Below are 55,511 nucleotides of genomic sequence, written 5' to 3'. Positions count from 1 at the left end.
CCCCGATCATCATGAAGATGCCGTAGACCTGGTGGTGGATGTGCACCCCGCCGATCGTGGTGTCCCGGAACGGTCCCCGGCCGCTGGCGATCATCCGCGTGATCACCCGGGTCACGACGAACGTCACCACGAACGACGCGAGCAGCCACGCGACGAGCTCGCGGCCCTCACCGATCGGCTGCAGCTCGATATTGATCTGCACGGCCGAAAGCCTCCCACCCGGGCGGCCAGGGAGAAAGCAGATCGGTCAGGCGGGGACGCTCGTGCGTGCCAGCGCGACCGGCAGCGACGCCCAGCCGCGCAACGTCCGGGTCGGGCGCCGCCGTCCCGGACCGGCCGGCGCCAGGTCGGGGAAGCGCTCGAACAGCGCCCGCAGCGCCACCTCGCCCTCCATCCGGGCCAGCCCCGCGCCCAGGCAGTAGTGGATGCCGCTGGAGAACGCGATGTGGTCGCCCGCGTTGGCGCGGGTGACGTCGAAGCGGGTGGGGTCGTCGAACACCGCGGGATCGCGGTTCGCCCCGCCCAGCTGGACGACGACGACCGTGCCCGCGCGGATCGTCGTGCCGAGCACCTCGGTGGTGGCGTGCGCCATCCGGCCGGTGCGTTGGACGGGCGAGTCGATGCGCAGCATCTCGTCGACGGCGTTGGGCCACAGCGACGGGTCGTCGCGCAGCAGGGCGAGCTGGTCGGGGTGCTGCATGAGCAGTGCGGACCCGCTGCCGATGAGGTTGACCGTCGTCTCGAAGCCCGCGGCGAGCAGCAGCATCGCGATGCTGCTCAGCTCGTCCTCGGTGAGGCCGCCCTCCTCGTCGTGCACGCCGACCAGCGCCGAGAGGATGTCCTCACCGGGGTTCGCGCGGATCCGGTCGAAGTGGCCCAGCATCCAGGCGTGCAGGGCGTCGATGTCGCGCTCGGTGCGGCGGAACTCGGCGAGGGTCAGGCCCATGTCCAACGACAGCGCCCCGCCCTCGCCCCAGCGCAGGAACTGGTCGCGCATGTCCAGCGGGGCGCCGAGCATCTCGGCGATCACCGTCGCGGGCAGCAGCGCGGCGTAGTCGGCCACGAGGTCGGCGGTTCCGCCGGGACGGGCGGCCAGGTCGTCGAGCAGGCCGGCGGCGATCTCCTCGGTGCGCCGGCGCAGCGCGGCGACGGCGCGGGCACTGAACGCGCGGGTGACGAGCTTGCGGTAGCGGGTGTGGTCGGGCGGGTCGGCCGCGAGCATCGACGGCGGCTGCACCGGCCCCAGCGCCCAGCGCCCGCCGGCCCTGACGGCCAGCCGGACCGGGCCGGGCAGGTTCTCCGGCATCCGCATGCCGACGCCGAAGTCCTTGCTGCGCAGCACTTCCGTCGCGACGTCGTGGTGGGCGGAGGTGAGTGCGAGCCCCGTGTCGACGAACCGGCCGCGGGCACGCAGCTCCTCGTAGAAGGGGTAGGGCTCGGCGAGCACCTCGGGATCGAGCATCAGCCGCGCGCCGAGCTCCCCGGCCCGCGCCCGCTTCCCGACGGCCCGGCGCACGACGCCGTGCCGCAGCCCCCACCTGATCACGCGTCGCGGTCCACCCGAAGCCGCCATGTCCGCCTCCTCGATCGGGTCGGACCTCAACTTACCGGCGGTAACTTATGGCGTAAAGCGGCTTCAGCGGGCTCTCAGGACGGGTGGTGCGGCGCACGCCGCCCACAACGGACAGCGGCGCTCGGGTAGGAACGTGAGGTGTCCGCCCCCGCGCCGAGTCTGCTCGCCGTCAGCGACCTGCACGTCCGCCACCGCGAGAACCGCGAGATCGCCGCGCGGCTGGCGCCGGGGCATCCCGACGACTGGCTGATCGTCGCCGGCGACGTGGGGGAGCAGGTCGACGAGGTCGTCGCGACACTGGCCGACCTGCGCGAGCGCTTCGCCCGGGTGCTCTGGGTGCCGGGTAACCACGAGCTGTGGACGCGACCCAAGGAGGCCGACGCGCCGCGCGGGGAGGAGCGGTACCGACGGCTGGTGGAGCGGGCCCGTGCCGTCGGGGTCGACACCCCGGAGGACCCGTACCCGGTGTGGACCGGCGCGGACGGGCCGATCGTCGTCGCGCCGCTGTTCCTGCTCTACGACTACACGTTCCTGCCCCCCGGGACCACCACCCCCGAGGAGGGGCTCGCGGCGGCCCGGGAGGCGGGAGTCGTCTGCACCGACGAGTTCCTGCTGCACCCGGACCCCTACCCGACCCGCCAGGCCTGGTGCGACGCACGGATCCGCGCGACGGAGGAGCGGCTCGCGGCGCTCGATCCCGGGCTGCCGACAGTGCTGGTCAACCACTGGCCGCTCACCCGGCGGCCGACGGCGATCCTGCGCTACCCGGAGTTCTCGCTGTGGTGCGGCTCGACCCGGACCGCCGACTGGCACGTCCGGTTCCGGGCGCGGACCGTCGTCTACGGCCACCTGCACGTGCCCCGGGTGAGCTGGGAGGACGGTGTGCGCTTCGTCGAGACGTCGCTCGGCTACCCGCGCGAGCAGCGGTTCCGGGAGGAGCGGGGCATCCGCACGGAACCGCTGCCGCGCCGAATCCTGCCGCTGCCGCCCCGGGAACCCGATCCCCTGGAGCGCTACGACAAGCCGCTGTGAGTGGCGATGGTCGCCCTGGCGACCATCGCCACTCACGAGCGGTCAGCGCCGGCGGTCGCCGTAGCGGCGGCGGAACTTCTCGACGGCCCCCGCCTCGTCGAGCACGCGCGTCGTGCCCGTCCAGAACGGGTGCGAGTAGCTCGTGACGTCGACGTTGACCAGGGGATAGGTGTTCCCGTCGGACCATTCGATCGTCCGGTCGGACGTCGCGGTCGACCGCGTCAGGAAGGCGTCGCCGGTGGACCGGTCCTGGTAGACGACGGGGCGGTACTCGGGGTGGATGCCGGTGCGCATGTCGCGTCCTCTCGTTCGTTCCTGCACCCGGCAACGCATTCGACAACGGTTTTCATTCCGGGACGCGCGGCTCAGCCCAGTAGCCGCTGGAGGTCGTCGAGCACCTTCCCGGCGCCGACGGGACCCAGCCCGAGGAACCAGACCTCGTCGTCGACGGGCCGGACGTGGTCGGCCCGCACCGCGGACAGCCCCTTCCACAGCGCGCTGTCCAGGACCGCCGGCTGCGCTGTCTGCTCGGGCGGCCCGTAGCTGGAGTAGAAGATCCGGTCGCCGTCGGCCTGGTCGATGCGCTCGGCCGAGATCTCGGCGGCGAGCTCGTCGAAGTTCTGGGTCTGCGGCCGCGGCAGCCCGACGTCGGACAGGATGACGCCGATGAACGAGAGGTTGCCGTAGAGCCTGATCCGGCCCGGCATGAACCGCACCATCGAGATGGTCGGGGGCGCGGCCGCGACCTCGGAGCGCACCTCGTCGGCCCGGTGCTGGTAGTCGTTGAGGATGCGCACCGCGGCGTCCTCCTCGCCCGTGGCGGCCCCGACGAGCAGGAAGTTCTCCTTCCACGGGAAACCGGGGCGGATGCTGAACACCGTCGGCGCGATGGCCGAGAGCCGGTCGTAGAGCTGGTCGGCGCGCAGCTTGCTGCCGAGGATCAGGTCCGGCCTGGCGGCGGCGATCGCCTCGAGGTTGAGGTTGTTCGTGTCGCCCGCCGTCGCGGTGCCTGCCGTCTTCTCCGCGAGGTAGCTGGGCGGGGTGTTGTTCGGGTTCGCCATGACGACGGGCGTGAGGCCGAGGGCGATGACGTCGTCGAGCTCGCCGCTGTCGAGCACGGCGATGCGCTGCGGCTTCTTCTCCAGCCTCGTGGTGCCGGCCGCGTGGGTGATCGTCCGCGGGAAGACGCCCGGCGCGACGTCGGCGCCGAACGCGGCCGTCGCCTCGTCGGCCGTGGCGAAGAGCGTCCCGCCCGTCGCCACGTCGGTGTTGCCGGGGCGAGTGTCCTGGGAGGGGCCGGAGCAGGCGGCGACGGCGAGGGCGAGCAGGGCGGCCGCGGCTGCGCCGGCCCGGCGCAGCCGTCGACGCGGACGGGACGTCGTCGTTTCGGTCACCGGATGAGGTTAGCCATCCCTCACTTCGCCGGGAAGGCGGGCGTGGCCGAGGGCGTCCAGCTGTCGGTGGCCCGGATCGCCGCGGGAACGTCACCGGGTGTTGCGACGCCGGTCCACCCCGCCGGGCGGCGCCGTCGACCAGAATGAGCCGGCACGTGCCCGACGTGGCCCGAGGAGAGCGGTGAGCGAGCGACCGAGTGAACGGCGGCGCGAGCCGAAGCCGCTACTGCGCACCCGTATCGGCTCCGGTCGCGGCGCCATGGAGCAGCCCAACGCGACCGGGGACGAGGACGTCCGGCTGACCGCCCGGTTCTGGGTCGCGGTAGTGCTGACCGGGATCGGCGCCGGCCTCGCGGGCATCGTCCTGATGACGGTGCTGTACACCGTGCAGGGCCTCGCCTACGGCCCGGCCGCCGCCTCGCCGACCGTCGACATCGACGCCGTCGTCGCGGCCACCTCCTGGCAGCGCCGGGTGATCCCGCTGCTCGTCGGCGGCGTCATCGCGGGAGTGGGCTGGTACCTGCTGCGGAAGTGGACCGCGGGCCAGCGCTCGGAGGTCGACGACGCGATCTGGGCAGGCGACGGGAAGCTGTCCGTCCCGCGCAGTACCGGGACCTCGCTGCTGTCGGAGATCGTCGTCGGGCTCGGCGCGTCCCTCGGCCGGGAGGCGGCGCCGAAGCTGATGGGCGGGGTGTTCGGCAGCGTCGTCTCGGGATGGACCGGTCTCGACGTCGGCCAGCGCCGGCTGCTCGTGGCCTGCGGGGCCGGCGCCGGCGTCGCCGCGGTCTACAACGTCCCGCTCGCGGGCGCCCTTTTCACCGCGGAGGTGCTGTGCGGGACGGTGCGCCTCCCGGTCATCCTGCCGGCACTCGCGACGTCGGCGATCGCCACGCTCGTCGGCTGGATCCACCTGCCCACCGAGGCGACCTACCCCGGCATCCCCGACTACTCGTTCGCCCTCCCCGAGGTCGGCTTCGCGCTCCTCGCGGGCCCGCTCGTCGGGCTGACGGCCGTCGGGTTCGTCCGGTTGATCGCCTGGGTCTCGCACCGACGGCCACCCGGACGCTGGGCGCTCGTCGCGCCGCTCGGGGCGTTCGCGGTGCTGGCGGCGCTCGGCCTGGTGTGGCCGCAGCTCTACGGCAACGGGCAGGCCATCGTGCGCGACGCGTTCCTCGGCATCGGGACGATCGGGCTGTTCGCGGTGCTCGGCGTCCTCAAGCCGCTCGTCACGACGCTGTGCCTGGGCAGCGGCGCCGCGGGCGGGCTGCTGACGCCGACGCTGGCCACCGGTGCCGCGCTCGGCGCGTGCCTCGGCGGGCTGTGGGCGCTGCTGTGGCCGGGTGCGCCGGTGGGCGCGTACGCGATGCTGGGCGCGGCCGCGATGCTCGGCGCCGGGATGCAGGCGCCGCTCGCCGCGCTCGCACTCGTGCTGGAGCTGACCAACAGCGGGTTCGCGATCATGGTGCCGGCGGCGATCATCACCTTCCTGGCGACGGCCGTCGCCCGCTGGGTCGACGGCTACTCGATCTACTCGGCCCGGCTCTCGGAGGTGCCGGAGCCGCGCTGACCGCGGTCCCGGGGGAGGTGGGCCGCATCGGCGCCTGCTCGCGGGGAACGACGCGGGCCCTGGCGCCGTCGATGCCGCGCCTGCGCCGGGTCCGGGCGGCCGATCGTCCCGCACTCACGGACCGGCGTTCTCGGCGGGGCCCGCGCGGGTCAGTTCCCGGGAGCCGGCGGCAGGCCGGTGTAGGTGGGGGTGAGGGCCTGCTCCGGCGTCAGCCCGAAGCCGAGGTTCGGGCCGTAGAGCGCCATCGCGAGCGCCTGGAACATGAGCGTGGGCGTGATGCCGTTGGGCTGCTTGGTGGCGACGACCTCGATCGTCGTGTGCCGGGAAGGCGAGTACATGGTGATCGACTCGTAGCCGGGGAAGCTGCCCTCCTTGCCGATGAACCCACCGGACTCGACGAAGCCGAGCCCCTGGAACCACCGCCCGGAGCCGTTGTAGCCGTCGGGGAAGACGTAGGGGATCGGGTTCCTCGTGGCCTCCCGCCACACCTGCGGCTCCAGCAGGGCACCGGTCCCCAGGGCCCGGGACCAGACCCGCAGGTCCGAGAGGGTGGACACCATCCCGCCCGACGCGCCGACGCAGGACTGGTGCAGCGGGGTGACGTCGTCGGACGCCACTCCCGGCGCCACGGAGGACAGGACCCCGCCGGTCCCGTATCCGTGGGTGAGGGGCGTGCTCAGGCCGTTCCCGGAGGTGGGCAGGAAGGTGCGGTGCATCCCGAGGGGTTCGGTGATGCGTGTGCGGATGGCAGTGCTGATGTCCAGCCCCGTGGTCAGCTCCACGACGCGCCCGAGCAGGTCGTAGCCGTAGTTGCTGTAGGACCACGTCTGGCCCGGCGCCGCGACGGGCGGCTCCGCCGCGCCGGCCGCGAGCACGTCCGCCTCGGTGCACCCGGTGGCCAGCTTGGCGACGTTCTCCTCCTGGAGCAGGAACCCGGTGCTGAGACCGCTGGTCATGGTCAGGAGCTGGCGGATCGTGATCCGGTCACCGTTGGGCACCTCGGCCACCCACCGCGAGATGCGGTCGTCGAGCCCCACGCGCCCCTCTCCGACGAGCTGCAGGACGAGGTTGCCCGTGAAGGCCTTGGTCTGGCTGGCGATCTTGAACTGCATGTCCGGGGCGATCGGCGCCCCGGTCGTGAGATCGGAGACGCCCGTCGCGCTGACGAAGTTCCCCTCGGGGCTCCAGATGCCGACCAGGACGCCGGGGGTGTGGTTCGTGTCCTGGAACCGGGCGACGATGCGCTGGACCTCGGCCAGCGTCGGCGGGTCGAGGGATCGGTCGGCGCTGTGTCCTCCGCCTGTCGTCGGCGCGGCATCCGCCGCGGCCGGGCTCGCGACCGCCGCCGTCAGTGCGACCGTGAGGCCCACAGCGCCTATGTACCGAACCCACGATCGGCCCATGAACCCGCTCCTTCGGCGCCCGAGGCGACCCGACGCGGGACGCCACGTACCGTCTACCGCGCCGGAGATCGGTCCATAAGTGCCAGTTGGTCCATTGTGTCCGGAGCATCCGGCCAGGTCGTCCCTCAGGTCGCTGCCTGTCGTCGCGCGCGGACGCAGCGCGACGACCGCGCTCACGCCCCTGCGACATGGGCCGACGGCCGCTCGCGGCGATGACTTCCGGGACGCGCGACGGTCCGTACGTCCATGACCGAGACCGCAGGCAAGGTCCGCCTCTACATGTCGATCTCGGTCGACGGGTTCATCACCGGCCCGGACGACGGCCCAGGTCAGGGGCTCGGGGTGGACGGGGAACGACTGCACGCGTGGCTGAGCGACGGTGGGGTCGACCCGGCCTCGTACCGTCCGGCCGCAGATGTGGACGCCGAGGTGTTCGACGAGCTGATGGCCACCGGCGCGGTCGTCACCGGGCGCCGCACGTTCGAGCACGCCGGGGGATGGGCCGGCGACCACCACGACGGCGTTCCGGTGTTCGTCCTGACCCGCTCGGTCCCCGACGGGCCCGCGCCCGGGCACGCGCGGTACGTCACCGACGTCCGGTCCGGTGTGGCGCAGGCGAGGGCGGCCGCCGGCGACCGGGACGTCATGATGCACGGCGCCTCGGCTGCGCAGGCGTGTCTGGCGGCCGGTCAGCTGGACGAGATCGAGCTGCACGTCGTACCGGTGCTGCTCGGGGGCGGGCGGCGGCTGTTCGACGGCCTGCCGCCGGGCCGGGTGGAGCTCGAACTGGTGCGGTCCCTCGAGGGTGCGGGCGTCCTGCACCTGCGCTACCGGGTCGTGGGGAGTGACCGGTGACGGGTCGCATCCGCGTGGACATGACGTCGTCGTCGGACGGCTACGTCGCCGGTCCCGACGACGGGCCGGACGCGCCGCTGGGGACCGGCGGGTTCCGGCTCGTCAACTGGCTCGACAAGCGGGCCGACCCCGGGCCGAGCGGCGACGTGTACGCGCAGGCCCTGTCCACCCGGGCACTGATCTCCGGCCGTCGGACGTACGAGCTGGCGGGCCGCTGGGGCGGCGACCACCACGACGGCGTGCCGATCTTCGTGCTGACCCACGAGGTTCCCGACGAGACGCTGCCGGGCACGGTCCGCTACGTCACCGACCCGGCCGAGTGTGCGGCGCCGGCCCGGGCCGCGGTCGGCGACGGGGTCGCGATGGTGCACGGCGCCGGGGCGACGCAGGCCCTCCTGCGCGCGGGCGAGGTCGACGACCCCGGCCAGCACGTCCCGCACCTGCGTTACCGCGTCCTGCCCCGTGAGTGGTGCCCTGTGAGTGGTGCCCTGTGAGGGGCAATAGTCGCGATAGCGACTATTGCCACTCACGAGGCCGGGGGCATACGAAAAAGGCCCCCTGCCCGGACCGGACAAGGGGCCTTCCTCGGGTGGTGGGCGATACTGGGATTGAACCAGTGACCTCTTCCGTGTCAAGGCAATCTAGAGGTGCGCGGATCACAGGCGACCCGCCCGCGGCGGGCGTGTACCCGTCCTCGATGGTCTCTGGTGATCGTGGGTTGTCCCAGTCGGTTGTCACTCAGTTAGTCACCCGTCCTGAGCGGACGTCAGCCTGGTAGGTCGTCGTCGCAACCGCGCGCACGAGGGTAGTGGCGACGTGTAACACCGCCACGTGACACGGCGAACACCAAGCGTCACCGATCACGAAGGGCGCCCAACGTTGCTTGAACGAGTCGTCATCAAGAATTTTCGACAGTTTCGCGCTCTGGATGTTGAGCTAAACCCAGACGTCAACATATTCGTGGGCGATAATGAAGCTGGTAAGTCGACCATACTTCAGGCCATAGAGATGGCGCTGTCGGGACGTATCGGCGGGCGGAGAATCGATGACGAGCGGTCGTCTCATTGGTTTCCCAAAGAGGTCGTAGAGCAGTACCTGGTCGACTTGAAGGCGGGGGGCTCTCCAAAGCTTCCTCGTCTAACCATCGAGGCGTATTTCTGCGCTCTACCTCACCTCGCTGATTATCAAGGAAGCAACAACTCTCGTAGGGAAGATCGCCCCGGGGTGAGCCTGATCTGCGAGTTCGATCCATCGTTTGAGGCTCAGTATGCCCAGTTCATTGGGGATGGCCAGGAGATTCATTCGCTGCCGGTCGAGTTCTATAGGATTGTTAGGAGAACCTTCGCGGGAGATGGTGTCATTGGCAGTCGTGTTGGGGTGCAATGTGCGGTTATCGATTCAACCGCGCTAAGACTTCAAAGCGGAGCCGACTACTACTTGCGTAAGACCTTGGACGAGCATCTCAGCGATGAGGTTCGATCGGGGATGGCACTTGCGCTTCGTGCGTACCGTGAGAATCTCTCCAAAGATCCCGCATTCATCGAGGCGAATGAGTCGATTGCGGTCGAACGGAATACCCTCCACAAGAAATCCGTGCGGTTGGCAGCCGACGCAAGTCCGAAGTCGGCCTGGGAATCCGGCATCGTCCCGCATCTGGACGACGTTCCCTTTGGCTACGTGGGGAAGGGTGAACAGGCCGCCTTTAAGACGCTCCTCGCGCTGGACCGCGAAACGGCACGAGGTGTTGTCCTTATTGAAGAGCCAGAGAATCACCTATCTTTCGGAAGCTTGAATGCGCTCATCGAGAGGATCACGGAGCGAACCACAACAAAGCAGCTCGTCTTGACTACGCATAGCTCATTTGTGCTAAATAAGCTGGGAATTCGCCATCTCAAGTTGTTGAAGAGTAGGCAAGTTCAGAATTTCGCGACTCTGTCAGATGAGACTCAGGACTACTTCTTGAAGCTGGCCGGGTATGACACGCTCAGACTGGTCCTGGCACGCGCGACGATCCTGGTGGAAGGGCCGTCGGATGAGTTGATCGTTCAGAAGGCGTACCGGCAAAAGTATGGAAGGATGCCACTCGCGGACGGTATAGACGTGATGAGCGTCCAAGCGTTGGCCTTCCGTCGATTTCTAGAACTAGGGCGAGAACTTTCCGCTCACATTGCTGTAGTGACAGATCTGGACGACGATGCGTCGGACAGCAAGGCGCGGAAGCGCTTTGAGGAATTTGAGGTCGACGGAGTCGTGAAAGGATTCGTGGGCGAGGTAGCTCACGGTCGTACGCTCGAGCCTCAGCTCGTTCACGCGGCCGGAGGAAGGGCTTTGGCGGAGGTCCTTGGTGTGTCCTTCAGTACGAATGAGGCTTTGTCGGAATACATGACCGCGCAGAAAACAGATGCTGCACTGAAGATCTTCAACTCGGACTGCACGATCACGATGCCGAAATACATTGAGGACGCAATTGACTTTGTCAAATAGCGCCATTGTTGCGGCTGCAGGTTCAGGAAAGACCCATGAACTCGCGCTTCGCGCCCTGGCTGTCCCTCTTTCGGAGCGAGCGTTAGTTGCGACATACACGAACAACGGGGCAAGCGAACTTCGGAGCCGAATTGAGAACCTGAAGGGCTTTGTGCCGGCCAATATTGAAATTCAGCCCTGGCTGACCTTCTTGCTGCGTCATGGTGCGCGTCCCTATCAAGGGGCGCTTTTAAACATCAATGAGATCGACGGCTTGTATCTAGATTCTAGAGAGGTGGCGCTAAAAAGGAAGGGCTGGAGGCCGCGGCAGGATAACCCGCGTCCCTATTATCTGCAAGCAGGACGAATCTACCGAGATGTCCTTTCCGACTTCGTCTTGCATTGCAATCGAGAAACAGGAGGGGCAGTTTTTCGGCGACTCGCCAGGATCTTTCAGCATATGCTGCTGGACGAGGTGCAGGACATGGCAGGGCGAGACCTTGACGTAATTGAGGAGACCCTCAGGTCGCCGATCGAAGTGACTATGGTTGCCGACCCAAGGCAGCGAACCTATGCGACCTCGCAGTCGCGAACGAATAAGGCGAGCGCGGGGACTAATGTGCAAGCCTGGTTCGAGAGGCTGGAGCGCGCAGGGCTTCTTAGCATCGAAAGACATGCACACTCGCGGCGTTGCGTCCAAGAGGTCTGTGACTTTGCAGATCGGCTATATCCTGAGCTGCCCGCAACTGAATCGTTGGCGTGTCACGGTGAAGTGGAGCTGCAGGGAGTCCACCTCGTCAAGAGTACTCAGATTGCTGACTACCTGCATGCCAACGACCCTCAATTGTTGGTTTGGGACAAGCGGAGTGAGACATATGGTCGATCGGCGCGAAACTATGGCGCAGTTAAGGGGCTCACTTTCGACCGGGTGCTGATACAGCCGACCTCCTCGATCGCCGCTTATCTACAGAAGGGGAAACCTCTGGAGGGCGTGACTCGTGCGAAGTTCTATGTCGCAGTAACGCGAGCGCGATATAGCGTCGGTATCGTTCTCGATCGGCCAGGGGGTTGCGGGCTGTCGTACTGGAGCCCATGACAGCCAGCAGATTGCCGCTCACCTTGGGGTCTGTGCGCTGCCACCACATTGCCAGTACGTTGTCATCGTGAGCACCGCTGACTCAGGTATCCCGCCATCGCACTCGCAGGCGCGTGGAGACGTGGGGCTTCTTGCTGCAGCCCCGTCCCTAGCGAAGCGTTTTGTCATGCCGCTGGGGCGGCGATGGATGCACGTGCAAGCCGTTGCTGCTCGAACCTCCGAGCTGGCCGAGGCCGTGGGTGCAATGGAACTGCAATATCTGGTCGCTTCCGCCTGGCTTCACGACATCGGCTACTCGCCCGAGATCGGGTATACACGGTTTCATCCCCTTGACGGTGCTCGTTACCTCCGAAAGGCGGGCTGGCCGGCGGCGATAGTCAACCTGGTCGCGCACCATTCCGGTGCTCGATACGAGGCGGACCAGAGGGGACTGGGTGCGGAGCTTGCCGAATTCCCGTTTCCGGCCGGTCCGATGCTCGATGCGTTGGTGACCGCGGATCTGACGACCGGGCCGTCGGGAGAAAGACTGACTTACGACGAGCGAATCGCGGAGATCCTGGATCGATATCCGGTTGACGATCCTGTGCACCAAGCATGGCTGACGGCGGGGCCGATCTTGGCCGAATCGGTACGGCGCACGGAGGCTCGGCTAGCGGGCCGGTTAGCCTAAATGCGGCTCCGTCCGTAGTTCGTCGAGCGCGTGGCTGATGCGCAGTCGCATGGACGGATGAATCCAAAGGCCGGGGACGTCGGCTGGTTCGACCCACGATGCGGCCTTAGTCTCGGTCCCGTCCGGCTGCGGCATCTCCGACCTACCCAGCGGGACCGCACGAAAGCAGAGCGAGAACTGTTGGCGAACTTCGCCGTCGTCGTAGGCCATGACGTGTCGGGGGTCGGTGTATGTCCCGACGAGCCCGGTAATCCGGACGCCGATTCCGGTCTCTTCGCGGACCTCACGGACGGCGGTGTCGGTGATGCGTTCGCCGGGATCGTGTCCGCCGCCCGGGAGGGCCCAGTATCCGTTATCGATCTTGTGGATGAGAAGTAGCCTGCCGGCGTTGTCGCGGACCGCCACGGTAACTGAGGGGACGACGCTGTTGATTGCGGGTGCGTTCGGGTCGTCGTAGTAATCGATGCGCGCCACGGCTTTACCTCTCGGCGGTCTCGGGTCGTGCGAGGTCCCAGACGCGCTCGAATGACCGCATGTAGTGCTCCCATATGGTGCCGTCGGGGACCTTGCGGATGTGCAGGGTCGGGTTCTGGCCGGCCAAGGAACCGAAGGCGTGGCCGTTGATGAGCGCCTGGCCGTCGAAGCGGTAGATCGAGTTGTAGAGGATTGTGCCGTGCGCGCGGACCTCGACGCCCGGGAGGTGCGCGACGTCGTGCAGGTAGCGGCGCATGAGCTGAACTCGTCCTTCGAGTCCGCCCGCCGTGCCCTCCTCGGCGGCGCGTTGGACAACGGCCGGCGAGGAGTGGTCGCCGACTGCGAGTCGGAACCGGACGCCTTCCGCGGCCTTGGCTCGGATGACGGGCAGTAGATCGTGCTGCTCCACGAGGAACTGCCCGGAGAACACCAGGACGTCAACAGCTTCGACGGCTCCGCGGATGAGCTCGGACCACAACGTGAAGGGGACGGCTGAGCGGGTCGGATAGAGGTGGACCAGCTCGGCGACGGCCGGCGCTGCAGAGGGTCGTCGATCGGCCGGCCAGAGATGAGTCTCCTCGACCCGCAGGAGCTGCGCGACGCGGAGCCGGGTGGTCCGGTGGGGCCGCCGCGCGTCGCTGTAGACCCACCGCTCGACGGTCTTCGGATCGACCTCGACGCCCACGGACACCTGCTCGATGGTGAGGCCGGCGGCGTCGATCGCGGCGCGGAGTCGGTCGTTGGCCACCGGACCATCATCCACAACGCAGGACGTTTTCGGGACGTTTTCGACGAATCGAGATCATCCGGGACGTCTGGAAGCGGCCCGTGAAGTGCGGTGTAGGCGTCTGCGTTTCCGCGGTCCCATGTAGTCATGAACAGCAGCGACGCCCACCGCATCGGCTCAGGACCGGCGGTCACCGCTCTCGATGGCGGCCACGCGGTCACGCAGCTCGGCAACCTCACGACGCAGCTCGTCCACGGCGGCGGCGAGGTTCGTCGGCCCGGCGCCAGGGAGGGCGCGCACGAAGGTGCCGCGCCCGCTCGCGGACTCCAGGACGCCCTCGTACTGCAGTTCCTTCACTGCGGCGTGAACCGTCAGCTCGGCCACCTGGTGCTGCGCCGCGAGGCTGCGCAGCGACGGGATCTTCTCTCCAACGGCGTACTCGCCGGAGTTGATGCGCTGCACGATGTCCGCCTTGACCTGCGCGCTGAGCGAGACGGCGCTGTTCGGGTCGATCGCCACAGCGACAGGCTACCGGCCGCGTAGGCCACCCCACGGCACCACAAGTGCAGCCCTTGACAGACTGAACACCACATAGCACCTTGTGGTGCTATGTGGTTCTATCGAGCAGGAGACACCGTGAACGTCCACCGCCTCGACGCCATGCACCGCGTGCAGCTCGACTCACTCGACTACGACGACGCGTGGACCCCCGACGGCCTCACGTTCGAGGTCATCCGTCAGCTTCAGCACGACGCCTACGCCGAGCTGGCCCGCGAGGGGGGCGCGGAGCCGACCGCCTGGCACTTCATGAGCGACGACGAGCGAGCAGAGATCCGGCCGCCCCGCCTCCGCCCCGTTCCGACGCCGGCTGCGCCTTCGCGAACCGCGCTCGACGCCTCGGCCGCCGGCGGTGAGGCGGCGTGATCGTCGAACTGACGACGGCCGTCTGTGACGGCTGTGGCACCGAGCAGCTCGATGGCCCCTGCCGGGGCTGGTTCGCCTCCCGGGATGCCGCCCTGGGTGCAGCGTTGGCGTCGGGGTGGGTGCGCCGGCTGTCGGGCCGGCTGCTGTGCCCCCGCTGCTCGGACGCCGCGCAGTGCAAGTCGTTCGGCCACGACTACGGCCCCGACCCGGGACAGGCCTGGCGGGTGTGCGCCTGCGAGGGCTCGCTGCGCGAGCACTCCACGCACGAGCCGTGGCAGGACCCGACCACCTGGGACGGGTGCGGTGGTTGTGGCGGCTGTGCGGGCGCTGCGACCACATCGACGAGCGCCACGTCACCGCCCGCTCCGGCGGCCATCCGAGCGTGGCGGAGCGCGGCTATGACGCGGCATTGCGCCGCGCCCCCTACCGATACGACCCGCACTGCGGGGACCAGCCCGGCGGCCACATCCGCCAAGACACACCCGCCGGGCCGGCTCTCCCCAACCACCACAAGGCATCTGAGGAGACCGCGATGGTAGAGCCGAACCCCAACCCCCTCGACATCTCCGGTGGTGCGTGGTGAGCGGGTCCACGATCGTCGTCCTGCTGCTCGTCGCCGCCGGGATCGGGCTGATGTGGTCCTGGATCGCCGGCGCCCGCGCCGGCCGCGCGGTGGCCAACACGATGCACCAGGCCGGCCGCGCCGGCGGCATCGCCGGCCGTTCGCTCGCGATCGCCGTCGCGGTGGTCGCGGTGCAGTGGGTCGTGGTCCGGATGACCACCGACGTCGTCGCCATCGCCGCCGTGCTCGGCGTCCCGGCGGTCCTATCCGGGATCACCGTGGCCCGGCTGCTGGCCGGCCCGGCGGACGTCCTGCGGGTCTCCCGCGGGAGCATCCGATGACCGCCCCCACGACCACCCCGGCCCGGGTGGACCGGCTCGCCGACCAGGCGGCCGACGCCGCCGCGATCCGCGCGCTGACCACGCATCCCGACGTGATCGCGCTGCGCGTCGAGCGGGTCCGTGCCCAGGTCGACGCGCTGTTGTGGGCCGGGATCGTGCTCGGCCTGGCGTTCACGATGGTCAACGTCCAGACCTTCGCCGCCGCCGGCGCGGACCGGTTCACCGCCGGGTGGTGGGTGGCGTGGCTACTCGACCCGATGGTGTCGCTGGTGCTGCTGGCGGTGCTGCGCGCCGAGCAGGTCACCGCCCGCTACCAGGTCGCCCTGCCGGCGTGGGGCCGGCGGACCAAGTGGCTGACGTTCGCCGCCACGTACGCGATGAACACCTGGACCTCGTGGGGCCTGGCCGGGGCGCCGTTGTCCTGGTCGGGGGTGGTGCTGCACTCGGTGCCGCCGCTGGTCGTGTTCGCCACCGCCGAGACCGGCCCCGGACTGCGCGACCGGCTCACCGAGGCCGTCCGCTGCGCCCTCACCGAACACGCCGTAAACGGCGCAGGAGAGGGCTCGACAGGGCGAGCGGCGCCAGCCCCGGTGACGGCTGAGGGCCCGGTTCGCGAGCAGGCCGCCGAGCCGGTTCGTGAACCCGTCACCGAGCCCGTTCCCGCTGTGCCCGCTCGGCCGGTGGGCCGGCGCAAGGCTCGTCGGCCGGTGCCGCGCCGGCTGCTGGCCGACTACCTGACCGACGCCCGCGCCGCCCTCGACACCGCCCGCGCGGCGGGGGAGCGGGTGGAGGTGTCGCCGTCGTGGTGTCGGCAGGTGACCGGCTGCTCGGCCGGCACGTCGGTCAAGCTCGCCGCCACCCTGCGCGCCGACGCCGACCAGACCCCTCCCGTCCCTACTGCTGTCCCGTCTGATTTCCCGTCCCGCAACGGCCGGCGTGGTGCCGGTGAGGAGGTGGCTGCGTGATGAGCGAGCAGCCCATGAACCCGCACCCGAACGACGACGACACGAACGCCGACCACGTCGGGACCGTGGCCGGCGGGGGCGGTCGGGTGCTGGACTTCCCGGCCCGCCCTGTCGAGCCCACTCCACCGGTCGACGAGCCGGCCGACCAGCCGGCCGCGGTGGAGCGTGACCGGTTCCTCACCGGCGAGATCGTGAACCACCCCGACGACAGCGACGACAAGGGCGCCGGCCGTGACGAGGACGGCGGCCGGTTGCTGCTGGTCGATCCGCCGGCCCCGCGCCGCCCGGACGGGTTGCTGCCGTGGATCGGTCGCGAGATCGAACGCCGGCCGATCATCGCGCCGTGGCTGCGCCGGGCCGACGACATCCGTGACGCCGCGAAATGGGCCACCGGCTGGGCCTGGCACGCCGCCGGGTTCCACACCGTCCGTGCCCCGCTCTACGCCGCCCGCCTCGCCGCCCGCTCGCCTCGTGGCGCCGTGGTCGCCCTCGCGAACGCCGGCCGATGGGTCGGCGACGCCGAGTCCAAGCCCCTGCGCGACGGCGCGATCCGCGGCGGGGAGGCCGATCAGTACCTGCGCCTGGCCGCCGCCCGCGCCGACCGGGTCCGCGCTCGCCGCCGGCTCGCCGTCGTGGGCGTGCTGGCCGGCGCGGCCGGGCTGGTTGCGCTCGACACGTGGGCGCCGGGCTGGCTGCTCGGGCTGCTCGCCGTCGTCGCGGTGCTCGTGCTCGGGCGGGTCGGGACCACCCCGGACAAGCCGGTGACCGGCCGGTCGGTGGTGGCGCACAAGCCGACCCGGTTGACGTCCGATCTTGTGGTGCGGGCGTTGGGCGCCTTGGGATTGGGCGAGATCAACAAGGCGATGGCCCGGGGCGCCAACGGGATCACCTTCCCGGCCCCGATCACCCGCGACGGCCCCGGCTGGCGGGCCGACGTCGACCTCCCGTACGGGGTCACGGTCTCGGACATCGTGGAGCGCCGCGACCGGCTCGCCTCTGGGCTGCGCCGCCCGCTGGGGTGTGTGTGGCCCGAGCCGGCGCACGACGCGCACGCCGGCCGGCTGGTGCTGTGGGTGGGGGATCAGGACATGAGCCAGGCCAAGCCCCGGCCGTGGCCGCTGGCCGCGCACGGGCAGGCCGACCTGTTCCGGCCGGTGCCGTTCGGGGCCGACCAGCGGGGCCGGCTGGTGTCGATCCTGCTCATGTTCGCCAACGTGCTCATCGGCGCCATGCCCCGCTTCGGCAAGACCTTCGCCCTGCGCGTCCTGCTGCTCGCCGCCGCCCTGGACCCCAACGCACAACTCCGCATCTTCGAGCTGAAGGGCACCGGCGACCTGTCCCCGCTCGAGGGCTGCTGCCACCGCTACGCCAGCGGCGCCGACGACCAGACCGTGGAGCAGGCGATGGAGTCGCTGCGCGAGGTCTACGCCGAACTCAACACCCGCGCCAAGCGCATCGCCGGGCTGCCGCGGGAGCTGTGCCCGGAGAACAAGGTCACCCCCGAACTCGCCGCCCGCCGCGAACTCGGCCTGTTCCCGCTGGTCGTGGCCATCGACGAGTGCCAGGAACTGTTCTCGCACCCCGACCACAAGGACGAGGCCGACCGGCTCGCCACGGGGATCATCAAGCGCGGCCCGGCCATGGGCGTCATCTTGATCCTGGCGACGCAGCGGCCGGACGCGAAGTCGCTGCCCACCGGGGTCAGCTCCAACGTGGGCATCCGGTTCTGCCTGCGGGTGATGGGCCAGACCGAGAACGACATGGTGCTCGGCACGTCGGCGTACAAGAACGGGATTCGGGCGACGACGTTCGGGCCGCGGGACAAGGGCATCGGCTACCTGCTCGGCGCCGCCGACGAGCCGCAGATCGTGCGCTCGGCCTACATCGACGGCCCCACCGCCGAGGCCATCGCCGGCCGCGCCCGGGCGCTCCGCGAGCTGGCCGGCACCATCACCGGCCACGCCGCCGGCGAGACCCGCACCGACGGCCGGCCGGCCCGGTCGATCCTGGCCGACGTCGCCGCGGTGTTCGCCCCGGGCGAGGACCGGCTGTGGTCGGAGATCATCGCGGCCCGGCTGTCCGCGCAGTGGCCCACGACCTACCCGGGCACCACGCCGGCCACCCTGGCGGCGGCGTTCAAGCCCTACGGGCTCGCCCCGGCGCAGGTGTGGGGCACCGACCCGGAGACCGGTGAGGGCCGCAACCGGCGCGGCTACCACCGCGACGCGATCACCACGGCGTGGGAAGAACAGGAGCGCCGCCGGCGCCGCACCGACGGTGACACCGAGTAGTCAATCTGTGGGCCATGATCGCGGCGGGTGCTAGCGGCCGGCCCCGCTAGACCTAGCACCCGCCGCTAGCGCCCCACACCACACCTGATCAGCTCGCTAGCAACCTAGCGCCACCAGCACAAACGCCCTCGAAACCGCCTCCACACGGCATCCGCGCGGGTGCCGCGCCGCTAGACCCATGCCCGAAACAGGAGCCCCAATGTCAACGCACAGTCACCATCACACGACCGCCACGGACCTGCTCGCCGAGCTGCCGACCGCGCTGCGCGCCCGGGTCGCCGGCTGGCTCGACCTCGCCGCCCGCGGCTGGGCGATCTTCCCCGTGCTGCCCAGCCGCAAGCAGCCCGCCATCCGAGGATGGGAGCAGCGCGCCACCACCGACCCGGATCGCATCGCCCGGTTCTTCGTCGCCAACCCCGAGCACAACGCTGGCATCGCCTGCGGCCCCTCGCGGCTGCTGGTGGTCGATTGCGACACCCCGAAGCCTGACCAGCCCGCCGCCGACCCCGCAGGGCGGGACGGATGGGACGTGCTCGCCGGGCTGGCTGCCGGCCGCGGGGGGCTCCCGGACACCTGGACTGTCACCACGCCGTCGGGCGGTCGGCACCTGTACTTCCGCGCACCCGACCCTGGCCCGGGCCGGGCGGCGCTCGGCAACACCAGCCGCACCCTCGGGGCGATGCTCGACACCCGCGGGACGGGCGGCCAGGTGCTCGCCCCGGGAAGCCGGCTCCCGAACGGCGCCTACGAACTCACCGACGACACCGACCCCGCCCACTTTCCCGGGTGGATCACCTGGCGACTCACCGTGCGCCAGCCCACGACCGTCTCAGCGGCCCCCGAGCAGCCCTGTTCGACGGTGGGGGACCGGTCGGTCTACCTGGCCGCGATCGTGCGCGCGGAGCTGGCACGGGTCACCTCAGCCGGCCGGGGTGGGCACAACGCCGCGGTGTTCACCGCGGCCCGCGCGCTCGGGCAACTCGTCGGCGCCGGCGTGCTCAACCACGCGGCCGCGGAGGTGGACCTGACCCGCGCCGCCGGGCACATCGTCGCCGGCCCGTGTGACTGCACTGCCCGCGACGTCGCCGCGTCGATCGCGTCCGGGCTCGCGCATGGGATGCGCCGGCCCCGACAACTCCCGGCACCGACCGCGGGGAGGCGATCGGCATGAGCACCACACCCGCCGGGTTGCGGATCGTGCGCCCCGCCGCCACTGTCGAGCCCGCCGAGCTGCTGGACCAGGTCGCCGCGTTCGTCGCCCGATTCTCCGTGTTCCCCGACGAGCATTGCGCGCCGACGTTGGCGCTCTGGTACGCCCACACCCACGCCGCCCCGCACTTCTACACCACCCCGCGACTGATCCTCGATTCCGCCGAACCCGGCTCCGGGAAAACCCGCGTGCTCGAAGTCGCCCAATACTTGGTTCGGAAACCGGAGATGACCATTTCCATCACCACCGCTGCCATCTTCCGCATGCTCGCCGATGGCCCTGTGACTCTGCTGTTCGATGAGATCGATGCCGTGTTTTCAGCGAAGGGCGGTGGGAATAACGAGGACCTGCGTGGGCTGCTCAACTCCGGATACAAGCGGTCGGCCACCGTGCAACGTTGTGTCGGCGATGCCTCGCGGATGAAGGTCGAACGCTTCCCGGTATTCGCCCCGGTCGCGTTGGCTGGGATAGCCGGCGCCATGCCGGCCACCATCACCACTCGGGCGATCACCATTCACATGCGCCGGCGCGCGCCGCACGAGGTCGCCGAGCCGTTCCGGGAGCGCAAGGTGGAAGTCGAGTCGGCGCCGCTTCGGGAGCAACTCGCGGAATGGCTCGACAGGGTGGGGGGCGACGAGCTGGCCGGCGCCGAGCCCGCCATGCCCGACGGGGTCACCGACCGGGCCGCCGAGGTCTGGGAGCCGCTGGTGGCCATCGCCGACGTGGCCGGCGGACACTGGCCGGCAACCGCGCGGGCTGCGGCGCAACACTTCGTCGGCCAGGCCGTCGCCACGGGTGTCTCAGTAGGGACGCGGCTGCTCGCCGACCTGCGGGCGCTGTTCACCGGGCACGAGGTCGACCGGATGGCCACCGTCGACGTGATCGGCCGGCTGCTGGCCGACGAGGAATCCGGATGGAGCGACCTGGACCCGCGCCCGCTCGACGCCCGCCGGCTGGCCAAGGAGCTGGCGCGCTACGGCGTGCGGCCCGGCTCGATCCGGGTCGGCGGGCAGGTGACCAAGGGCTACCAAGCCGAGGGCGCGCTGTCAGACGCGTGGGCGCGGTACCTGCCACCCGCAACCGAGGACCCGCCGTCAGGAGCGGTTACGTCGGTTACAGCGGTTACATCGCAGGTCAGAGGCGTAACCGCAGCCGGACGTGTAACCGCTACATCGGTTACACCCCCTGTCGAGCCACCACCCGACCCCGACGACGACGCAACCGATGTAACCGACGTAGCGGTTACACCCCACCCAGCGGTTACGCCCCTGACCAGGCATGTAACCGACGTAACCGATGTAACCGCTACCGACGGGGGTGCCTGAGCCATGGCCAACTTCACCGCCGCGACATTGCCGGCCCGGCAGCTCTACCGCGTCGCTGAGGCCATGGTCGTTCTGTCCCTGAGCCGGTCGGTCATCTATGAGCTGATCCGCTCCGGCCGTCTCCGGTCGGTCACCGAGGGCCGCACCCGTCTTATCCCGGCCGCCGCCATCGCCGACTACATCGCGCTGCTGACCATCGAGTCCGAGGGAGCTGACTATGGCAAGCCGGCGTAGCCGCGGAGACGGCGGACTCCACTGGGACGAAGCTCGCCAACGCTGGATCGCGACGTTGACGATTGGTTTCACGCCGGCCGGAAAGAGAATCGTCCGGAAGCGCAGCGGGAAGACAAAGACTGAAGCAAAGAACCACCTCGGTGATCTGATTCGGGACCACGAGGACGGCCTTTCGGTCGCGGCCGCAGGATACACCGTTGAGCAGGCTGTCCGCGACTGGCTCAAGTTCGGTCTCAACGGGCGGGCGGCGTCGACCGTCGACAAGAACGCTTTTCTCGCCGAGAGTCACATCATTCCGGCGCTCGGGAATCGCCGGCTCCGTGACTTGTCGGCAGAGGACGTCGACAAGTGGCTATCCGAGAAGGCCAAGACGTTGAGCACGAGCACAATCCTCAACATCCGCTCGATCCTCCGGCGGGCCGTCTCGCGCGCGCAGGCCCGCGACAAGGTGAAGCGGAACGTCGTGCTGCTCTGCGAGGCGCCCACCGGCCAGGCCGGGCGACCGTCAAAGGCGCTCGACATTGGCGCTGCGGGTGCTCTGATCGCGGCGGCTGAGGCCGACGAGTCAACGATCGGGACCTACATCGTCGTCTCGCTGCTGCTCGGTGCCCGCACGGAGGAGCTGCGCGCGCTCGATTGGCGGCACGTCGACACGGCGGGGGACAGCGCAGCGAGTCCGCCGGTGCCGCCGCACATCATGGTCTGGCGATCGGTCCGAACCGGAGGGGACACGAAGACCCGGAAGTCGAGGCGCACGCTCGCGCTGCCTGGCCGATGTGTCGTCGCCCTGGATGCCCACCGAGGGCGACAGGAGCAGATGCGGGCAGCCGCCGGCGAGCGGTGGGCGGGCGGCGGCCTGCTGGTGTTCGCCAGCGAGGTTGGCAGCTCCCTCGACGCGGCAAACGTCCGCCGAGGGTTCCGCAGAGTTGCCCGAGCGGCCGGGCTTGATGCAACGCGATGGACACCGCGTGAGCTGCGTCACAGCTTCGTCTCGCTGCTGTCCGATGCTCGGGTGCCGATCGAAGAGATTGCCCGGCTCGTCGGTCACAGCGGCACCTCGGTCACGGAGCAGGTCTACCGACACCAGCTCCGCCCGGTGATGGAGGACGGGGCGACGGCGATGGACAGGATCTTCCCGGCCGCGGGGGCGTAGTCACTCAGATAGTCACCCGGAGAAGAGTCAGGCCCCGTCTGCGGCGTGCAGACGGGGCCTGACCTGGTGGGCGATACTGGGATTGAACCAGTGACCTCTTCCGTGTCAAGGAAGCGCTCTCCCACTGAGCTAATCGCCCGAGGCGGAGGCGGGAATCGAACCCGCGTACAGGGCTTTGCAGGCCCTTGCCTAAGCCACTCGGCCACTCCGCCCGATCCTCCGGATCGCTCCGGTGGTTCGAGACCTGGAGGTCCAGAAGTTGACTCGAGGTTCCTCCGAGCGGACGACGGGATTCGAACCCGCGACCCTCACCTTGGCAAGGTGATGCGCTACCAGCTGCGCTACGTCCGCATGTGCACCGTGTCGGTGCGATGGGGAAACATTAGCGCAGGCCCGGGGGGTCGTTTCAAGCACCCCCCGCACGGGCCTGCGCGCGGCCCCTGACCTGCGAGATCAGTCGCGGGCCTTCTCGTCGAGAAGCTCTGTGAGGGCCGCGTCGAAGTCGAGCCACGAATACTCGGCGCCCTCCGGGACGGCCGCATAGGTGTGCTCGAGGAACGACGAGAGCTCCGCGGCGTCGGCGTGGAAGCGGGCGTGGCCCGACGGCGAGGTGAGCACGAGCTCGACCTGACCGTGGCCGATCGGGGCGACCGTGACGTCGCCGTCGCCGGTGGCCTCGGTGAGCCCGTCGGCCAGCAGGTCGCGCGCGAACACCCAGACGACCGGCTGCGAGTTGCCCGTCCGGAACGACGCCTCGACCGCGAACGGGTCCCGGAAGGAGTAGGTCAGCTCGACGTTCACCGTGACCGTCGAGTCGGGAGCGATCAGCTCGAACACCGTCTGCTTGCAGATGATGTTGGTTACGTCGCGCATCGTGCTCCTCTTTCTCGGGTCCCGCCTGGTCCGTCATGCACAAAAACGAGCGTGTCGCGAAGATGTGACGGGTCGACTACGGCGAGTCCGCCCGAAAGATCGGCGAATCTCACCCGGGAGGGTGCGCGCGCCCGCCCGCCGGGCCCACGACCTGGGTGATCGCCGCGCGGGTCGGCCGCCGCCGCCCTACGCTCGAACCGCGCGCCCGGTCGGTGCGAACGTCGAGTGTGAGGACATCCCCGGTGACGGACCAGGCGGACGGAGCGGGCCCGTCCGGTCCGCGTGGCCGGGCGACGGCCGGGGCCGCGGATCCGGCCGACGAGCTGCTCGTGAGCCGCCTGGCCCAGGGCGACACGACGGCGCTGGCCGCCCTCTACGACCGCTACGGCCGCCCGGCGTACTCGCTGGCGCGGAGGCTCTGCGTCGACGAGGGCATCGCCGAGGACGTCGTGCAGGAGGTGTTCCTCGCGGTGTGGCGCGACCCCGGCCGGTTCGACGCCGGACGCGGCGCCTTCGGGTCGTGGCTGCTCACCCTCGTGCACCACAAGTCGGTCGACGCCGTCCGCCGCGAGAGCGCCCTGCGTCGTCGCACGGTACCGGCGGCCGACGACGCCGACGAGCGGTCGGCGCCTGCCGGCCCCGGGGCCGACCAGGCCGCGCTCGGCGCCGTCCTCGCCGGGCAGGTCCGCGACGCGCTCGGCACCCTGCCCGCCGAGCAGCGGCAGGCGTTGACGCTCGCCTACTTCGGCGGCTACACCCAGCGCGAGGTCGCCGCGCTGGTCGGCGTCCCGCTGGGGACGGTCAAGTCGCGCATGTTCACCGGCGTGCAGAAGCTGCGCGGGGTGCTGGCGCCGCTCTTCGGTGACGTGGCCGACGACCTGGCCGGGGGTGCGCGATGAGGGCGCGCCGGCCCGGGTGTCCGCGGGTGGAGCAGGCGGTCGGCCTGGTGCTGCACGTGCTGGAGCCCGACGAGGAGATGGAGATCCTCGGTCACCTGCCGACGTGCCCCGACTGCCGGGCCGCCGCCCGTGAGGCGGGGGCGACCCTCGGCGTGCTCGGCGCGTCGGTGGACCAGGTCGATCCACCCGCTCGGCTGCGGGCGGCGATCCTCGACGCCGCCGTGCGCACGCCGCAGCAGCCGTCCGCCTCCCCGGTGCGGCCCACCGGGTCGGTCGCCCCCGCCGAGCCCACCGTGCCCGCCCGACCCGCCGAGCCCGCCCGACCCGCCGGGTTCACCCGGCCCACGGTGCCCGGTGCGACCGGGGCTGGCCCCGGCGACGACCGGCCGCCCGCGGTTCCGGGGCACGGTGGCCCGCCCCGGCGGTCCGGCCCGCGCCGCGCGCCCCGGGCGCGCACGCGACGACTCGTCGCGGCGGCGCTGGTGCTCGTCGTCGCGCTCGGACTCGGCGGGCTCGTCGCCCGCACGGTCCAGCTGCAGCAGCAGCGCGACGAGCAGATCGCCCGGACCCAGACGATCTTCGACATGGTCTCGCGGTTCGACAGCCCGGGCACGCGGCACGCCTGGCTCACCGAGGCGCCCGGCGCGACCCCCGTCGCGGCGGTCATGGTCTCGGGGCCGACCCGGCAGATCGTCACCGTCGGGTTGCCCGCGAACTCCGCCGCGACCGACACGTACGTGCTGTGGGGGATGGGTGCGGGTCCACCCCAGGCGGTGGGGACGTTCGACGTCGGATCGGTGGAGAGCGGACCCCACGACATAGGATCGGGCCCGGGCGCGAGCTATGCCGGCTACGCGATCTCGATCGAGCCCGGCCGGACCGCTCCTGCCTCACCGTCGAAGGTCGTGGCGAGCGGGCAGGTGGAGATCTGAGCGAGAAGACCGAGGACGAGCAGGACGAGAAGTCCGGCATCGCCGCGTTCCGGGCGCGGATCGACGAGCATCCGACGTGGCGGCGCGTCTGGCGCATCGGCGTCGGCGTGCTGGGCACCGCCGTGCTCGTCGCGGGGATCGTCGCGATCCCGTACCCGGGCCCCGGCTGGCTGATCGTCTTCGCCGGTCTCGCGATCCTGGCCTCGGAGTTCACCTGGGCCAAGCGCGTCCTGAGCTATGCCCGCGGCAAGTACGACGCCTGGACCGAGTGGCTCGGCCGGCAGCACTGGGCCGTCAAGATCCTGGTCCTGCTGGCGACGGCCGCGATCGTCGTCGCGACGCTGTGGCTGCTCAACGCCTTCCACCTCGTCGCGGGCTGGGTCGGGCTGCAACACTGGACCTGGCTGGAGAGCCCGATCTTCGGGTGATGTAGGGTTGCCGACGGCAGCGGGCGATTAGCTCAGGGGGAGAGCGCTTCGTTCACACCGAAGAGGTCACTGGTTCGATCCCAGTATCGCCCACAGCCGAACGGCCTGGTCAGAGGCTCATCATGAGCCCTGAGACCAGGCCGTTCGTCGTTTCCGGATCCTGAGCGGAGGCTCGCGCCACGCCGGAGCGGGACCGGGGTCGGACGGCTCGTCGTCGTCCGGATCGTCGCGCGCCCGGCAGTTCCGTGCCTGTCGAGATCGCCTCGGGCCCGCCCCCTGTGGCGCGGCGGCCGGCGGGGTCCGGCTGATGCTCGGCCGCTCGCTAGCGGACCTCCGCCATCGGGTTCCACTCCGTCAGCCCGGTCACGTCGTTCTCCCGCATGGCGCGCAGATAACCGTGAACGCCGCGACCACCTTTCACGCTGCCGTGATGGCACGCCAGTGTCATCGGATCCGTCGCCTCGATCTTGTCGAGCGCGGAGTCGAGGTGGCGCTTCGACGGAAAGATTCCGATCATCCGGTACGCGTCGAGCATCGCGTCGCTCTCGTCGCGATCGGTCACCGCCGGACCCTCGCCGAGGGAGATGAAGACGTCGGAGCAGAACACCGTTCGCGTTGTTTCGTCGTACGCGAGCATCGAGTCCCATTGATGGACGTAGGGCGTGATCAGGAAACGCAGCCGGTGCGATCCGAGGTCGAACGCGGTGCTGTCGTCGACCGCCAGCGGCTCGCGGACGGCGAAGTCGGACAGGTTGACCGCGGCCCCGATCGGGCTGCCGACCGCCTGTGCGTTCGGCGCGCGCTCCAGGAAGTGGTTCAGGGCACCCGACTCATCACCTTCGAGGTGCGGCACCACCACGTAGCGCACGGTGGTCGGGTCGAGCAGGCGGCCCACCGCGTCCCAGGCGTCGTCGAAGGTCTTCCGATAGCCGGTCTCGACCAACGTCGGCTGTTCGTCGCGGATCAGGAAGAAGCTCGTGGTGATCGGATCACCCGGCATCGCACCGAGACCGATGCGGAAGATGTCCGGCGCGATCTCGTCGACAGTGGCCATCTCGGCCCCCCTCTCGAAATGGGCAGGAGCCCACGAGACGGACAAGGGTAGGCCGGACGTCGAGTGGACACCACGGGCCGGAATCGTGCCCGTCTCGGGCCCGTTCGCAACCGGATGTCGGCCGGGTGCCGAGGTCGCGGGCCGGCGGGCGCCGCCTGCCGGGAAACGTTCAGCCGGGGGCGTAGGCGCTCCAGTCCGGCATCTCGGTGCCGTGGAGGGAGGCCTCCAGACGGTCGAGGTACCAGTTCCAGCCCGCTTCCACGTCGGCCGCGCCGAGGCCCGGCGTCAGCCGCTGGGTGAAGACCAGTTCCGCGCCCCTGCCGGCCGGGGCGAGGTCGACCTCGATGTGCCACGCCTGCCCGTCGGGGTCGGGGACCTCGACGACGAGCCGGTGCGGCGGCGCGCACTCGTGGATCGTCACGGTGACCGGATCGGCGACGGCCCCGCCCGCGTCGACCTCGCCCGTGATGGTCAGCTCGACGGTACCGCCGGGGCGGCCGGTGCCGGTGTAGGTGCCGAACCAGCGGGCCAGCCGGGCGGGGTCGGTGAACGCCGCCCAGACGTCCTCGACCGGATCGGGGTAGCTGCGGCGCAGGGTCAGGGTACGGCGGTCGCCGGGGTCAGGCCGTGCCACGGTGTACTCCCGTCGGGTCGGCGGCGCGCCGGGCACGACGGCCGCGGTGCAGTTCGGTGTCGAGGGCGTCGAGCCGTGCGGCGGGTCCGGCCGGTGCGGCGTCGGCGGTCAGCGGGCGGAACCGGGTGAGCCAGTCGTCCAGCTCGGCGAGGCCCGCGCGGCGGAGCGTGTAGACGCGGTGCTGGCCCTGCACCGTGGACTCGACGAGCCCGGACTCCCGCAGGACCCGCAGGTGCCGGCTCACCGCAGGCCGCGTGACCGGGAACCGGGCGGCGAGGTCGCCCGCCGTGACCGGCCCCTCGGCGAGGAGCTCGAGGACCTGCCGGCGCAGCGGCTCGGCCAGGACCGTGAACGTGTCCACGCCAGATATATAACCACAGGCATATTTAAGCAACAAGTGCACACATCCGGAGGTCGCACCTCGCTGCTGTCCTCCGGACGCCGGTCGGGGAGAGCCGCTCGACCGTCCTGCGCAGAGGGGCGGCGCCGTCACCCCGGTGCCGACGGAGCGACCGGTCCGCTTCCGGTCCGACGTCCGGGGCCCCGCTCACCCGCGCCGGACGATGCGGCGTCGTCGTCGCATGCAGACGGTGGACGGGCTGCGAGACGTCGTGGAGCGGGCGCCGGGTGGTGGACGTCGTCGTGGCTCCGATCGGGGGTGGGCGATGGCAGGCGAGTCGGACGAGACGGATGCGCCGTCGGAGGTGCCGGGGGCGGACGCGGCGACGCACGCCGCCGTGGCCCTGCGGTCGATGGGGCAGCCGAACTCGGTGGTCGGGGAGTTCGACTTCTGGGACGACGGCTACGAGGGACGACGGCTGTTCTCCGAGGTGCTGGGGACGTTCCTGCTGGTCCTGGTGGCGGTCGGCGGCGGCATGGTCAGCGCTCGCTTCGGCGGCGACGCGGTCCCGTACGGGGCGAAGGTGGTGGCCCCGGCCCTGATGGTCGCCGCCGTCATCCTGTTCATGGGCACGGTCTCCGGCGCGCACCTCAACCCGGCGGTCAGCATCGCGTTCGCGGCGCGCGGTGACTTCCCGTGGCGGCGGGTCCCGGCCTACGTCGTCGCCCAGCTCCTCGGCGCCATCCTCGCGACGCTGCTGCTGATGGCGCTGCTCGGGAAGCAGGGCAGCGCGGGCCTGACCCTGCCCGGCCCCGGCATCTCGGCGACCACCGCGATGCTCTGGGAGATCGTCCTGACCACGGGCCTGGTCAGCGTGATCCTGGGGACCGCCTCGGGGGCGCAGCAGATCGGACCGTTGGCAGCGATCGGGGTCGGTAGCTACATCGCACTGGCCGGGCTGTGGGGCTCACCGGTGAGCGGGGCGTCGATGAACCCCGTCCGCTCGCTCGGGCCCGCCATCGTCCTGGGCGACTGGACGGCGTGGCGGGCCTACCTGGTCGGGCCGTTGGTCGGCGCGATCATCGCCGTCGGGTTCGCCCATGTCCTGCGGGGCCGGGGTGGCGGTCGGAGCGGCGCGGCGGCGGCCCAGGGCACCCTGGGCTCGGCGTGGCGGCCCGGTTCCCGGCCCCGGCGCTGACGGCGCGAGAGTGACGGCGCCGAGAGCAAGGGGCTGCCGCAGGCTCCGGATCGGGGCGCCGACCGCGTTCTCGACTCCCGCCGGGCCGCGCCGCCCCCCGGTCGACGCGCGCCCCGTCGGGAGTGCTCGAGTGGGTCAGAGGTGGCTGAACCCGCCCGACTCCTGCTTCGTCATGGGAATCGTGACCGGGTGCTTGCCGAAGTGGGCGACGGCGTCCCGGAAGTCGTCGAGCAGCAGGGAGGCCATGTCGCGGCTGACGCCGAGGCGGACCAGGATGCGCTGGACCGCGATGTCCGAGGCGGTCCCGGTGAGGGTGTAGGCGGGCACCTGCCACCCCTTGGTGCGCAGCCGGTCGGCCAGGTCGTACAGGGTGTATCCGGGGTCCTCGCCCTCGCGGATCCGCCACGTGACCGTCGGGATGCCGGTGTCGGGCCTGCTGTCGCACAGCAGCTCGAAGGGGCCGAGCTTCACGATCTCGGCGGCGAGGTACTGGCCGACGTCGTACGACGCGTCGTGGATGCGGCGATAGCCCTCGCGTCCGAGCCGGAGGAAGTTGTAGTAGCTCGCGACGATCTGCCCGGCCGGCCGGGAGAAGTTGATCTGGAACACCGGCATGTCGCCGCCCAGGTAGTTGACGTGGAACACCAGGTCGTCGGGCAGCTCGCCGGCGTCGCGCCAGACGACCCAGCCGACACCGAGCGGTGCGAGCCCGAACTTGTGTCCGGAGGCGCTGATCGACTTCACCCGCGGGAGCCGGAAGTCGAAGGCCAGGTCGGGCGCGCAGAACGGGGCGAGGAAACCGCCGCTGGCGGCGTCCACGTGGATGTCGACGTCGAGGCCGGTGTCGGCCTGCAGCTGGTCGAGGGCGAGCGACATGTCGGCCACCGGCTCGTACGCACCGGTGTAGGTGACGCCGAGCGTCGGCACGACCATGATCGTGTTCTCGTCGACCCGTTCGAGCATCGAGGCCGCGTCCATGGCGTAGCTCCCGGGGGCCATCGGGACCTCGCGCATCTCGATGTCCCAGTACCGGGCGAACTTGTGCCACACCACCTGTACCGGGCCGCACACCATGTTCGGGTTGTCCACCGGCTTGCCGGCCGCCCGCCGCTTCGCCCGCCACCGCCACTTGGCGGCCATCCCCGCCAGCATGCACGCCTCCGACGAGCCGATCGCCGAGGCGCCGACGGTGTTGGCCGCCTCGGGCGCGTTCCACAGGTCGGCCATCATGTGCACGCACCGCCGCTCGATCTCGGCGGTCTGCGGGTACTCGTCCTTGTCGATCATGTTCTTGCTGACCGACAGCGCCATCAGGCCCATCACCTCGGGCTCGACCCACGTCTGGCAGAAGGTGGCCAGGTTCTGGCGCGCGTTGCCGTCGAGCATCAGCTCGTCGGACACCAGCTGGGAGACGTCCCGCGGAAGGCTCTCCTCCTGTGGGAACCGGTACTTGGTGACGGGCCTGGTCAGGTCGCGGTCGACGAAGACGCAGTCGTCGAGCTCGTCGCGGACGGTGTCGCGGTCGTGTAGCGGCATTCTCGGCATCCCCTCTGCTCGGCGCCGACCGCGTCGGGCTGCACGGTGGTCACCGCGGGTCGGGGCGCCGCCTGCCTCGAGCACCCCGGTGGGCCTCGACCGTGACCGCCCGCGGCGCGCACCGTCATCACCCGGAGGGGGTGGACCGCGGCAGGGCGGCCCGCCGGGCCGAATCGCCCGGCCCGGGTGGTCCCGACCGCGTGCGGTACCGACGACGATCGACTGGTGAGCCTGGGGGACGCCTTCGAGTTGCCACGGGACGCCCGGGTGCGGGACACGGCTGGGCCTGGGTCCCTGCTCAGCAGGGTGGAGTGGGAGCACGCCGACGGCTCGACCGCCACCTGGGAGTCCCGGCCGGCCCGCAAGCGCGGGTTCGTCGAGGTGGTCCGGGAGGGCACCGTCACGCGGATCTTCGCGCGGCCGGCCGTCGCCGTCCGGCTGCGGCGGTGCAACGACATCTCGGGGGTGTCGTTCTTCCTCGGCGGCGCGCTGTTCACCGTCGGTGCGCTGCTGGCGCAGTACGACGGGGCACCGCTTCCCGTCATCGACCGGACGTTCCTGATCGGCGGGTTCTGGTTCTCCCTCGGCGCCTATGCGGCCCTGGTCCAGGAGCTGAACTCGCCGCGCCGGATCGGCGACGACGGAGCGCTCGTCGCCCGCCCGTGGCGGTGGTGGGCGTACGAGCCGAACCGCCCCGGCTGGGTGGCCGCGTTCGTCCTGTTCTGCGGCACGCTGGCGTTCGCGATCAGCCTCGTCGACGCGTTCGTGTCGGACCTGAGCGCGCGCCAGGTCGACCGGCTGGTCTGGGCACCGGAGGTGGTCGGCTGCATCCTGTTCCTGGTGTCCGGGCACGTCGGGATCATGGAGGTCTGCCACGGTCGGTTCCGCGTGCTGGCCTCGTCGCTGGGCTGGTGGATCGTCGTCGTGAACCAGGTCGGGTCGTGGCTGTTCATGCTGTCCGGGATCGCCGCCTTCGTACGGCCCGTCACCGGCGAGGCGATCAGCGTCGGGGTGGTCAACTGGGGTACCGCCTCGGGCGCGGCCTGCTTCAGCGCGGCGGGGCTGGCCCAGTTGTTCGAGCGGCCCGCGGTCGCGCCTCCGGCCGGCCGGGACCCGGACGCGGCTCCCGCGGACGAGCAGGTCGACGACGTGACCGAGGAGCGGTCGGGGCCGCGCTGACCGACCGCGCCGCTCACGGCCCGCCGTCGTCGAGGGCGGCGCGCAGGATCGCGCGGCCGTTCCAGCGCATCAGCTCCAGCGCCTCCTCGCGGGGGTAGCGAGCGACGTCGACCAGCCAGACGAACGCCTCGATACCCGTCGCCGCGCGGATCGCGACGGCGAGCCGGTCGCGGTCGACGTCCGGGTGGGTGGCGGCGAGCGGTTCCAAGGCGTCGGCCAGCCAGCCGATGACGCGCCCGCGGCGCAGTACCGGGCCGGTCGGCTCGGCGCCGGGTTCGAGCGACAGCCGCAGCGCCGCCCGCAGCTGCATCTCCCAGTCCCGGACGATCCGGTTCGTGGCAGCCAGCAGCAGGTCCAGGCGCTGCACCGGGTCGTCGGGTGGGTCGTCGGGCAGCAGCGAGTCCTGGTCGACCTCGGGGTAGGCGGCGGCGACGAGGGCCCGCTGGTTCGGGAAGTACCGGTACGCCGTGGTCCGGGAGACCGCGGCCGCCTCGGCAGCCTCCTCGACGGTCGGCGTCGTCCCGTGGGACAGCAGCTCGCGGGCGGCGGCGACGAGCGCGGATCGGGTGCGGGCCTTCTGGTTGCGCCGGCCGGTGAGCTCGTACGGAAGTGCCTCTGACGCCATCGAAGCCATTGACGGTCACGGTACCATGGTGCCCTTCATGGTACTCAAGTCCCGCGAAGGTGGTGTCGTATGAGCAAGGTCACGACGAGCGCGGCGTCGAGCACCGACCCGGTCGTCACCGACCCCGGCCTGTACTCGGTGGTGTTCGAGAACGAGCGCGTGCGGGTGCTGGAGTACCGCGACGAGCCGGGCGACCGGACGTGCGAGCACACCCACCCCGACATGGTGATCATCCCGTTGGCCACGTTCCGCCGCCGGCTCACCGTCGACGGCCGCACGGTCGAGGTCGAGAAGACCCTGCACGAGGCCGGGTGGGTCGACGCGCAGACCCACATCGGCGAGAACATCGGCGACGTGCCGACGCACGCGCTGTTCGTCGAGCTGAAGTAGCGGCGCTCAGCCGTTCACGGGGGAGACCGACACGATCTCGCCGCGGACCGTCACGATGATCATGCCGCTCTGCCGGTGCTCGTTGGAGACGTAGATCCCGAGCTGGTCGGCCGGACGCGTCGGGAAGCCGAAGACCATGTAGGTCGACGTCGGATCGGTGACGCCGACCCGCTCCGGTGCCTCCGCGAGCAGCCTGCGCAGGGCCGCCTGGTCGACGGTGGCGAGGTCGACGAGCGGGTCGTCGAGCTTGCGGTTCCCGCCCATCGACGCGTCGAACTTCCGCGGCGGGTAGTCGACGCGGCGGGTGTGCCGCGGATCGTCGGGCTCGAGGACCTCGATCCGTGCGTACGTCGGATAGACCGTCGCCCCGACGACCGTCGTGCCGCGGTGCTCGGTCCGCAGCCACGAGAGCATCGCGTCCCAGCCCGCGGCGGTGAACAGCGGTCCCTGTGTCGGTGCGCCGTCCGCCGCGGCCGCCCCGGGAGGCCCCGCCACGGGATCGACCGACCGCCCGACGCTGCACATCGTCACCACCAGCGCGACGACCAGCACACCCGCGAGGCCGACGAACCACACCCCTGCGCGGGAGCGGCGGCGCGGGCGCGGGGCCGGTGGCGGCGGCGCGCCCTGGAGGTCCGCGGTGAGCACAGCGAGCTCGGCCAGGGTGGTCGCCGTCATCGCCGCCGCGACGCGCTCGCGGTGTTCCACGGTGTCGAGCTGCCCGTCGACCAGCGCGCTGTCGAGCGCCGCGCAGGTCGCCGACCGGTCGGCGTCGCGGGCGCGGGTGGCGCGCCGCGCCGCCCCACTGCTCACGTCGCCCGCCGTGATCGGGGCGGGGTGCCCGCCGACGACGACCGGGGTGACCCGTACCTGCGCGAAGGTGACATCTCTGCCTTTCGTGAGGCGCTGAGAATAGACGCGCGGCCGGGACCGATGAGTCGGGGCGGTCGAATCGGTCTATCCGGGCATGACGCCTGTTTCTTCTCCCGCGTTGTCGCGGGCCGTGGTCGACGCCGCGGTGGCCGCGGAACGGGAGGACTCCGGCTGGACCCACGGCGAGGGCGCCGAGCTGCGCGGACCGGACGTCGACCTGCTGCTGGTCGCGTCGGGGCGCCCGGCGGGCCTCGGGGCGCTGGCCGGCCCGGGGGTGGACGTCGTCGCGGAGAGGCTGGGCGCCGGCGGAGGCGGCCGGCGGCGGGAGCGCGCGGCTCGTCCGGGCCCGGCGGACGGTCGATCGTGAGCAGCCGGCGTACAGCTCGTCGGCCCAGCCTGCGCAGGCGTCGGCCCGCCGCGTGCCGTCCGGCGGATCTTGCCGGCGTGGGAGACGCTGGGGGCGATGCCGCACACCACGGGTCCGCAACTCCCTGCGCCGCAGTCCACCGCGTCTCCGGCCGCCGCTCTCGACGAGCGTGGGCTGCGGCGCGTCCTCGTCGTGCTGTGCCTGACCCAGGTCGTCGGCTGGGGCGTCCTGTACTACGCGTTCCCGGTGCTCGCACCGTCGATCGCCGACGACACGGGCTGGTCGGTCGCGACCGTCACCGCCGCGTTCTCCGCAGGACTCGTGGTGTCGGCCGTCGTCGGGATCGGGACGGGCCGGGCGCTCGACCGGATCGGGCCGCGGCCGGTCATGACCGCGGGCTCGGTCCTCGCGGCACCGGCGATCGCCGGGGTGGCGTTCGCGCCGTCGTTCCCGCTGTTCGTGGCGGCGTGGCTGGTGGCGGGCGTCGCGATGTCGGCGACGCTGTACCCGCCCGCGTTCGCCGCGCTGACCCGCTGGTGGGGGCCGCGCCGGGTCACCGCGCTCACCGCCGTCACGATGCTCGGCGGGCTGGCCGGGACGGTGTTCGCGCCCCTGTCGGCGACGTTGCTCGATCATCTCGGCTGGCGCCACGCCTACCTGGTGCTGGCGGTGGTGCTCGCGCTGGTGACGGTCCCTGCGCACCTGGTCGGGCTGCGTGGGCCGTGGCCCGCCGCCCCGCGCGCGGACACCTCCGACGACGGCCCCGCGCCCCGGGCCGTCGTGCGCAGCAGGGCGTTCGTGCTGGTGGTGGCCGCCGTCGCGCTGGGCACGTTCACGTCGTTCGCGGTACTGGTCAACCAGGTGCCGCTGCTGATCGAGCGCGGCCTGTCGACGCACGCCGCGGCCTGGGCGCTGGGTCTCGCCGGGGTCGCGCAGCTCGTCGGGCGGCTGGGATACCGGCATGTGACGGGACGGCTGAGCGCGCCCACGCGTGCCGTCGTCATCCTCGCCGCCACCGCGGTGACGGCCGGCCTGCTCGCCCTCGTCCCCGGCCCCGCCGCGCTACTGTTCGGGGCGTCGCTGCTGATGGGCGTGAGCCGCGGGATCGTGACGCTGCTGCAGGCCACCGCCGTCAGCGACCGCTGGGGTACCGCGCACTACGGCCGGCTCAACGGGATCCTCTCGGCGCCGGTGACCGTCGCGACCGCGCTGGCGCCGTGGGCCGGGGCCGCGCTCGCCGGCGTGTTCGGTGGGTACCCGCCGGTGTTCTGGCTGCTCGCCGGCTGTGCGGCGCTCGGTGCGGTGCTCGCGCTCGGGACCTCGACCGGTCCCGGCGGCGCCCGGTCTGGGCGGGCAGCTGAGACCGGCCCGAGCCGGCACGACGGCGCTGCCGCCGCGCAGGAATGACCCGACCCATGCCCCGACCCGGCCCCCGGGACGTTTCGTCGCCGCTCGAACGGTCGACGGTCGGCTAGCGTCGGCGGGACCCGGGACAGGACGACCCGGGCAGGGCGACATGGGGGAGCGCGCATGACCACGACGGTCGCGACGGAGCCGGTGGCCGAACGGCCCGGCCGGGGGATGCAGCTCGCAGACCGGGTGCTCGACCGTGTGTGGCGGCTGCCGTCCGGCGGCCGGTACACCGTCACCCGCGGCCTGCGCGCGCCGATGCGCGACGGCGTCGAACTGATCGGCGACCTCTACACCCCGGCCGACGTCGAGCCCCTCGGCACGATCCTCGTCCGCGGCCCGTACGGGCGCACCACCCTCAACAGCCTCGCGTTCGCCCGCGTCTACGCCGCGCGCGGCTGGCAGGTCCTGCTGCAGAGCGTGCGCGGGACGTTCGGGTCGGGCGGGGCGTTCGACCCGATGCGGCGCGAGATCGAGGACGGCCAGGACACGGTCGCGTGGATGCGCGGGCAGCCGTGGTTCGACGGCACCTTCGCCACCCTCGGCCTGTCCTACCTGGGCTTCACCCAGTGGGCCCTGCTCATGGACCCGCCGCCGGAGCTGGCCGCGTCGGTCGTGGTCGTCGGCCCGCACGACTTCAACCTCTCCGCGCACGGCATCGGCTCGTTCTCGCTGGCCGACTTCCTGGGCTGGAGCGACATGGTCGCCCACCAGGAGGAGGGCACGCTGCTGCGGCGGCTCGTGCGCGAGCGCTCGGCCGCGCGCCGCCAGCAGTCGGCGATGGACGGCATCCCGCTCGTCGCCTCGGGGGAGGCGCTGCTCGCGGGGAAGGCGCCCTGGTATCGCGACTGGGCCTCGCGGCCCGAGCCCTCCGACCCGTTCTGGCGGCCGATGCAGCTCTCCGCCGCGCTCGACCGCGTCCGCACCCCCGTTCTGCTCGTCGGCGGCTGGCAGGACCTCTTCATCCGCCAGACCCTCCAACAGTGGACCCACCTGCACGGGCGTGGTCTGGACGTGGCGCTCACCGTCGGTCCCTGGACGCACGCCGACGCCGCGGCCCGCGGTGGCGGGCGCGTGGTCAAGGAGGCGTTGGACTTCCTCGGGTCCCGTGTCGCGGGGCGGCCCGCCACCCGCCCGACGCCGGTGCGCGTCTACGTGACCGGTGCCGACCCCGGGTGGCGCGGCTCGACCGACTGGCCGCCCCCGACGACGCCGCGCAGCCTCTACGTCGAGCCCGGTCGTGGGCTGGCGGCGGCCGCGTCGGGACGCCCCGCCGCGCCGGTCACGTTCACCTACGACCCCGCCGACCCCACCCCCGCGCTCGGTGGGCCGCTCCTCGACCCCAAGGCCTCCGGCGTCGTCGACAACGGCCCGCTGGAGGCGCGCGCGGACGTCGTGACGTTCACCGGCGAGGCGTTGACCGAGACGGTCGAGGTCGCGGGGACGATCGTCGTCGAGCTCGCGCACCGCAGCGACAACCCGCACGCCGACCTCTTCGTGCGCATCTGCGACGTCGACGAGCGCGGCCGCTCGTTCAACGTCACCGACGGCTTCGCCCGGCTCACCGACGCCGACCGCGAGCAGGTCGTGCGCGTCGAGCTGGCCGGGACCGCGCACCGGTTCGGCCCCGGCCACCGGATCCGGCTGCAGGTCTCCGGGGGCGCGCACCCGCGGCTGGCCCGCAACCTCGGTTCGGGAGAGCCCGCCGCCACGGGCTCGACGCTGCGCCCCTCGGCCCGCACACTCCCCGTCGACGGCCGCTCCCGGGTGCTGCTGCCGGTCGTCGGCTGACGGCACGGCGTCCCGCTCCCGACCGGCCGACCGAGCGGTCGTGTCCTCAGCGGGCGCCGCGCAGGGCGCCGATCCCGAGGTCCCCGGCCGACCTGGCCGGCGCGGGCTCGGCGGCCGCGGCGGCGGTCCGGGCGGGCGGCGGGTCGTCGAGCATCGCCGTCGACGGCACGAAGAACAGGTTGCCGGTGACGGCCGTCGAGACCTCCAGCAGCCGATCCGTGTTGCCCACCGGTTCGCCGACGAACATCCTGGTCAGCATGCGTTCGGGGACGTCGGGGTCGGCGGCGTACCCGATGAAGTACGTGCCGTACTCGCCGCGGGCGATCGACCCGAACGGCATGTTGTCGCGCAGGATCTCCCGCTCGGTCCCGTCCTCCTCGACGATCTGCGTGAGCGCGACGTGGGAGTCCGAGGGCTGGGTCTGCTCGTCGAGCTCGACGTCGTCGAGCATCCGCCGCCCGACGGCATGTTCGCGCGCCTCGACGCTCTGCGCCTGCCAGGCGCCGAGGTCGTGCAGGTACTTCTGGGTCATGACGTACGAGCCCCCCGCGAAGTCGGGGTCCTCGGCGCCGATCAGGACCGCGGCCGCGGCGTCGTCGCCGGTGGGGTTCTCGGTGCCGTCGACGAACCCCAACAGGTCACGACGGTCGAAGTAGCGGAACCCGTGCACCTCGTCGATCACGTCGACGGCGGCGCCGAGGCGGTCGCGGACGAGCCGCGCCAGCTCGAAGCACGGGTACAGGCGCAGGGCGCGGACGTGCAGGAACAGGTCGCCAGGTGTCGACGGCGCGTGGTGGCGGCCGCCGACGACCTCACGGAAGGGATGCAGGCCGGCGGGGCGCGGACCGTCGAAGGTCCGGTCCCACAGGTCGGAGCCGATCCCGACGATGCAGGTCAGCCCCTCGTCCGGGAGCCGGAAGCCGACCGACCGGACGATCCCGGCCACCTCGGGCAGCAGGTCACGGACGGTCTGCTCGCCGCCGTCGGCCACGGTCAGGGTGAGGAACACCGCGCTCTCGGTGAGCGGCGAGAGCACCGCCTGCGGCTGGGGGTCCACCGGCACGCGTGTCTCCGATCGTCGGCCGGCCGCCGGGCCCGTCCCGGCAGCCGCCGCCGATCTTCCCGACGCCCACGTCCTTCCCGCAACGGATTGCCGAGTTCTGAGACACCGCACATCCCGGCGGTCGGGCCGGCCCGTGCGACGACTCCGGGAGCTCAGGAGGCCTTGCGCACCGCCGCGGCGAGCTCGTCGCGCGTCATCGACGACCGGCCGGGGACGTCGAGCTCGCGGGCCAGCGCGGTCAGCTCGGCCTTGGTCGCGTCGCGCAGGTCCGGTGCCTTCCCCGCCTTCGTGCGCGACGACCGGGACCCCGACTTCTTCGTGCTCTTCTCGCCGGTGGCCTTCTTATCGGTGGCCTTGTTCTCGGTGGCCTTCTTCCCCGTCGCCTTCTTGCCGACACCGCCCCGCGACTGCTTCGCCTCGGACACGCTGCGCTCGAGCGCCGCGAGCAGGTCGGACATCTCCGTCGGGTCCGGCGGGGCGGACTCGACGACGGTCTCGTCGCCCTTGCGCTTGTCCTCGATCAGCTCGTCGACCCGGTCGCGGTAGGTGTCGCGGTAGCGCGTCGGGTCCCACGAGGTGCTCATCGAGTCGATCAGGCTCGTCGCCATCGCGAGCTCCTTGCCCTGCACCCGGACGCCTCCGGGCAGGTCGAGGTCGGTGGGGTCGCGCACCTCGTCGGCGAAGTACAGCGTCTGCAGGGCGAGGACGTCGCCGTCCGGTCGGACCGCCGCGAGGTACTCCTTGCCGCGCATGACGAACGTGCCCACGGCCGCGCGCCCGGACTCCCGCATCGCCCGCAGCAGCAGTGCGTACGGGCGGCCGTACTGCTCCTCGGTCGGGGCGAGCCAGTAGGTGCGTCGGAACCAGATGGGGTCGATCTCGTCGAGCTCGACGAAGTCGGCGATCTCCAGGTTGCGGGAGCGGCCGGGCGCGATCGCATCCAGCTCGTCGGGTTCCACGACGACGTGCTCGCCGTCGCCGACGTCCGCCCCCTTGACGATGTCGTCGAAGTCGACCTCGTCGCCGGTCCGCTCGTTGACCCGCTGGTTGCGCACGCGGTCCGACGTCCCGCGCTCGAACTGGTGGAAGTGGATCGTGTGGTCCGACGTCGCCGGGAACAGTCCGACCGGGATCGACACCAGGCCGAACGTGATCGAGCCGGTCCAGATCGCGCGCGCCATGCCGGGGCCTCCTCGGGTGTCGGTCGGGCGTGTCGGCGCCCGGGATCTCCCTACCCGCACCGGCCCGGTCGTACGCCGTCGACGGGTAACGTGCGGGTCGGCACGGACGGTCGGCGCGGGCGGTCGGTGCGGACGGTCGGTGCGGACGACGGCACCGACGCCCGGTGGCGAGGCGAGGAGCACGATCGGTGATGACGGACCCCTGGACGTCCGGAGCGCCCGAACCGGTGCTGGTGACGATCGGCGACATCACCGTCACCCCGTCCTGGGTGGTCACGCCGGGGGGCAGCGCCCCGGTGTCGTCGGTGCAGTGGCACGTCACGGACATGTCGGTGACCACGCGTGAGATCCCGACGTGGGCGATCGTGTGCGCGGTGATCTTCTTCCTGTTCTGCTTCCTCGGGCTGCTGTTCCTGCTGGCCAAGGAGGAGCGGACCGTCGGCAGCGTGCAGGTCGTCGCCCAGGCGCCGGGGTTGCTGTACTCGACGCAGATTCCGGTCTGGTCGCTGCACCAGGTCCACGACGTCAACGGCCGCGTGAACTACGCCCGCTCGATCGCGATGACCGGCCGGTGAGGGCGGCGCCCGCGGCGCTCACCCCGGGCCGCGCGGTCGCGGGCTACGTGGTCGTCGCGGCGTGGGCGGGCGCCCGGTCGTGGCCGGTGGCGTGCCCGTGGCGCAGGCTCACCGGCCGGGCCTGCCCGGTGTGCGGGCTGACCCGCTCGGTGGCACTGGCGTGGCGAGGGCGGTGGCGGGAGTCGTTCGCGGCGCACCGGCTGGGCGTGCCGCTCGTCGTCGCCGTCGCCGCCCGAATGCTCGTCAGGCCCGTGCCAGGTTCTCGCGCAGGGTCGCGCCCGCGTAGTCGCGCTGCATGAGCCCGCGCTCCTGGAGCACCGGCACGACCATCCGCACGAACTCCTCGAACGCCCCGGGCAGGTGCGTCGCGGCGAGCACGAAACCGTCGCAGGCCTCCGTCTCGAACCACTCCTGCATCTGGTCGGCCACGTCGACGGGCGTCCCGACGAACCGCGGCCCCTGCAGCAGCGTCGCGCGGTGCGCGGCCAGGTCGCGGACGGTGACCTCGCGGCCCAGGTGTGCGCGCACACCCTCGGCCAGCCCGCGGATGCCCGAGCTCGCCTCGATCATCTCGGCGGTCACCGGGTCGTCGAGGTCGTGCTTGGCGAAGTCGTAGTTGAGCAGCTCCGACAGCAGCGCGAGCGAGGCGAGCGGGTGGACGTAGCGCTCCAGGAACAGCCGTTCCTTCTCCAGCGCGATGTCGCGGGTCTCGCCGACGACGGCGTAGGCCATCGGGAGGATCTTCACCGAGCCGGGGTCGCGGCCCGCCGCGGCGACGCGGTCCTTCTGGTCGCGGTAGTGGGTACGCGCGACCTCCAGCCCCGGGTCGCCGGTGAACACGACGTCGGCCCAGGACGCGGCGAACTCACGGCCCCGCCCGGACGACCCCGCCTGCAGGATCGTCGGCCGGCCCTGCGGCGGCCGCGGCACGGTCAGCGGCCCGCGCACGGTGAACCACGTCCCCTCGTGCCGGATCTCGTGGACCTTGTCGGGGTCGGCGAAGATCCCGGACTCGCGGTCGAGTACCAGCGCGTCGGCCTCCCACGACTCCCACAGCGCGACGACGGCCTCCATGAACTCGTGCGCCCGGTCGTAGCGCTCGTCGTGGCCGAGGTGCGACTTCAGCCCGAAGTTCTGGGCCTCCGAGTCGTTGATCGAGGTCACGACGTTCCAGGCCGCCCGTCCCTTCGACAGGTGGTCGAGGGTCGCGAACGTGCGGGCCACGTGGAACGGGTCGAAGTAGGTCGTCGAGTAGGTGGCGCCGACGCCGATGTCGCGGGTGGCCCCGATGATCCCGCCGAGCACGGCGGTGAGGTCGAGCTTGACCGGCCGCGCACCGTAGCGGACCGCGTCGGCCACCGAGTCGCCGTAGACGCCGGGCATCGCGAGGCGGTCGTCGAAGAAGACCATGTCGAAGCGGCCGTGCTCGAGCGTGCGCGCGATGTGGGTGTAGTAGTCGAGGTCGAGGAAGCCCAGATCGGCCGACGGGTAGCGCCACGATCCCGAGTAGACGGTCACGTTGCCCGCCTGCATGAAGCCGACCATCGTCATCCTGCGCGGCTGCGACGTCATTGCGGCTCTCCCGTGGTCATGCCGAGCAGCTCGGCGGTGGCGGTGATCGTGGCGGCGTGGCGCAGGTGCGCGGCGTCGACGAGCATCCCGTCGAGCCCGGTCGCGCCCTTGCCGGAGCGTTCGGCCTCGCGGTAGGCCTCGACGATGCGCCGGGAGCGCTCGATGTCCTCCGGCGTCGGGGCGAACGCCTCGTTGGCGATCCCGACCTGCGAGGGATGGATCGCCCACTTCCCGACGTACCCCATCGCGGCCGCCCGGTCGCAGACCAGCCGGTAGGCGTCGGGGTCGCGGTAGTTGGGGAACGGGGCGTCGATCGCGTCGACCCCGGCCGAGCGGGCGGCGACGACCACGCGGGCCCTGGCGTAGTGCCACATGTCGCCCGGGTAGTCGACGACCGGGTCGAAGTTGCCGTCGACGCGCGCGCCCTGCGAGGCCGAGAAGTCGCCGACGCCGAAGATGATCGCCTCCAGCCGGTCCGACGCCCTGGCGATCTCGCCGACGTTCTCCAGCCCCTCGGTCTCCTCGATCAGCACCTCCAGCCCGACGCGGTGCTCCAGCCCGAGCGTCGCCTCCAGCTGGGTGAGCAGCACGTCGACCCACCAGACGTCGCGGGCCCGGCGGACCTTGGGGACGATGATCACGTCGAGGGCCTCGCGGGCGATCGTGAGCACCTCGATGACGTCGCCGTAGGCCCATCGGGTGTCGACGCCGTTCATCCGGATCGCCCGGGTCGTGCGGCCCCAGTCGAGGTCGCGCAGCGCGGCGCCGGCCTTGCCTCGGGCGGCCTCGCGCTCGGCGGGGGCGCAGGCGTCCTCCAGGTCGAGGAACACCAGGTCCGCGCCGGAGGCCGCGGCCTTCGCGAACATCTTCTCGTTGCTGGCCGGCGTGGCCAGCTCGGACCTGCGGGGTCGCACGGGACGTTCCGGCACGGAGCGCCTCCTCGTCGGGGTCGTCGGGGTCATCGGCTCATCGGGGGACGGACCTCAGATGACGCCGCGGTCGCGCAGCGTCGTGATCTCGGCCGACGACAGGCCCAGCAGGCCGCCGTACACGTCGTCGTTGTGGGCGCCGAGCGGGGCGCCGAGGTGCTCGATGCCGCCCGGGGTGGCCGACATCCGTGGCACCGGCGCCTGCACGCGCATCGCGCCGAGCTCGTCGTCGGACAGGGTCGGGTAGACGTCGCGGGCGGTGAGCTGGGGGTCGGCGAGCAGCTGCGGGGCGTCGTAGATCGGGGCGGCGGCGACCTCGGCCTCCTCGAAGACGGCCATCGCCTCGTCGAGGGTGTGCGCGCCGATCCACTCGGCCATCACCGCGTCGATCTCCGGGGCGTGCTTGAGTCGTTGCTGCGCCTCGGCGAACCGCGGTTCCGACGTGAGGTCCGGGCGTCCGACGGCGCGCAGTGCCCGCATCGCGATCGACGGGGCGCTGCCCGACATGGCCAGCCACTTGCCGTCGGAGGTGCGGTAGGTGTTGCGCGGCGCGGAGATGTCCCAGCGGTTGCCCATCCGGGTGGGGACCTCGCCGAGCTGGTCGTAGGTCAGCACCGGCTGCTCCAGCAGCCGCGCCAGCGGCTCGATCAGGTTGACGTCGATCAGCTGCCCGGCGCCGCCGCGGGCGTCGCGGTGGTAGAGCGCCATCATGACCGCGTAGGTCGCGGTCAGCGCGGCGACGCCGTCGGCGAGCATGAACGCGGGCAGCGTGGGCGGGCCGTCGGGGTGGCCGGTCATGTGCGCGAACCCGCTCATCGCCTCGCCGAGGGTCCCGAACCCGGGGCGGTCGCTCTTCGGCCCGCCGGCGCCGTAGCCGGTGACGTGCAGCATCACCAGCCCGGGGTGCTCGGGGGCCAGCGCGTCGTAGGACAGTCCCCACCGTTCCAATGTGGACGGCCGCAGGTTGACCACCAGGACGTCCGCCGACCGGGCGAGCCGGCGCAGCAGGTCGCGGCCGGCCTCCTCGCGCAGGTTCAACGTCACCGACTTCTTGTTGCGCCCCAGGCTCTTCCACATCAGGCCGACGCCGTCGCGCTGGGCGCCCCACTGCCGCAGCGGGTCGCCGCCGTCCGGCTGCTCGATCTTGATCACCTCGGCGCCGAACTCGCCCAGCCAGGTCGCGACGAGCGGGCCCGCGGCGAGCGTCGCCGCGTCGATGACGCGCAGCCCGGCGAGCGGTCCGGCGGCGGGGGAGGGGGTCACGTGCGCTCCTGTCGACGATCGGTCTGGTGTTCGGGTACCCCGCTCGGCGGAGCGGTCGAGCCGCCGGGGTGCAGTCGGGGGGCGACGAGCACGGGCCCGGGTCCGGGCGGTCCCGCTGCGGGCGGGTCCAGGAGGTCGAGCAGCAGCCGCGCGACCTGCCTGGCGAGCCCGCCGTAGTCGACGGCGATCGTGGTGAGCGGGGGATCGGCCAGCGCGAACCACTCCGGGTCGCCGTAGACGACGAGCGAGAGGTCGTCGGGCACCCGGCACCCGCGTGCCAGCACCGCCGTCGCCGCCGCGACCGAGAGCGAGCCACTCGCGACGATCAACGCCGTCGGCGGCGGTCCCGGGCCGTCGAGCAGCCGCGCGACGCCCAGGGTGCCGTTGTCGCGGGTGGGTGCGAGCAGCAGCGTGCGCGACGGCGCCGGCTCGAGCCCGGCGGCGGCGAGACCGCGGCGCCAGCCCCGTAGCCGGGCCGCGCCGTTGGACAGCGCGACCGGTGTTCCCAGGAACGCGATGTCGGTGTGCCCCAGGGCGGCCAGGTGCGCGACGGTGTCGACCACCGCCTGCTCGTCGTCGCTGAACACCCCCGGCGCCTGCAGGCCCCCGGCCCGGTGCAGCTCGACGACGGGCATCGTCGCCAGCAGCTCGCGGCTCGCGTCGAGCATTCCGGTCGTGGCGGAGATGACGAGCCCGGAGATCCGGCTGGCCGCGAGCTCGCGCAGCTGGTCGAGCTCGCGGCGCGGGTCGTCGCCGGTGATCGTGAGGATCATCTGCGTGCCGCGGTCGGCCAGCACCCCGGCGCACTCCGCGGCGACCGCCGAGTAGGCGAGCGTGTCGACGTACGGCACGACGAACCCGACGAACGCGTCGCTCGTCGTCGACGCGAGGGCGCGGGCGAGCCGGTTGGGGACGTAGCCGCGCGCCTCGGCGTGGGCGCGGATCCGGGCGGCGAGCTCGGGCCGGACGGCGCCGCTGCCGTTGAGCGCGCGCGAGACCGTCGCCGTGGAGACGCCGAGCTCGCGTGCGAGGTCGACGACCCCGACGGCGCCCCGTCGCCCCCGTCCCGTCATGACCGTCCCGTCGTCGTCCGTGCGGTGTAAAGGCTTACATTCCGCGGTCCCGGCAGTAGACCATCGTCACGCGGTGAGGGCAACACCGACCGACCGGACGGTCGTGTCGTCGGCTATTCTCGCTGGTCCGAGCGAGTGAAGGAGGGGACCCATGAAGGCGGCGCCCCAGGGTACGGCCCGGCGGGCCGAGATCGTCGCGGCGGCCGCCCGGCTGTTCGACGAGCGCGGCTATCACGCCACGTCGATGGACGACATCGCCGCGGCCGTGGGGATCAAGAAGCCCACCCTCTACCACCACGTGCAGAGCAAGACCCAGATCGTCATCTGGATCCACGACGAGCTCGTCCACGACCTCACCGACCGGCTCGAGCAGCGTGTGGCCGACAAGCTCCCGCGCGCGGAGATCCTGCTGCGCGTCATGGACGACATCCTCGGCCTGCTGGAGACGCGCCCCGGGCACCTGCGTGTCTACTTCGAACACCACCGCGAGATCCCGGGCGAGGAGGGGCGGGTGGCCCGGGAGATGCGCGACCGCTACACCGAGACCGTCCGGCAGCTGATCGAGGAGGGCGCCGCCGCGGGCGAGTTCCGCGTCGAGAACCCCGGCCTGACGACGTTCGCCTTCTTCGGCATGTGCAACTGGGCCTATCAGTGGTACCGCCCCGGCGGTCCGCTCACCCACCAGGTCATCGCCCGCTACTTCTGGCAGATCTTCATGTCGGGCATCGCCACCGGCCCCGAGGTCCTGGAGGGCCACGCCGACCGTCTCGACGTCTGACCCGCTCTGTCGTCGGTCAGGGATGGCGAGGGGCGTCGCGAGCCGGCCGGATCCTGGCACGCACGCACGCACGCTCGTCGTCGCAGCCGGCGGCCGGCCGACGGCCCCCGGGCGGACGTCCGGTCTCGTCCTGGTGGGCGGCGGGCGTGATGTCGTAGCGTGACCCCGACCGTCTGGTCGGTCGGGCGACGTTGCCCGGCGGCGGTCGCACGTCGGGAGGTCCCGTGACCCGTACCGCCCAGCCGGTTCCGACCCGCCCGCGCAGGCTCCGCGACTCGGGCTGGACGCTGCACGGCATCCTCGCCGCGGCGGCCGCGGCCGAGCCGGACCGGCCCGCCGTCGAGTTCACCGGTGCCCGCGGTTTCACCACCGCCGAGCTGCACGAGGCCGTCGGCGGGATGGCCGCGACGTTGCGCGCGAGGGGGATCGGGCGCGGTGACCGGGTGGCGCTGCTCGTCGGCAACCGCCCCGAGTTCCTCACGACGTTCCTCGCGTGCTCGGCCCTCGGCGCCGTCGCGGTGCCGCTCAACACGGCGTTGCGCGGCCGGGCGCTCGCCGAGACGCTGCGCCAGTTCCTGCCGTGCCCGCTCGTCACCGAGGCGGCCCTCGCCCCGAACCTCACGGCGCTGACCGGTGACGCGGCGCCGACCGCGCTCTGGTCGGTGGATGCCCTGCCGGGTGCGCACCGGCTGGAGCCTGCCGCGGAGCCCGTCATGCCGGCGCCGGACATCCAGCCGTGGGACGTCGCGACGATCCTGCTGACGTCGGGGACGACGGGCCTGTCGAAGGGCGTCATGTGGAGCCACGCCACCGCCCTCACCTTCGCGGACACCTCGACGTGGGTCATGGGCTACACCGCCGACGACGTGATCCACACCTGCCTGCCGCTCTTCCACATCAACGCGCTGCTGACGGCGCTGGTCCCGGGCCTGCTGACCGGCGCGAAGGTCGTCGTGGCACCGCGTTTCGGGGTGCGGACGTTCTGGTCGGACCTCGCCGACTGCGGCGCGACCGTCACGAACATGATGGGCGCCATGGGCGCGCTGTTGTGGCGGCAGGAGCCCACGCCCGCCGAGACCGCGCACCGGCTGCGGCTGGCGATGGTGCTGCCGCTGCCCGCGGACCGGCACGAGTTCGAGCGCCGGTTCGGCGTTCCGACGACCGAGGTCTACGGCTCCACCGACACCGGGATGCCGATCGGCATCCCCTTCGGTGAGCGCCGGCCCGGGTCGTGCGGGAAGCCCGCCCCTGGGTTCGCCGTCGATCTCGTGGACGCCGACGACGAGCCCGTCGGACCGGGCGAGCTGGGCGAGCTCGTGACCCGTCCGACGGTCGCGTTCGCGGGCACGCTCGGCTACTGGCGCAACCCCGAGCACACCGCGCAGGTACTGCGCAACCAGTGGTTCCACACCGGTGACCTGCTGCGACGCGACGACGAGGGCTGGTACTACTACGTCGACCGCGGCAAGGACGCGCTGCGGGTGTCGGGGGAGAACGTCTCGAGCGTCGAGGTCGAACGCGCGCTGCTGCGCCATCCCGACGTCGCCGAGGCCGCGGTGTTCGGGCTGCCGGGAGAGTTCGGCGAGGACGCCGTCGCGGCGGCCGTGGTCCCGCGGCCGGGGCGGACGGTCGACCCCGCGCAGCTGCGCGCGTTCGTCACCCCCGATCTGCCGTACTTCGCCGTGCCGCGCTACCTCGACGTGCGGGAGTCCCTGCCGCGCACCGCGACCGAGAAGGTGCGCAAGGCCGAGCTGCGCGCGGAGGGCCTGCGGCCGGGGATGTGGGACGGCGGCCCGTCGAGACGCTTGTGAGGCGCCCGGCCTCCTCCGGCGCGCCGCCCCTCCGACCGCAACCTGACGGTCCTCGCGCGGCCGTTCCGCAGCAGTGAGGTTGCGGCCGGGTCGTGGCGCGCAACCTGACGGTCCTCGTGCGGCTGTTTTGCAGCAGCGAGGTTGCGGCCGGGTCGTGGCGCGCAACCTGACGGTCCTCGCAGGGCGCGTTCGCAGCGCCGGGTTTGCGGTCGGGGCGGGGCTACGGGCCGACGGGGAGGACCGAGCGGGCCGCGCGCGTCACCGATGCGACGGCCGCCGGGTCCGCCGCCGCGATCTCCGCGGCCAGCTCGAGCGCGGCGGTCGTCACCCTGCCGGGCTCGGCCAGCCGGCTCGCCAGTCCGATGTCGACGGCCTCGGCCCCGGTGATCCGCCGTCCGCTGAGCAGGAGGTCGCGGGCCGGGGCCTGGCCGACCGCCCGGACGATCCGGTGGATCGCGCCACCGCCCGCGAGGATGCCGAGCGTGGCCTCTGGCAGCCCGAGCCGGACGCCCGGCGCGACGACGCGGATGTCGCAGGACAGCGCGAGCTCGAGGCCGCCGCCGAGGCAGGCGCCGTCGACCGCGGCGATCGTCGGCGCCCCGACCTGCTCGAACGCGCCGTAGACCTGCTGGCAGAGCTCCACGTAGGACACCTGTTCGGCGAGGTCGGCGCGGGCCATGTAGGGGATGTCGCCGCCCGCGGCGAAGATGCGCGGCACGGCACTGCTCACGACGACGGCGCGGGTCCCCGCCGGGACGCTCGCCAGTGCCTCGCCGACCGCCTCGAGGAACGGCCGGTCGAAGGCGTTGACCGGGGCCGAGTCCATGACGATCTCCGCCACGGCGTCGTGCAGTCCGACGTGGACCCCGGGACGGCGTCCGAACGCGACGCCGCTCACCGGCCGTCCGGCCCGGTGAACCGGGGGTCCCGCTTCTCGGCGAACGCCGAGAGGCCCTCCTGTGCGTTGGCGCCCGCGCGGACGGTGCGCCACAAGGACAGCTCGGCGGCGAGCCCGGCGGTGAACGAGTCCTGCGAGGCCCCCAGTGCGAGTCGCTTGGTCGCCGCGAGCGCCTCGGGGGACAGCGCGGCGAGGCTCGCGGCGAGTTCGAGCGCCGTCGCCGGGTCCGGGACCAGGCGCGTGACCAGGCCCCACGCCAGCGCCTCTGGCGCCTCGACGGTCCGGCCGGTGATCAGCAGGTCGCGCGCGACGCCCTGCCCCACCGCACGCACGAGCCGTGCGACCGTGCCGCCCACCGGGAGCGCCCCGGCCGCCGGCGTGGGCGCACGGACCACGACGGTGCCCGGCGCGACGCGGACGTCGCAGCACAGCGCGAGGTCGAACGCGACGCCGGTGCACCGGTCGGCGAGCAGCGCGACGGTCGGCAGCGGCAGGTCCTCGACGGCGGACAGCGCCTGCTGCCACGCGGTCACGGAGTCCTCGTCGACCGGCCGGTCGACGGCGGCGTCGGACGGGAGCCGCAGGAGGACGGCGCGGGTGCCTGGCGGCAGCGCGGCCAACGTCGCGACCAGTTCCGTCAGCGCGTCGGTCGCCGACCCGGCCGCGAGCTCCACGACGGCCACGGGGTCACGGGCGGGCCGCGGCGCGACACCGCGGGGATCGGGCGTCGACGCCTGCACGGGCTGTCCTCCAAGGCGATCCGTAACGCGACCGACTGGTCGGTCGAGAGACTGGCGTGCCCTTCCGTGCGGTGTCAAGCGCGGTCAGAGCGCGTTTCGACCCAGGTGCGGGGCGTGTCCGAAGAGTTCCTTGACGACCTGTGTGGCGGCCCCTAGGGTTTCGGGCCAGCACCCGACCGACCAGTCGGTCGTGCCTGTCCGAAGACCCCGGAGGAGCCGTAATGACGCGGTGGAGAAACCGACTGGGCGTGGCGTTGGCCGCCGCGACCGCGCTGCTGGTGGCGGGCTGTGGCGGAGGCGGGTCGTCCGACTCCGGCGGCTCGGGCGCGGGCAACCAGACCCTGCAGTTCGCGGTCGTCGCCGAGCTCACCGGCAAGTACGCGCCGTACGGGCTGCAGCTGCAGGCGGGCGTCAACGAGGCGGTCAAGGACCTCAACGCGTCGGGGCAGTACCCCTTCACGATCGAGCCCAAGTTCTACGACTGCCAGAGCGAGCAGGCGATCTGCGTCAGCAAGACCCGCGACGCAGTGACCAGCGACAAGATGCCCCTGGTGATGGGGCCGGTCGTCAGTCTTGACATCCTGCCCTCGGCCGAGGTGACCCAGCGGGCCGACACCCCGCACGCGGTGTTCGCGGTGCTGCCCGACATCACCGACAAGTACACGAACACGTTCCGCTGGAGCGCGCAGAACGACGTCAACAACAAGACCGTCGTCGACTTCGTCAAGGCGAAGCTGCAGCCGGGCGAGGGCGTCGCGATCGTCCACGCCAACACCGACTTCGGCAACGGCGGTGCCAAGCAGCAGGCCGACGGCCTGGCCGCGGCCGGCATCACGCCCGTCGCCAACATCGGCCACGACCCGTCGCAGGCGGACTACACCCCGGTGATGGTCGAGCTGAACCAGAAGAAGCCCAAGTACATCCTGCTGTCGGACTCCGACCCGGCCGACGTCGCGAAGCTGCTGCGCCAGGCGCGCGAGAACGGTGTGACCGGGCAGTGGGTCGGCGCGGACGCCTCCGGCGCCATCCAGCTCGCGGGCGACGACGCCAAGGGCTACATGATCGTCTCGCCGTGGTTCCCGAACAACGCGTCCGACCCGAACTCGATCGAGCTCTCGCAGCGGTTCGTCGCGGCCGGCATCAAGGACCCGGGCTGGATCGCGGCCATGGCCTACGACGCGACCAAGGGCGTCGCGGAGTCCGCGAAGGCCAAGGGCCTCACGGCCGCCGACATCACGGCCGGCATGGAGTCGCTGACGAACATGCCGGGCAAGGCCGCGAAGTCGTGGACGTTCACCAAGGACAACCGCCGCGGCCTCACCGACTCGACGATCGGCCAGTGGAACGGCACCGGTTTCGAGACCGCGTGGCCGCAGGGCTGACCTGATCGGCCCGGCCCGGCCGCAGGAGCCGACCTGACCGGCGCCGGCCGAGCAGCACGACGAGAACCGACCAGGACGGCCGCGGGCACCGCCCGCGGCCGTCCGACCGGGAGGCGGATCGGTGAGCACCCCCAGCACGACCCCGGCGTCGCCGGACACCCGGCTCGACGCGACGACCGACGACCCGCAGCCGCCCTCGTTCACCGCCGAGCGCCACCTCGCCCCGAAGTGGGCGCGGTGGGGGCTGCCGGTGGTGCTCGCGGTCGCCGCGGTCGCGCTGCCCTTCGTGGGCATCGACAGTGCGCAGCAGTTCCTGTTGGCCTACATGGCGATCATCGCGTTGCTCGCGGTCTCGCTGCACTTCCTCATGGGCATCGCCGGCCTGTTCAGCCTGGGCCAGGCGGGCTTCTTCGGCGTCGGCGCCTACGTCGGCGTCGTACTCATGGACAAGTTCGGGTGGGACGGCGCGATCGCGCTGCCGCTGGTCGCGGTGGCCGGTGCGCTGGTCGGGCTGCTCATGGCGGTCGCCACGCTGCGCGCCTCGGACCTGTACCTGGCGCTGACCACGCTGGCGTTCGGCTTCGTCGGCGAGAACGTGGTGCGCAACATCGACTATCTCGGTGGGGCGCAGGGCCTCGCGGGCTTCGACCTGTACTTCTTCGGGCTGACGCTCGACGACCCGCTGCTGATCTACTGGATCGGCCTGGGCTGCCTGATCGTGTTCATGGTCATGATCACGAGCATGCGCCGCAGCCGGTTGGGCCGGGCCCTGATGGCGGGCCGGGAGGGGCCGATCGCGGCGCGCAGCATCGGCGTCGACACCGGGCGCTACCGGTTCCTGGCCTTCGGGCTGTCGGGAGCCTTCGCGGCGGTCGCGGGCTCGCTCTACACCGCGTACGCCTACGTGCTCGACCCCTCGGTGTTCGGCCTGGGCCTGACGACGACGGTGCTGACGATCGCGATCGTCGGCGGGCTGCGCTCCATGCCGGGCGTGCTCGTCGCGGCGGTGGCGCTGACCTGGTTCCGCAGTGCCGTGGACGGTGAGGCGATCTCCGAGTACGTGCTGCTGTTCTACGCGGCACTCGTCGTCCTGACCCTGCTGTTCCTGCCGCAGGGCATCGGCGGCGCCATGTCCACGTCGTTCAGACGACTGGCGAACCGGAAGGGGCGCTCGTGACCGAGCCACTGCTGCGCGCGCGGGGCCTCACCCGGCGCTTCGGCGGCCTCGTCGCCGTCGACTCCGTGTCGGTCGACGTCGCCGAGGGCGAGGTCCACGGCCTCATCGGACCCAACGGTGCCGGCAAGACGACGCTGGTCAACATGCTCACCGGCGTCGACCGCATCGACGACGGCACCGTGCACTTCGCCGGCGAGGAGACGACGGGGCTGCCCTCGCACAAGCTCGCCGCGCGCGGGATCGCACGGTCGTTCCAGACCTCGCAGCTGTTCGAGGACGAGGACGTGCTGGCCAACGTCATGGCCGGCCGGCATCGGCACCTGCGCTACCGCTTCCCGCACGACGTGCTCTACACCCCGCGGACCGCGCGGGAGGAGCGGGCGAGCCTCGTGCGGTGCGCGGAGCTGCTGGCGATGCTGCGCCTCGACGACGTCGCGCACCGGCACGTCGGCGAGCTGTCCTACGGCAGGCGGCGGCTGGTCGAGATCGCCCGCGCGCTGGCGACCGAGCCACGGCTGCTGGTGCTCGACGAGCCCGCCGCGGGGCTGTCGGGCGTCGACGTCGACCTGCTGGAGGGCGTGCTGCGGGACCTGTCCGCCGCCGCTTACACGATCCTGATCATCGAACACAACATCGGGCTGGTCATGGGCATCTGCGACCGCGTCACCGTGCTGGCCGAGGGCGCCGTACTGGCCCAGGGGCCACCCGCGGAGGTCCGCGTCATGCCCGAGGTGATCACTGCCTACCTGGGCAGGAGCGCCGCATGACGCTCGAGGTCGAGAACCTGTCGGTGGGCTACGGCGACGTCCCTGTGGTTCGCGAGGTCAGCCTGGAGGTCGCGGTCGGCGAGGCGGTCTGCCTCGTCGGACCCAACGGGGCCGGCAAGACGACGACGCTGCGCGGGATCATGGGCCTCTCGAGGCCGACGGCGGGCGCCGTCCGCTGGGAGGGCACCGACCACGCAGGCAGGCCCGCGTGGTCGCGCGCGCACGCCGGGATCGCGCTCGTCCCCGAGGGCCGGCACGTCTTCGGGCCCCTCTCGGTCGTGGAGAACCTCGAGGTCGCGGTGCGTGCCGTCGGCGGGCGGCGGGTCGGTGCGCGCATCGACGCCGCGATGGACCGCTTCCCGCGGTTGCGCGAGCGCCGCGCCCAGCCGGCCGGGCTGCTGTCCGGCGGAGAGCAGCAGATGCTCGCGATCGCCCGCGCGCTCGTGCAGGAACCGCGGCTGCTGGTGATCGACGAGATGTCGCTCGGGCTCGCGCCGGTGGTGTACGAACAGGTGGGTGAGGCCGTGCGCGGGCTGGTCTCCGACGGGCTCGGGGTGCTCATGGTCGAGCAGAACGCGGCACTGGCGATGTCGTTGTGCAGCAGGGGATATCTCATGTCCGGTGGGCGGATCCTGCTCGGTGGCACCGTCGAGGAGATGGCGCACGAGGATGCCGTCGCCCACCTCTACTTCGGGGCGGTGTGAGAGATGGACAAGCTCCTGCAGCTCGTCGTCGCCGGCCTCGTCACGGGGTCGATCTACGGCCTGATCGCCACCGGCTACGCGGTGCTCTACACCGCGACCGGGTTCGTCAACTTCGCGTTGGGCGCGCAGGCCATGCTCGGCGGGTACCTCGCCTACGTGTACTTCCCCGCTCTGCCGCAGTGGGTGCGGATCGTGATCTCGCTGGTCGTCGGGGCGGTCGTGTCGGTCGTGTCGTGGAACCTGCTCTACAAGTGGGCCGCGAGACGGGCGATGCTGGCGGCGGTGATCATGTCGTTCGCGCTGGCGATCGTCTTCGAGGAGATCATCAGACTCTCGGCGGGTGGGCTGAACGTGCCGGCCCCCTCGCCGTTCGGCCGCGCCGTGTTCCAGCTCGGTGCCGTGACGATCTCGGCCCACCAGCTGGCGGTGGTCGTCGTGTCCGCGGTCCTGTTCACCGGGCTCGTCGTCATGCTCGGCAGCAAGCGCGGCGCGGCCGTGCGGGCCATGTTCGCCGACGCCGAGACCGCCGAGGTGCTGGGCATCCGCACCGCCCGGCTGACGACGATCCTCTTCGCGGTCTCGGGCGTGTTCGCCGCGGTCGCGGGCATCCTCGCCGCCCCCCTGCTGACGCTATCGCCCTACATGGGCCTCAACCTCGCGCTGATCGGCTTCGTCGGCGCGATCCTCGGCGGCCTCGGCCGGATCGGGACGGCGATCGCCGGCTCGATCCTGCTCGGGCTGCTGGAGGCGTTCTTCGCCGGCTACGTGTCGGCCGACTTCCGCACCGCGCTGGTGTACGCGGTGTTCGTCCTGGTCCTCGTGATCCGCCCGGCGGGCCTGCTCGGCCGGGTGGCGAAGGTGAAGGTATGACGCAGAAGTACGAGACGATCTCCGTCGAGCGCGACGGGGCGGTCGCCCGCATCACCCTCGACCGCCCCGACAAGCTCAACGCGCTCGACCCCGTGATGCTCGAGGAGCTGCTCGACGCCGTCGGCGGGCTCGCGGCCGACGAGGACGCCGCCGCCCTGGTCCTCACCGGCCGCGGCCGGCTGTTCTCCGCGGGCGTCGATCTGTCGACGCCGTTCTTCATGGAGGACCTCGACGAGAAGCAGGCGTCGACGGTGTTCAGCGGCAAGCGCCTGCTCGACTGGCAGCACCGCATCATCGCGGGCCTCTACGAGCTGCCGTTCCCGACGATCGCCGCGGTCAACGGCGACGCCGTCGGCGGGGGCGGGTTCGGCCTCGCGATGGCCTGCGACCTGCGGCTCGCGGTCCGCGGTGCCCGGTTCTGGATGGTGCCGGGGGCGCTCGCGGTGGTGCAGGACTTCGGGTTGTCGTGGCTGACGCAGAAGGCGATCGGGCCGTCGCGGACGCTGCAGATGGCGTTGCTGGGCAAGCCCGTCCTCGCCGAGGTGGGCGAGGGGTGGGGCCTCGTCAACGAGGTGCACGACTCCCCGGAAGCGTTGCGCACCAGGGTCGACGAGGTCGTCGCACAGCTCAACACCATGGGCCCCGACGCGATCCGGATGCTCAAGCTCGTCATCCGCAACGGCGCGACGAGCCCGCTGCGCGAGCAGCTCGCGATGGAGGCCGTCGCCAACGGCCTGACGTTCCAGTCCGCCGAGTTCGCCGAGCGCAAGGCGGCCTACCTGGACGGCCTGCGGAAGAAGGGCGCGAAGTGACCGTCCCGGCCACCATGCGCGCGGCCCGGCTGCGCGAGATCGAGGGGACGGTCCGGCTCGTCGTCGACGAGGTGGACGTCCCGGCCCCCGGCCCGGGCGAGGTGCTGGTCCGGGTGCGCGCGTGCGGGCTCAACCAGGTCGACCTGCTCACCCGCGACGGCAGGACCCCCGCCGCGGTCCCGCTCCCGCACGTTTCCGGCACCGAGGTCGCGGGTGACGTCGCCGCCGTCGGCGAGGGCGTCAGGAAGTGGCGCGGCGGCGAGCGCGTCGTCGTCGACCCCGTCCTCTCCTGCGGGGAGTGCGCGTTCTGCCGCGTCGGACGGGACAACATGTGCCTGCGCGGCAAGATCTACGGCGTCCAGACCCACGGCGGGTACGCCGAGTACGCGATCGCGCCGGCGGCGCAGCTGCTCCCGATCCCCGACCACATGGACCACGCCACCGCCGCGGCCGTCGCCGTGACCGGTCCGACGGCCTGGCACATGCTGCGCCGCCGCGCCGACGTTCGGGTCGGCGAGGACGTGCTGGTCATCGCGGCGGGCGCGGGCATCGGGGTGCTCGCGGTGCAGATCGCGCGGCTCGCGGGCGCCCGGGTCGTGGCCACCGCGGGCAGCCCGGACAAGATGGCGCGGGCCGCCGACCTCGGCGCCGACCACGTCGTCAACCATCGCGACCCCGAGTGGGCCGACCAGGTGCGGGCGTGGACCGGTGGGCGGGGCGTCGACCTGGTGTTCGAGCACGTCGGTGCCGCCACCTGGGAGGGCAGCCTGCACGCCATGGCCCGCGGCGGCCGGCTGGTCACCTCGGGCGGGCACTCGGGCTTCACCGTATCGCTGGACCTGTGGCACCTGTTCGTCAAGGAGCACACGGTCATCGGCTCCTTCGCCGGCTCGCGCCAGGACCTCGTCGACGTGCTGGACCTGGTCGCCCGCGGCCGGCTCCGCCCCGTCGTGCAGGACACCGTCGGGCTCGACGGGATCGAAGGGGCACAACGACTTCTGGAGGACCGCGGCGTGTTCGGCAAGCTCCTGCTGGACCCGGCGCGCTAGATCGGGGGGATTCGAGATGAGACATCCTCTGTCAACCTTCGGGTCAGGCTGCTCGTCCGAGGGCTCGGTTGCGGTTGGC

General features: G+C 71.8%; 58 protein-coding genes and 4 tRNA genes (1 of these 62 running past the window's edge). 36 read left to right on the top strand and 26 right to left on the bottom strand.

Going from position 1 to position 55,511, the window contains the following annotated elements; translation table 11 throughout:
* Together PSD17_RS31995 and PSD17_RS31990 are read right to left on the bottom strand one after the other, a co-directional pair.
* A protein-coding gene (locus PSD17_RS31995; RefSeq protein WP_339126047.1) for a hypothetical protein crosses the window boundary here: on the bottom strand, positions 1 to 202 show its beginning. It extends 716 nt beyond the left edge of the window; the window shows 202 of its 918 coding nt (coding positions 1-202); it begins with the start codon at positions 200 to 202; the stop codon falls past the left edge of the window.
* Between the two features lie 45 nt (positions 203 to 247).
* Positions 248 to 1,573, bottom strand: coding sequence for a cytochrome P450 (locus PSD17_RS31990; protein ID WP_013674188.1), 1,326 nt, complete (start codon positions 1,571 to 1,573; stop codon positions 248 to 250).
* Positions 1,574 to 1,711: 138 nt separating this feature from the next.
* Here PSD17_RS31990 and PSD17_RS31985 point away from each other — a divergent pair, with 138 nt between their 5' ends.
* Complete coding sequence (locus tag PSD17_RS31985) at positions 1,712 to 2,605, top strand: metallophosphoesterase family protein (protein ID WP_339126046.1); 894 nt, start codon at positions 1,712 to 1,714, stop codon at positions 2,603 to 2,605.
* Positions 2,606 to 2,647: 42 nt separating this feature from the next.
* On the opposite strand, the gene PSD17_RS31980 is transcribed toward PSD17_RS31985, so the two are convergent.
* Positions 2,648 to 2,899, bottom strand: a complete 252-nt coding sequence (locus PSD17_RS31980) for a type B 50S ribosomal protein L31 (protein WP_013674190.1) — start codon at positions 2,897 to 2,899, stop codon at positions 2,648 to 2,650.
* A gap of 71 nt (positions 2,900 to 2,970) precedes the next feature.
* Positions 2,971 to 3,999, bottom strand: coding sequence for an ABC transporter substrate-binding protein (locus tag PSD17_RS31975; protein ID WP_339126045.1), 1,029 nt, complete (start codon positions 3,997 to 3,999; stop codon positions 2,971 to 2,973).
* 181 nt (positions 4,000 to 4,180) lie between these two features.
* On the opposite strand from PSD17_RS31975, the gene PSD17_RS31970 reads away from it, so the two are divergent.
* Positions 4,181 to 5,566: a chloride channel protein gene (locus tag PSD17_RS31970; RefSeq protein ID WP_013674192.1), complete on the top strand. Its 1,386-nt coding sequence runs from the start codon at positions 4,181 to 4,183 to the stop codon at positions 5,564 to 5,566.
* 149 nt (positions 5,567 to 5,715) lie between these two features.
* On the opposite strand, the gene PSD17_RS31965 is transcribed toward PSD17_RS31970, so the two are convergent.
* A complete protein-coding gene (locus PSD17_RS31965) occupies positions 5,716 to 6,936 on the bottom strand; it encodes a serine hydrolase domain-containing protein (RefSeq protein ID WP_339126044.1) in 1,221 nt (406 codons plus the stop codon).
* A 279-nt stretch (positions 6,937 to 7,215) separates the two neighbouring features.
* Here PSD17_RS31965 and PSD17_RS31960 point away from each other — a divergent pair, with 279 nt between their 5' ends.
* The 5 genes from PSD17_RS31960 (at position 7,216) to PSD17_RS31945 (ending at position 12,053) form a co-directional block, all read left to right on the top strand.
* On the top strand, positions 7,216 to 7,824 hold the full coding sequence (locus PSD17_RS31960; RefSeq protein ID WP_339126043.1) for a dihydrofolate reductase family protein: 609 nt from the start codon (positions 7,216 to 7,218) through the stop codon (positions 7,822 to 7,824).
* Positions 7,821 to 8,318: a dihydrofolate reductase family protein gene (locus PSD17_RS31955; protein WP_339126042.1), complete on the top strand. Its 498-nt coding sequence runs from the start codon at positions 7,821 to 7,823 to the stop codon at positions 8,316 to 8,318. Before PSD17_RS31960 ends, PSD17_RS31955 begins: the two co-directional genes overlap by 4 nt.
* Before the next feature lie 337 nt (positions 8,319 to 8,655).
* Positions 8,656 to 10,308: an ATP-dependent nuclease gene (locus PSD17_RS31950; RefSeq protein WP_339126041.1), complete on the top strand. Its 1,653-nt coding sequence runs from the start codon at positions 8,656 to 8,658 to the stop codon at positions 10,306 to 10,308.
* Positions 10,280 to 11,383, top strand: coding sequence for a UvrD-helicase domain-containing protein (locus tag PSD17_RS35515; RefSeq protein ID WP_445261048.1), 1,104 nt, complete (start codon positions 10,280 to 10,282; stop codon positions 11,381 to 11,383). Before PSD17_RS31950 ends, PSD17_RS35515 begins: the two co-directional genes overlap by 29 nt.
* A gap of 67 nt (positions 11,384 to 11,450) precedes the next feature.
* Positions 11,451 to 12,053, top strand: coding sequence for an HDIG domain-containing metalloprotein (locus PSD17_RS31945; RefSeq protein ID WP_339126040.1), 603 nt, complete (start codon positions 11,451 to 11,453; stop codon positions 12,051 to 12,053).
* Here the strand turns inward: PSD17_RS31945 and PSD17_RS31940 are convergent.
* The 3 genes from PSD17_RS31940 to PSD17_RS31930 form a co-directional block, all read right to left on the bottom strand.
* Positions 12,045 to 12,527, bottom strand: coding sequence for an NUDIX domain-containing protein (locus tag PSD17_RS31940; RefSeq protein WP_339126039.1), 483 nt, complete (start codon positions 12,525 to 12,527; stop codon positions 12,045 to 12,047). The two genes, PSD17_RS31945 and PSD17_RS31940, sit on opposite strands and share 9 nt — an antisense overlap.
* Positions 12,528 to 12,531: 4 nt before the next feature.
* Positions 12,532 to 13,275 carry a helix-turn-helix domain-containing protein gene (locus PSD17_RS31935; RefSeq protein WP_339126038.1) on the bottom strand — a complete coding sequence of 248 codons (744 nt, stop codon included), beginning with the start codon at positions 13,273 to 13,275 and terminating at the stop codon, positions 12,532 to 12,534.
* A 156-nt stretch (positions 13,276 to 13,431) separates the two neighbouring features.
* Entirely contained in the window at positions 13,432 to 13,773 is a 342-nt protein-coding gene (locus PSD17_RS31930) for a GntR family transcriptional regulator (RefSeq protein ID WP_339126037.1), read from the bottom strand.
* 117 nt (positions 13,774 to 13,890) lie between these two features.
* Between PSD17_RS31930 and PSD17_RS31925 the strand changes: the two genes are divergently transcribed.
* The 8 genes from PSD17_RS31925 to PSD17_RS31890 all read left to right on the top strand — a co-directional run bounded on the left by PSD17_RS31925 (position 13,891) and on the right by PSD17_RS31890 (position 22,259).
* Positions 13,891 to 14,178, top strand: a complete 288-nt coding sequence (locus tag PSD17_RS31925; protein ID WP_339126036.1) for a hypothetical protein — start codon at positions 13,891 to 13,893, stop codon at positions 14,176 to 14,178.
* Positions 14,179 to 14,757: 579 nt separating this feature from the next.
* Entirely contained in the window at positions 14,758 to 15,081 is a 324-nt protein-coding gene (locus PSD17_RS31920) for a hypothetical protein (RefSeq protein WP_339126035.1), read from the top strand.
* Positions 15,078 to 16,046 carry a hypothetical protein gene (locus tag PSD17_RS31915; RefSeq protein ID WP_339126034.1) on the top strand — a complete coding sequence of 323 codons (969 nt, stop codon included), beginning with the start codon at positions 15,078 to 15,080 and terminating at the stop codon, positions 16,044 to 16,046. Before PSD17_RS31920 ends, PSD17_RS31915 begins: the two co-directional genes overlap by 4 nt.
* A complete protein-coding gene (locus PSD17_RS31910; protein WP_339126033.1) occupies positions 16,046 to 18,337 on the top strand; it encodes a cell division protein FtsK in 2,292 nt (763 codons plus the stop codon). Before PSD17_RS31915 ends, PSD17_RS31910 begins: the two co-directional genes overlap by 1 nt.
* A gap of 199 nt (positions 18,338 to 18,536) precedes the next feature.
* Positions 18,537 to 19,508, top strand: a complete 972-nt coding sequence (locus PSD17_RS31905) for a bifunctional DNA primase/polymerase (RefSeq protein ID WP_339126032.1) — start codon at positions 18,537 to 18,539, stop codon at positions 19,506 to 19,508.
* Positions 19,505 to 20,872 (top strand): DUF3631 domain-containing protein, encoded by a 1,368-nt coding sequence (locus PSD17_RS31900; protein ID WP_339126031.1) that lies wholly within the window; start codon positions 19,505 to 19,507, stop codon positions 20,870 to 20,872. Before PSD17_RS31905 ends, PSD17_RS31900 begins: the two co-directional genes overlap by 4 nt.
* 3 nt (positions 20,873 to 20,875) lie before the next feature.
* The gene (locus PSD17_RS31895; RefSeq protein WP_339126030.1) at positions 20,876 to 21,106 is read left to right on the top strand and encodes a helix-turn-helix domain-containing protein; all 231 of its coding nucleotides are present in this window, start codon (positions 20,876 to 20,878) and stop codon (positions 21,104 to 21,106) included.
* Positions 21,090 to 22,259, top strand: a complete 1,170-nt coding sequence (locus tag PSD17_RS31890; protein ID WP_339126029.1) for a site-specific integrase — start codon at positions 21,090 to 21,092, stop codon at positions 22,257 to 22,259. The genes PSD17_RS31895 and PSD17_RS31890 overlap by 17 nt, the downstream gene beginning before the upstream one ends.
* Positions 22,260 to 22,323: 64 nt before the next feature.
* Here PSD17_RS31890 and PSD17_RS31885 read toward each other — a convergent pair.
* The 4 genes from PSD17_RS31885 to PSD17_RS31870 form a co-directional block, all read right to left on the bottom strand.
* Positions 22,324 to 22,398, bottom strand: a tRNA-Val gene (locus tag PSD17_RS31885).
* Between the two features lies 1 nt (position 22,399).
* Positions 22,400 to 22,471: transfer RNA gene (locus PSD17_RS31880), tRNA-Cys, on the bottom strand.
* A gap of 66 nt (positions 22,472 to 22,537) precedes the next feature.
* Positions 22,538 to 22,610: transfer RNA gene (locus tag PSD17_RS31875), tRNA-Gly, on the bottom strand.
* A 102-nt stretch (positions 22,611 to 22,712) separates the two neighbouring features.
* Entirely contained in the window at positions 22,713 to 23,132 is a 420-nt protein-coding gene (locus PSD17_RS31870; protein WP_013674195.1) for an SsgA family sporulation/cell division regulator, read from the bottom strand.
* A gap of 242 nt (positions 23,133 to 23,374) precedes the next feature.
* Here PSD17_RS31870 and PSD17_RS31865 point away from each other — a divergent pair, with 242 nt between their 5' ends.
* The 4 genes from PSD17_RS31865 to PSD17_RS31850 all read left to right on the top strand — a co-directional run bounded on the left by PSD17_RS31865 (position 23,375) and on the right by PSD17_RS31850 (position 25,484).
* Entirely contained in the window at positions 23,375 to 24,031 is a 657-nt protein-coding gene (locus tag PSD17_RS31865) for an RNA polymerase sigma factor (protein WP_013674196.1), read from the top strand.
* A 26-nt stretch (positions 24,032 to 24,057) separates the two neighbouring features.
* The gene (locus PSD17_RS31860) at positions 24,058 to 24,963 is read left to right on the top strand and encodes an anti-sigma factor domain-containing protein (RefSeq protein WP_339126028.1); all 906 of its coding nucleotides are present in this window, start codon (positions 24,058 to 24,060) and stop codon (positions 24,961 to 24,963) included.
* Positions 24,960 to 25,391, top strand: coding sequence for a TIGR02611 family protein (locus PSD17_RS31855; protein WP_083845426.1), 432 nt, complete (start codon positions 24,960 to 24,962; stop codon positions 25,389 to 25,391). The genes PSD17_RS31860 and PSD17_RS31855 overlap by 4 nt, the downstream gene beginning before the upstream one ends.
* A 21-nt stretch (positions 25,392 to 25,412) precedes the next feature.
* Positions 25,413 to 25,484 (top strand) — tRNA-Val (locus PSD17_RS31850).
* 229 nt (positions 25,485 to 25,713) lie between these two features.
* Here PSD17_RS31850 and PSD17_RS31845 read toward each other — a convergent pair.
* From PSD17_RS31845 to PSD17_RS31835, 3 genes are all read right to left on the bottom strand, one after another.
* Positions 25,714 to 26,490 carry an FprA family A-type flavoprotein gene (locus PSD17_RS31845; RefSeq protein ID WP_339126027.1) on the bottom strand — a complete coding sequence of 259 codons (777 nt, stop codon included), beginning with the start codon at positions 26,488 to 26,490 and terminating at the stop codon, positions 25,714 to 25,716.
* A 124-nt stretch (positions 26,491 to 26,614) separates the two neighbouring features.
* Positions 26,615 to 27,079 (bottom strand): SRPBCC family protein, encoded by a 465-nt coding sequence (locus PSD17_RS31840; protein WP_339126026.1) that lies wholly within the window; start codon positions 27,077 to 27,079, stop codon positions 26,615 to 26,617.
* Complete coding sequence (locus tag PSD17_RS31835; RefSeq protein WP_445261047.1) at positions 27,066 to 27,482, bottom strand: ArsR/SmtB family transcription factor; 417 nt, start codon at positions 27,480 to 27,482, stop codon at positions 27,066 to 27,068. The genes PSD17_RS31840 and PSD17_RS31835 overlap by 14 nt, the downstream gene beginning before the upstream one ends.
* Before the next feature lie 262 nt (positions 27,483 to 27,744).
* Here PSD17_RS31835 and PSD17_RS31830 point away from each other — a divergent pair, with 262 nt between their 5' ends.
* On the top strand, positions 27,745 to 28,617 hold the full coding sequence (locus tag PSD17_RS31830) for an MIP/aquaporin family protein (protein WP_339126024.1): 873 nt from the start codon (positions 27,745 to 27,747) through the stop codon (positions 28,615 to 28,617).
* A gap of 135 nt (positions 28,618 to 28,752) precedes the next feature.
* Here PSD17_RS31830 and PSD17_RS31825 read toward each other — a convergent pair whose 3' ends face one another.
* Positions 28,753 to 30,153 (bottom strand): glutamate decarboxylase, encoded by a 1,401-nt coding sequence (locus PSD17_RS31825; RefSeq protein WP_339126023.1) that lies wholly within the window; start codon positions 30,151 to 30,153, stop codon positions 28,753 to 28,755.
* A 225-nt stretch (positions 30,154 to 30,378) separates the two neighbouring features.
* On the opposite strand from PSD17_RS31825, the gene PSD17_RS31820 reads away from it, so the two are divergent.
* Positions 30,379 to 31,332, top strand: coding sequence for a hypothetical protein (locus PSD17_RS31820; protein WP_339126022.1), 954 nt, complete (start codon positions 30,379 to 30,381; stop codon positions 31,330 to 31,332).
* A gap of 13 nt (positions 31,333 to 31,345) precedes the next feature.
* On the opposite strand, the gene PSD17_RS31815 is transcribed toward PSD17_RS31820, so the two are convergent.
* A complete protein-coding gene (locus PSD17_RS31815) occupies positions 31,346 to 31,966 on the bottom strand; it encodes a TetR family transcriptional regulator (protein ID WP_233899383.1) in 621 nt (206 codons plus the stop codon).
* Positions 31,967 to 32,026: 60 nt separating this feature from the next.
* Here PSD17_RS31815 and PSD17_RS31810 point away from each other — a divergent pair, with 60 nt between their 5' ends.
* A complete protein-coding gene (locus tag PSD17_RS31810) occupies positions 32,027 to 32,347 on the top strand; it encodes a cytoplasmic protein (RefSeq protein ID WP_339126021.1) in 321 nt (106 codons plus the stop codon).
* Positions 32,348 to 32,353: 6 nt separating this feature from the next.
* On the opposite strand, the gene PSD17_RS31805 is transcribed toward PSD17_RS31810, so the two are convergent.
* On the bottom strand, positions 32,354 to 33,160 hold the full coding sequence (locus tag PSD17_RS31805; protein ID WP_339126020.1) for a DUF1707 domain-containing protein: 807 nt from the start codon (positions 33,158 to 33,160) through the stop codon (positions 32,354 to 32,356).
* Positions 33,161 to 33,314: 154 nt separating this feature from the next.
* On the opposite strand from PSD17_RS31805, the gene PSD17_RS31800 reads away from it, so the two are divergent.
* From PSD17_RS31800 to PSD17_RS31790, 3 genes are all read left to right on the top strand, one after another.
* Positions 33,315 to 33,587, top strand: coding sequence for a hypothetical protein (locus PSD17_RS31800; RefSeq protein ID WP_339126019.1), 273 nt, complete (start codon positions 33,315 to 33,317; stop codon positions 33,585 to 33,587).
* Between the two features lie 96 nt (positions 33,588 to 33,683).
* On the top strand, positions 33,684 to 34,994 hold the full coding sequence (locus tag PSD17_RS31795) for an MFS transporter (protein WP_339126018.1): 1,311 nt from the start codon (positions 33,684 to 33,686) through the stop codon (positions 34,992 to 34,994).
* A 123-nt stretch (positions 34,995 to 35,117) separates the two neighbouring features.
* Positions 35,118 to 36,788, top strand: coding sequence for a CocE/NonD family hydrolase (locus PSD17_RS31790; protein ID WP_339126017.1), 1,671 nt, complete (start codon positions 35,118 to 35,120; stop codon positions 36,786 to 36,788).
* A 46-nt stretch (positions 36,789 to 36,834) separates the two neighbouring features.
* Here PSD17_RS31790 and PSD17_RS31785 read toward each other — a convergent pair whose 3' ends face one another.
* Together PSD17_RS31785 and ku are read right to left on the bottom strand one after the other, a co-directional pair.
* A complete protein-coding gene (locus PSD17_RS31785; RefSeq protein WP_103382900.1) occupies positions 36,835 to 37,851 on the bottom strand; it encodes a Dyp-type peroxidase in 1,017 nt (338 codons plus the stop codon).
* A gap of 152 nt (positions 37,852 to 38,003) precedes the next feature.
* Positions 38,004 to 39,032 carry a non-homologous end joining protein Ku gene (ku, locus tag PSD17_RS31780; protein ID WP_339126016.1) on the bottom strand — a complete coding sequence of 343 codons (1,029 nt, stop codon included), beginning with the start codon at positions 39,030 to 39,032 and terminating at the stop codon, positions 38,004 to 38,006.
* 191 nt (positions 39,033 to 39,223) lie between these two features.
* Here ku and PSD17_RS31775 point away from each other — a divergent pair, with 191 nt between their 5' ends.
* Both PSD17_RS31775 and PSD17_RS35510 read left to right on the top strand, forming a co-directional pair.
* Positions 39,224 to 39,607: a hypothetical protein gene (locus PSD17_RS31775; RefSeq protein WP_143770424.1), complete on the top strand. Its 384-nt coding sequence runs from the start codon at positions 39,224 to 39,226 to the stop codon at positions 39,605 to 39,607.
* Positions 39,604 to 39,906, top strand: a complete 303-nt coding sequence (locus PSD17_RS35510) for a DUF2752 domain-containing protein (RefSeq protein ID WP_158703363.1) — start codon at positions 39,604 to 39,606, stop codon at positions 39,904 to 39,906. Before PSD17_RS31775 ends, PSD17_RS35510 begins: the two co-directional genes overlap by 4 nt.
* Here the strand turns inward: PSD17_RS35510 and PSD17_RS31770 are convergent.
* Genes PSD17_RS31770 through PSD17_RS31755 form a run of 4 tightly spaced genes read right to left on the bottom strand, consistent with a single transcriptional unit; the run spans position 39,851 to position 44,444 of the window.
* Positions 39,851 to 41,179 carry an LLM class flavin-dependent oxidoreductase gene (locus PSD17_RS31770; RefSeq protein WP_013674212.1) on the bottom strand — a complete coding sequence of 443 codons (1,329 nt, stop codon included), beginning with the start codon at positions 41,177 to 41,179 and terminating at the stop codon, positions 39,851 to 39,853. The genes PSD17_RS35510 and PSD17_RS31770 overlap by 56 nt on opposite strands.
* The gene (locus PSD17_RS31765; RefSeq protein WP_013674213.1) at positions 41,176 to 42,108 is read right to left on the bottom strand and encodes an HpcH/HpaI aldolase/citrate lyase family protein; all 933 of its coding nucleotides are present in this window, start codon (positions 42,106 to 42,108) and stop codon (positions 41,176 to 41,178) included. Before PSD17_RS31765 ends, PSD17_RS31770 begins: the two co-directional genes overlap by 4 nt.
* Before the next feature lie 54 nt (positions 42,109 to 42,162).
* Positions 42,163 to 43,371 carry a CaiB/BaiF CoA transferase family protein gene (locus PSD17_RS31760; protein WP_013674214.1) on the bottom strand — a complete coding sequence of 403 codons (1,209 nt, stop codon included), beginning with the start codon at positions 43,369 to 43,371 and terminating at the stop codon, positions 42,163 to 42,165.
* Positions 43,368 to 44,444 (bottom strand): LacI family DNA-binding transcriptional regulator, encoded by a 1,077-nt coding sequence (locus tag PSD17_RS31755; protein ID WP_013674215.1) that lies wholly within the window; start codon positions 44,442 to 44,444, stop codon positions 43,368 to 43,370. Before PSD17_RS31755 ends, PSD17_RS31760 begins: the two co-directional genes overlap by 4 nt.
* Positions 44,445 to 44,595: 151 nt before the next feature.
* Between PSD17_RS31755 and PSD17_RS31750 the strand changes: the two genes are divergently transcribed.
* A complete protein-coding gene (locus PSD17_RS31750; protein WP_013674216.1) occupies positions 44,596 to 45,222 on the top strand; it encodes a TetR/AcrR family transcriptional regulator in 627 nt (208 codons plus the stop codon).
* A gap of 224 nt (positions 45,223 to 45,446) precedes the next feature.
* Positions 45,447 to 47,033, top strand: a complete 1,587-nt coding sequence (locus PSD17_RS31745; protein WP_339126015.1) for an AMP-binding protein — start codon at positions 45,447 to 45,449, stop codon at positions 47,031 to 47,033.
* Positions 47,034 to 47,253: 220 nt separating this feature from the next.
* Here the strand turns inward: PSD17_RS31745 and PSD17_RS31740 are convergent, their stop codons facing one another.
* A complete protein-coding gene (locus PSD17_RS31740; RefSeq protein ID WP_339126014.1) occupies positions 47,254 to 47,931 on the bottom strand; it encodes an enoyl-CoA hydratase/isomerase family protein in 678 nt (225 codons plus the stop codon).
* A complete protein-coding gene (locus PSD17_RS31735; protein WP_339126013.1) occupies positions 47,928 to 48,671 on the bottom strand; it encodes an enoyl-CoA hydratase/isomerase family protein in 744 nt (247 codons plus the stop codon). The genes PSD17_RS31740 and PSD17_RS31735 overlap by 4 nt, the downstream gene beginning before the upstream one ends.
* Before the next feature lie 221 nt (positions 48,672 to 48,892).
* On the opposite strand from PSD17_RS31735, the gene PSD17_RS31730 reads away from it, so the two are divergent.
* From PSD17_RS31730 to PSD17_RS31700, 7 genes are all read left to right on the top strand, one after another.
* Complete coding sequence (locus tag PSD17_RS31730; protein WP_013674220.1) at positions 48,893 to 50,053, top strand: ABC transporter substrate-binding protein; 1,161 nt, start codon at positions 48,893 to 48,895, stop codon at positions 50,051 to 50,053.
* 121 nt (positions 50,054 to 50,174) lie between these two features.
* Positions 50,175 to 51,230, top strand: a complete 1,056-nt coding sequence (locus PSD17_RS31725) for a branched-chain amino acid ABC transporter permease (RefSeq protein WP_103382893.1) — start codon at positions 50,175 to 50,177, stop codon at positions 51,228 to 51,230.
* Positions 51,227 to 51,997: an ABC transporter ATP-binding protein gene (locus PSD17_RS31720; RefSeq protein ID WP_013674222.1), complete on the top strand. Its 771-nt coding sequence runs from the start codon at positions 51,227 to 51,229 to the stop codon at positions 51,995 to 51,997. The genes PSD17_RS31725 and PSD17_RS31720 overlap by 4 nt, the downstream gene beginning before the upstream one ends.
* Positions 51,994 to 52,701 (top strand): ABC transporter ATP-binding protein, encoded by a 708-nt coding sequence (locus PSD17_RS31715; protein ID WP_013674223.1) that lies wholly within the window; start codon positions 51,994 to 51,996, stop codon positions 52,699 to 52,701. Before PSD17_RS31720 ends, PSD17_RS31715 begins: the two co-directional genes overlap by 4 nt.
* A gap of 3 nt (positions 52,702 to 52,704) precedes the next feature.
* A complete protein-coding gene (locus PSD17_RS31710) occupies positions 52,705 to 53,571 on the top strand; it encodes a branched-chain amino acid ABC transporter permease (RefSeq protein WP_339126012.1) in 867 nt (288 codons plus the stop codon).
* Complete coding sequence (locus tag PSD17_RS31705; RefSeq protein ID WP_103382891.1) at positions 53,568 to 54,383, top strand: enoyl-CoA hydratase/isomerase family protein; 816 nt, start codon at positions 53,568 to 53,570, stop codon at positions 54,381 to 54,383. The genes PSD17_RS31710 and PSD17_RS31705 overlap by 4 nt, the downstream gene beginning before the upstream one ends.
* Positions 54,380 to 55,432, top strand: a complete 1,053-nt coding sequence (locus PSD17_RS31700; protein ID WP_013674226.1) for a zinc-binding dehydrogenase — start codon at positions 54,380 to 54,382, stop codon at positions 55,430 to 55,432. Before PSD17_RS31705 ends, PSD17_RS31700 begins: the two co-directional genes overlap by 4 nt.
* Positions 55,433 to 55,511: the final 79 nt, after the last annotated feature.

It is taken from the genome of Pseudonocardia sp. D17 (genome assembly GCF_036984265.1).
Lineage (GTDB): Bacteria > Actinomycetota > Actinomycetes > Mycobacteriales > Pseudonocardiaceae > Pseudonocardia > Pseudonocardia benzenivorans.
Note: the sequence above shows the minus strand (reverse complement) of the source record. Positions and strands in the feature narration are given on the sequence as shown.

Excerpts from the sequence above, each read along its gene's own strand:
- PSD17_RS31755 (WP_013674215.1), bottom strand. The coding sequence starts at position 44,444 with ATGACGGGACGGGGGCGACGGGGCGCCGTCGGGGTCGTCGACCTCGCA.
- PSD17_RS31815 (WP_233899383.1), bottom strand. The coding sequence starts at position 31,966 with ATGGCTTCGATGGCGTCAGAGGCACTTCCGTACGAGCTCACCGGCCGG.
- PSD17_RS31905 (WP_339126032.1), top strand. The coding sequence starts at position 18,537 with ATGTCAACGCACAGTCACCATCACACGACCGCCACGGACCTGCTCGCC.
- PSD17_RS31775 (WP_143770424.1), top strand. The coding sequence starts at position 39,224 with ATGACGGACCCCTGGACGTCCGGAGCGCCCGAACCGGTGCTGGTGACG.
- PSD17_RS31710 (WP_339126012.1), top strand. The coding sequence starts at position 52,705 with ATGGACAAGCTCCTGCAGCTCGTCGTCGCCGGCCTCGTCACGGGGTCG.
- PSD17_RS31890 (WP_339126029.1), top strand. The coding sequence starts at position 21,090 with ATGGCAAGCCGGCGTAGCCGCGGAGACGGCGGACTCCACTGGGACGAA.
- PSD17_RS31810 (WP_339126021.1), top strand. The coding sequence starts at position 32,027 with ATGAGCAAGGTCACGACGAGCGCGGCGTCGAGCACCGACCCGGTCGTC.
- PSD17_RS31990 (WP_013674188.1), bottom strand. The coding sequence starts at position 1,573 with ATGGCGGCTTCGGGTGGACCGCGACGCGTGATCAGGTGGGGGCTGCGG.
- ku (WP_339126016.1), bottom strand. The coding sequence starts at position 39,032 with ATGGCGCGCGCGATCTGGACCGGCTCGATCACGTTCGGCCTGGTGTCG.
- PSD17_RS31910 (WP_339126033.1), top strand. The coding sequence starts at position 16,046 with ATGAGCGAGCAGCCCATGAACCCGCACCCGAACGACGACGACACGAAC.
- PSD17_RS31750 (WP_013674216.1), top strand. The coding sequence starts at position 44,596 with ATGAAGGCGGCGCCCCAGGGTACGGCCCGGCGGGCCGAGATCGTCGCG.
- PSD17_RS31830 (WP_339126024.1), top strand. The coding sequence starts at position 27,745 with ATGGCAGGCGAGTCGGACGAGACGGATGCGCCGTCGGAGGTGCCGGGG.
- PSD17_RS31895 (WP_339126030.1), top strand. The coding sequence starts at position 20,876 with ATGGCCAACTTCACCGCCGCGACATTGCCGGCCCGGCAGCTCTACCGC.
- PSD17_RS31790 (WP_339126017.1), top strand. The coding sequence starts at position 35,118 with ATGACCACGACGGTCGCGACGGAGCCGGTGGCCGAACGGCCCGGCCGG.
- PSD17_RS31770 (WP_013674212.1), bottom strand. The coding sequence starts at position 41,179 with ATGACGTCGCAGCCGCGCAGGATGACGATGGTCGGCTTCATGCAGGCG.
- PSD17_RS31705 (WP_103382891.1), top strand. The coding sequence starts at position 53,568 with ATGACGCAGAAGTACGAGACGATCTCCGTCGAGCGCGACGGGGCGGTC.
- PSD17_RS31800 (WP_339126019.1), top strand. The coding sequence starts at position 33,315 with ATGACGCCTGTTTCTTCTCCCGCGTTGTCGCGGGCCGTGGTCGACGCC.
- PSD17_RS31730 (WP_013674220.1), top strand. The coding sequence starts at position 48,893 with ATGACGCGGTGGAGAAACCGACTGGGCGTGGCGTTGGCCGCCGCGACC.
- PSD17_RS31960 (WP_339126043.1), top strand. The coding sequence starts at position 7,216 with ATGACCGAGACCGCAGGCAAGGTCCGCCTCTACATGTCGATCTCGGTC.
- PSD17_RS31915 (WP_339126034.1), top strand. The coding sequence starts at position 15,078 with ATGACCGCCCCCACGACCACCCCGGCCCGGGTGGACCGGCTCGCCGAC.
- PSD17_RS31795 (WP_339126018.1), top strand. The coding sequence starts at position 33,684 with ATGCCGCACACCACGGGTCCGCAACTCCCTGCGCCGCAGTCCACCGCG.
- PSD17_RS31980 (WP_013674190.1), bottom strand. The coding sequence starts at position 2,899 with ATGCGCACCGGCATCCACCCCGAGTACCGCCCCGTCGTCTACCAGGAC.
- PSD17_RS31900 (WP_339126031.1), top strand. The coding sequence starts at position 19,505 with ATGAGCACCACACCCGCCGGGTTGCGGATCGTGCGCCCCGCCGCCACT.
- PSD17_RS31715 (WP_013674223.1), top strand. The coding sequence starts at position 51,994 with ATGACGCTCGAGGTCGAGAACCTGTCGGTGGGCTACGGCGACGTCCCT.
- PSD17_RS31870 (WP_013674195.1), bottom strand. The coding sequence starts at position 23,132 with ATGCGCGACGTAACCAACATCATCTGCAAGCAGACGGTGTTCGAGCTG.
- PSD17_RS31825 (WP_339126023.1), bottom strand. The coding sequence starts at position 30,153 with ATGCCGCTACACGACCGCGACACCGTCCGCGACGAGCTCGACGACTGC.